Source organism: Paracoccus halophilus, assembly GCF_000763905.1.
In the GTDB taxonomy this organism is placed as follows: Bacteria; Pseudomonadota; Alphaproteobacteria; order Rhodobacterales; family Rhodobacteraceae; genus Paracoccus; species Paracoccus halophilus.
Map to the genome: position 1 here is coordinate 1 of NZ_JRKN01000026.1, position 49,203 is coordinate 49,203.

Here is a 49,203-nt window from a genome sequence, read left to right on the forward strand (position 1 = left end):
GAAATGGCGGAGGCTCGACGGTCGGAACCGCCTGCCGGAGGTCATCAGCGGGGTTGAGTTCCGCGACGGCGTCCGCCACATTCAAGCTGCCGCCTGATCAAGCGTCACCAACTTTCGAGCATATCTCATCAGATCCAGTAGCAAGGCCAGCCCGAAGCCCTTGGGCCCGGCGGCAGGCAGCAGCATGCCCCTGATCGCGGCGGTGGGGTCGGTCGTGGGCGCGCCCTCGGCATCCGTGGCCCAGTTCTCCGGCAGCGCCTGGCCGGCGGCGGCGGCATTGCGGATCTTGCCCATCGACGCCGCGCTGAGCGCCATGTCCACCTCGGCATGAAATCCGCCCGACGACGGCGCGACGATGGCCAGCGGGTTGTTTCCGGTCTGCGCCTCGGCCCCGCCCGGCGCCGGCAGCAAGGGGCGGGTATTCGTGGTCGCAAGGCCGATACATCCCGCATCCGCCATCATCCTGCCATAAAGGCCAAGCGCGCCCATGTGATTGGCGTTGCGCACCGCGACCGCCCCGATGCCATGCGCCCTTGCGGATTCGACCGCCAGCGCGACGGATTTCCGGGCAATCGGCTGACCCAGGGCATTGCCGGCGTCAAGCACGGTACAGGCCCCCCTGGCCGAGACGATCTGCCCCTCGGCCTCGGCCGAGATCGAGCCGTTGCGCAGCCGGTCCAGATACATCGGCACCAGCATCACGCCATGCGAGGGCATGGCCTCAAGCTCGGCCGCCACCAGATCCTCGGCGGTGATCCGGGCCGCGATGCCAGGAACGCCGGCGGCGCGAAACAGCGACACGACATCCGCGATCAGGCCAGATGCCAGGAGTTCCCCGCTCATCTCGCATCCTCGTCATTGTCGTACCAGTCGGGGCGCACCGGGTAATGCGGGCCGTCATAGATCTCGACCACCACGGTTTCCTCATGTGCGATGGTCGGGCCATGCACATTGCCCTTTGGGTTGCAGTAGAACGACCCCGCGCGCAGCGCCACGCCGGTCAGCGTATATTCGTAATGCCCGCTAAGGCAGAACATCATCTGGTTCGATGCGTGCAGATGCGGCTGCGGAATGCTGGCGCCCTTTTCGAACTTGATCAGGGCGATCGACGCACCGCTTTCGTCGTCGCGCCACAGCATCTTTTCATGGACGCCCTTCAGCGACTTGGCCCGCCAGGGCATGTCGTTCGACTGGAGCAGTATCTCTTCCAGCTTCGGCGCGCCGGGGGGCATGGATGGTTTTTCGTTCGACACAGCGTCCTCACATTCAGGGCCAGTTATATGGCTGATGATATTTCAGTTAAATGCAAACAGAAGGGCCCGTTTCTCCTCATGTCCGGAACCTATCCCTCCTGCGCGGCCTTGTTTTCGACCGCTTCGCTTCGCGCGCGGGACTGCGCGTTCTTGCGCATCAGCCAGACAGTGGTCGCGGCTGCCATGACCAGCAGCGCCACGGCCACCGGATAGCGGTATATTTGGGTCAGATCGCCATTGGTCAGCGCCAGCGATTGCGCGATCGACAGCTCGAAACGGGGTCCGAGGAAAAACGAGATGATGAAGATCACCAGCGGAAAGCCGTAGGATTGCATCAGATAGCCCAGCACGGCAAAGATCACCATGAAGACGACGCTGAACAGGCCGCCATCGGCCATGTTGACGCCGACGAAGCACAGCAGGATCGCGGCGGAATAGATGACCGATTCCGGCGCGGAAATGGCCCTGACCCACAGCCGCAGCCCCGCCTGCCCGATCCAGAGATTGATGAAATTCGCCATGATCATGGCACCGAACAGGCCATAGACCAGCCGCCCCTGGCTTTCGAACAGCAGCGGGCCGGGCTGCATGCCGTGGATCATGAAGGCGCTGATGATCAGCGCGGCCCCGACATTTCCGGGGATGCCCAGCGTCAGCAGCGGGATCATGTTCGCGCCCATCACCGCCGAATTCGCCGATTCCGTGGCGGCGATGCCCTTGATATTGCCCCTGCCATAGCTGCCCGGATCCTTGTCCGAGGCCTTGGTGAAGGCGTAGGACATGAAGGATGCGGCAGTGGTGCCGATCCCCGGCAGCGCGCCCAGCACGGTGCCGATCACCGCGCCGCGCAGCAGCACGATCCGGCAGGCCCAGTATTCGGCCCAGGACACGCGATCATCCGCCGGATCGCCAGATGACGCGATCTGGATCGCCGGATCGACGCTGCCCGAGCTTTCGGCCAGCCGGCGGATGACCTCGGAAATCGCAAGCGCGCCGATGGCCACGGCGGTCAGCGGCAGGCCGTCATAGAGATCCCACATGCCAAAGATCAGCCGCGGCGTCGAGGCCTCGGGATCGGTGCCCACCGCCGCCATCAGCAGCCCCAGAAGCGCCGCGATCATGCCTTTGACCAGCGAATCGCCCATCAGCCCCGACAGGACGGCAAAGGCAAAGATCATCAGCGCCATTACCTCGACCGGACCCATGCGCAGCGCCAGAACCGCGAGCGGCGCCGAGACGGTAATCAACACCAGATCGCTGAACGTGTCACCGGTGATCGACGAGAAAAGCGCCATCTTGGTGGCCTTGAGCGCCTTGCCCTGCCGCGCCAGCGGGTAGCCGTCCAGCGCCGTTGCCGCCGCGTCGGGCGTGCCCGGCGTATTGATCAGAACCGCCGGGATCGCGCCGCCGACCAGCCCGCCCTTGTTGACCCCGACCAGAAAGGCAATGGCGGTCAGCGGGTTCATCGCAAAGGTAAAGGGGATCGCGATGGCCATGGTCATGATCGGGCCGATGCCGGGAATGGCCCCGACAAGCTGGCCGACCGCCACGCCGAAGATCACCAACAGCAGGATCTCCAGCGTGAAGGCATCCGAGAACCCGGCAAGAATTGTGGCGATATCTACCATGTCAGGGCCCTTACGGCAGCGCGCGGCCCAGCAGCTGGGTGACCAGCAGCCAGATCAGCGCGGGAATGACGACGACTCCGATCGCCAGCCAGAGCGGGCGGTGCTCGCCGACCATGAGCATCAGCGTGAGCGCCAGCAGAGGCGCGACCACGACGAAGCCGATCCACGAAATCGCATAGAGCGCGGCGAACAGGATCGCGACGAACAGCGCCACGCGCAGCAGCAGGCGCGGCTCGGGCGCCTCCTGTTCCGCCGGCCGCAAGACCATCAGCAGGCCGCCAAGCGCGATCCCCAGCGAATAAAGCTTGGGCAGGGCGTCCGGCGACAGGCTGACCTCGTCCATCTGCTCGGCGAAATTGGGAACGATATAGAAATAGAGCGCCAGGCCGAAAACCAGCAGGAACGCTCCACTCAGGCGGTCGACAGATCCCAGCATCGTGTTACCTCGGGAATGGCTGGCGCTGCCGATGGTGATCGCAGGGCCAGGCGGGGTTTCAGTTGTTGAGGGCGATGAAGTTTTCCAGCCCGTCGAGCATCATCTGGCGGGCGCCCTCGGATCCCAGATTCTTGGGATCGTTCCTGATCGCGTTCCTGACCGCCTCGGCGACCTCATCGGTGGCCACCGCGGCATCGAGCGCCTGCGACAGGGCCGCCACCGCGGCGGGGTCGGTGCCCTTGGTGGTGGCGATGAAAAAGACCGGATCGAAAAAGATGTCGATGCCGGATTCGATGAAGGTCGGCGCATCGGGGGCCCAGGATACCCTTTCGGGCGCGGTGGTGGCGATTTCCTTCATGTCGCCCGCATCCTCGAAGGGGAAATGCTCGCCCGAGGAAAAGCCCGCCTGGACCTGCCCGCCCAGGATCAGCTTCATCGTCTCGCTGCTGCCCTCGCCGGCGACCAGGTTGAATTTCGCGCCGGTTTCGCGCGCGACCTTCTCCATCACCAGGCGCTGGCCCAGGGCGATGAAGCCGATCGAGATCGGGCCGTTCTCGATGGAGTAATCGATCATGCTTCGCATGTCGTCGAACGGCGCATCCTTGCGCGCGACGATCACGATGGGCGTCGAGGCGACCGTGCCCAGATAGTCCAGATCGTCCAGCGCAAAGGCCATCGTGTCGGGATCGGTCGCCAGTTTGGCAAGCACCGGCATATTGACCCCCATGCCGATGACATCGCCGCGCGGCGGGCGCTTTGCGATGCCGGTCAGCATGGCGATGCCGCCGCCGCCGGTGCGGTTCTCGGCCACGATGTTCCAGCCGGTCTGTTCCTCCATCACCTTTGCCAGCACCCGGCCGATCACATCCGTCGTCCCGCCCGCGGCAAAGCCGATCTCAAGCGTAAGGCTGCCTTTCGGCGCCCATTCCTCGGCCGATGCCGGTGCCCCGATCAGGACGGCCATGGCCATTGCTGCAAGCTTTGAAAACCGTCTCATTCCGCTCCTCCCCAGAATCGGAAACCTCTGTCTGCTCGGCTCAGGTTATAAAATCCATCATGAAATATCAACAAATACTTTATATGAAAACACGATGCTCGCATCCCTGCCCGGGCGTCCTTGTCCCGGGCACGCGGTGGAAAACGGCGGGGTTTCAGTTGCGCTGCAACAGCTTGCCCGGGTTCATCAGGCCGTCCGGATCAAGGCTCTGCTTGATCTGTCGCATCATCGCATATTCGACATCGCTCTTTTGCCGCCGCATCCGTTCGGCAAACATCGCCCCGACGCCATGCTCGGCCACGATCGAGCCCTGCATCTGCCAGATCAGCCCATCGACCTCGGTACAGATGCGGTCGTTCATCGCGGGCGGCGAATCTGCCGGGACAAAGACGGTATAGTGGATATTGCCATCCCCGACATGGCCCGCCGCATAGCAGATCGCATCGGGCCGGAGGGCATGGACGATCTGGCCGGCACGGTCAAGAAACTCGACGATCCGCCCCCGCGGCACCGAGACATCCCATTTCAGCGAAGGCATCGCGAAATACTGATAGGGGATCATCTGCTCGCGGATTTCCCACAGGTTCCGCTCTTGCGCGACCGAGCTGGACAGCACCGCGTCGCTGAGGATTCCGGCCTCGAACCCCTGTTCGAACAGCCGCATCATCGGCTCTTCGACACTGTCCAGACCGGCAAAGCGCAGCAGCAGATACCATTCGCCCCGCGTCCCAAGCGGGCGTCGCAGATCGGGATAGCGTTCCAGCGCCTTTTCGACGCCCATGCCGGGCATCAGCTCAAAGGCGACCAGATGTTCGCCGCCGATGCCGCGCGCCATGTCGAAGAATTCGTTCAGCCGCGCCATGTCATCCAGCACGGCCATCATGGATTGCGTCACCGGCTGGTCGGGATGCAGGCGAAAGACCAGCCTCGTGATGATGCCCAGCGTCCCCTCGGAGCCGATGAAGAGATGCTTCAGATCATAGCCGGAATTGTCCTTGATCAGGCTGCGCAACCCGTTCCAGATCGTGCCGTCGGCCAGCACGACCTCGAGCCCCAGCACCTGTTCGCGGGTGGTGCCATAGCGCAGGACATTCAGCCCGCCGCCATTGGTCGCCACGGCGCCGCCGACCGTCGCCGTGCCGCGCGCGCCCCAGTCGGGCGCAAAGACCCGGCCCCCGGCCAGCGCGGCCTCCTGCAGGGTCTGCATGAGGACCCCGGCCTCGACCGTGGCCGTGCTGCTGGCCGGGTCGATGCCGAGGATGCGGTTCATCCGGGTCAGCGAAAGAATGACCGCCGCCTGCCCGTCCAGCGGCACCGCCATGCGGCAGACATTGCTGTTTCCGCCCTGCGGCACGATGGCGATTCCGTGGCGCGCGCAGAGGCGGACCGTCGCCGCCACCTCATCCGTCGAGGCCGGGCGCGCGACCAGCAGGCATTCGCCGCCCGGTCCCATGATATCCGTCGCATAGGGGGCGCTGTCCCCGGCACCCACCCAGCCCGAGGGGCCAAGGATCGCCTTCAGCGCCGCGATGGGATCGTCCGTCGTTTCCTGCATGTGCGATGACGCCGGCATGTTTTCTGGGTTGCGCATGGGTCAGTAACCGGAATCGCCGCTGCGGATGATCTGGTCGATATCCCCCTGATCCCAGCAGCCCAGATAGATGCCGGCCCGCGCCTCGCCGCCGATGGCATCCTGCAGATCGGCATCGGACACGGTGACGCGGCAATGATGCCGCAGCGCCCAGTCCAAAAGCGCCCTTGTCAAGCGGACGATCACCTCGCGGCAGGCCGGATCCGCGCCCAGATCGCGCAGCTCGTCCGGGTCCTCGGCCAGATCGAAAAGCATCGGGCGAAAACCCACGACATTGACCAGCTTGAAACGCCCGTCAAAGACCATCTGCATTCTGCAATCCGCGACCGGCATCTCCAGCCCGACGCGCGCCTTCCTGACGCTGTAATCGTATTCCGAGATCGCCACCTCGCGCAGCTTTGCCCTGCTTCTGTGCAGCAGGCCGATCAGCGACTTGCCCTCGATGATCTGCGTGGGCACCGTTCCGCCGTAATATTCGATAAAGGTCGGCAGCAGGTCGATGCATTCGACCAGTGCATCCGAGACCGTGCCGCGCGTCGCATCCGCGGCGGGCGACGGGTCCATGACGATCAGCGGCACCCTGACCGCGCAGTCATGGAACATGTCCTTTTCGCCCAGCCAGTGATCGCCCAGATAATCGCCGTGATCCGAGGTAAAGACGATCATCGTCCTTTGCGCCTGGCCGCTCTTGCGCAGATAATCCAGCAGGCGGCCGATATTGTCGTCGATCTGCTTGATCAGCCCCATATAGACCGGGATCACGCGGTCGCGGACCTCGGGTCGGCTGAAGACCTGCGAGACACGGTTCCTGTGAAACTCCCGCAGGATCGGATGCGGATCGCGCAGCTCCATGTCCGAGCGCACCACCGGGATCACGTCCCGGGCGCCGTACATCCGGTGATAGGGCGCCGGCGCGACATAGGGCCAGTGCGGCTTGATATAGCTGAGATGCAAGCACCAGGGCCGGTCGCCGGCATCCTCCATGAACTCGATGGCGCGGTCGGTGGAATAGGCGGTCTCGGTGTCGCGCTCGGCCGCGCGGGCCGGGCGATGGGCCTGTGACAGATGCCAGGGCGACAGGGCCTCGCCATGATCGCCCAGGGGCGCGTTCGCGTAATCCTCCCAGGGATTGTCGGTCCGATAGCCGCGCGCCTGCATGCGCGCCTGATAATGTGTCGGCTGCTTGCCCGAGGCGCGCTGATGCAGCCCGTCCAGCCGGTCCCACAGCTCAAAGCCGCATTCGGCCATCAGCCGACCCTCGGGCGAGGAGGGGGCGATGCCCAGCCGTTCCATGCCCTTGCGGTCGGCCACCATATGCGTCTTGCCGCACAGCGCCGTGCGCACGCCCAGCGGCCGCAGGTGATCGCCCATCCCCATCTCGCCCACGCGCAGCGGAAAGGAATTCCAGGTGGTTCCGTGGCTGCGCGGATAACGCCCGGTATAGGTGCTCATCCGGCTGGGGCCGCAGACCGGCGACTGCACATAGGCCCGGTCAAAGCGCATCCCGCGTTCGGCAAGGCTGTCGATATGCGGCGTCTTCAGCGCCGGATGGCCATAGCAGCCCAGATAGTCATGGCGAAGCTGATCGCACATGATGAAAAGGATGTTCGAGGACCGACCGTGTGTCATGCTCTGCCTTTCGCAGGACGGGGCGGCCTGCTGCCGGCCGGGCCGACATGCCCGCGCCCGACCGGATTTCGTTTGCCGGGCACCCGTCTCAGATAATCCTTGTATAGTAGGCGCTTCTTATACTATATCAACTGAAATATCAAAAAAAATCTCACTGCTGGATTGGGAGAACCAACAGATGCCAGACCGTGCCGCGATGCTGCTGGATGCGTTTGACGATTGGATTCGTGGATCTTTTGTCGAGATGAACTGTGCGCTTGAGGACCTGTATTGGCACCAGGATGACCGCTCGAACACCGAGGGAATCGGCGATGACATCAAGCAGCGGCTGGAGCGCGAGGGCCGCGAACTGATTGCGCCGATCCTGTCCGACTGGGTGCCCGACAGCACGCCCGAGACGGCCTATTACCTGCTGGGCAGCGTCGGTTACTACATGGCCGCCTGCCGCCGCCACGAGATCACGCTTGAAATCCGCGAAACCGAATCGCCGCTGGTCGAGGCCTCGGCGCTGGCCAACAAGCTGGGCCTGTTGCTTGGCGTGGCGCCGCGGCTGGTCACCAGCCAGATGCAATATCTCAACCTGGCGCGAAATGGCGATGACCGCAGCTTTACCCGGCGCCGGGATGAAATCCTGTTCATGCAAAGCAACAGCAAGGCGCAGCTGAACTATATGCAGGCCGCCGACGATCTGGCCCGGATCGCGGCCATGGGCCTGTCGCATCCGGTCGCGCTGGATCTGCTGGCGGATGCGGAAACGGCGCTCGGCAGGCTGCGCAGCGCGAATGCCAACCTGTTCAAGGAACTGGATGCCGAGCGCTTCTTTTATTGCGTCCGGCCTTATGTGAAATCCTACCGCGTCGGGCGGCAGGTCTGGCGCGGTGCCAATGCCGGCGATCTCTCGGCGATTGCCGAGGTCGATCTGCGTCTGGGCCTGTGCAGCCCGAACGATCCCTTCTATCTGGGCGTCATGGTCGAAAAGGCGCCCTATCTGATCCGCAGCGACCAGCAGCGCCTTGCCTCGGCCATCCGCGACAGATCCCTGCTGGATCAGCTTCTTGAGGGCGCCGATGCCGGCGCGCCATGGGTGCCTGCCGCCGCCAGGGCGATGCTGCCGGTCTATGACACGATCGCGGTGGCCGCGACACAGCATCAGAACATGCTGGTCAGCCGCTTCATCCAGAAACCGACCATGAAGATGCTGGAAAAGCACATGCAGACCCTGACCGCCAGCGGCATGGAGCTGAAGGCGTTGATCGCGGATCTGCAAAGGCTGTGCGATTTGCGCACCGGCGCGGATGTCGAGGGCATCGGTTCGCGCGGCGCGGATCTGCAACGTCTGCGCGATCTGGCCGATGTGGATGAAAGGATCCTCGCCCATGGATCGGCATGACGGGTATTTCCTCTACCATTCCATCGGTCATTTTCCCGACAAGGCCGCCAGGCTGACCGCCGCGCTGACCGAGTTCGCGCAGAAATGGGCGGCGGGCGGCGACGGGCAATGGCCCTATTGCGAAAGCGTCGAACGCGGCTATCTGGATCGCTGGACCCGGCTTCTGGGGGCCGGGGCGGGCACTGTCGCCCATGCCGAATCGGTCACCTCGGCCATGCATGCGCTGATTTCGGCCCTGCCCGAGCAGGTCCTGCGCGGCAAGCGCGTGGTGATGCCGGCGGACGGCTTTCCCTCTCTGGTCTTTCTGTTGACCGGATTGGCCGACAGATACGGCTTTGCGCTGGATCTGGTGCCGCTGCGCGAAGGCGCGTTCTGGGTGGAATGCGACGATATTGCGGCACGGATCGACGGGACGGCGGGGCTGGTGCTGCTGAATTGGGTGTCGTCGACATCCTCCCATAAATGCAACGTGCCGCGCCTGACGCGGCTGGCGCATCAGGCCGGCGCGCTGGTCGGCCTCGACATGACGCAAGGCGCGGGGATCCTGCCCTTTGACGTGGCTAAGGTCCCTGTCGATTTCGCCGCCTCGACCAGCCTGAAATGGGTTTGCGGCGTCCCCGGCGCGGGCATCCTCTATGCCACGCACGATCTGATCCGCCGCTGTATCCCTGAACGGCGCGGCTGGTTCAGCCAGGGCAACCCGTTCAACTGGACCCTGTCGGAATTTGCACTGGCCGGGGATGCGCGCAGGTTTCATCTTGGCACGCCGTCGGTTCTGGGCTGCGCGGGCACGCTTCCGGCGCTGGACTGGGTCCTGTCCGGCGGCGCCGAGGAGGCGCGCGAGAAGAACGTGAAAATCGTCGATGCGGTCATCGGCATCGCGGATGAGCTGGGCCTTTCCCTTGCCTCGCCGCGCGAGGATCACCGGCGCGGCGCCAGCATCATGCTGCATTTTCCGGGCGATACCCGCGCAAAGGCCGCGCTGCACCATCTGGCCGGCCACGGCATCCATGCCGATGCAAGGGGCGAGGTGCTGCGGCTTTCCCCCGGCATATCGACATCGCCCGCGATGCTGGATCATCTGCGCGATGGTCTGGCCGGGATACCGAAGGGCGGTCGCTAGGATCAGCCCACGCCAAAGGCATTCGGCGGCAGGCGTTTCAGCCGTTCGGACAGGTCCATGATATGGCTTCTCATCGCCTCGGCCGCCGCATCGCCGTCCCCGGACAGGACCGCCTTGGCGATGTCGATATGCTTGTTCTTGCTGACCTCGACATTCAGCGTCTGCCACAGGTTCAGATACCAGAACCGGCAGCAGCGCTCATGCAGCCCGGTCGCGAATTCGCCCAGAATGTGGTTGCCCGAACATTCATTGATCTTGCGATGAAAGGCCCGGTCGCTGGCGATGAAGCCATCGATATCGGGGGGCTCAAGCATCTCGTCCGGCGCCTCGGCCAGGGCGACAAGATCGGCAAGATCGGTTTCGGAAATCTCGTCCGAGGCAGCATGCTCGGCCGCCATGCGCGCCAGCTCCGGCTCGATGATCAGGCGGGAATCCAGGATCTTGCGGATTTCCAGCACGCCGTCGGGCTGCACGACGACACCCTTGCGCGGCAGAATCTCGATCAGGCCTTCCAGCTGCAGAAGCTGCAGGGCCTGATGAACCGGCGTCCTGCCGAGGCCCAGCTTTTCGCAGATGGCCGCCTCATTCAGATACTGGCCGGGAAGAAACTGAAGCCGGATGATCTTTTCACGGATCTGCTGATAGGCCTGCTCAACCAGCGGCTTCTGCGCATCCGGCTGCGCGGTTTTCTTTTCATCACGCGTGCTTTTGTCCAAGTCCCGAACCCTCTCGACCGCATCCCTATCGGTAAATAGGTGCAGCGCCGTGCAAAACCAACTGAAATATTAGCGATCCGCACCGTCTCGCCTTTCCATGCCCGCCCGTTCAAGGCCGTGTCAGGCCGCATTCACCGTCAACGGGGCTACAGACCGTCCAGAATACGCCTTGTCTCGTGCATCCGCCGCAGCGAGTTGCCGATGTGCTCGCGCCAGCGCGGGCCGACGCCCATTGCGGTGGCGTAGGCGCCGGCCAGATCGTCGGGCCGGTCCTCGGCCATTGCCGCGATCAGGAACGCCGCCTGCTCGCGGTCCTTCGAGGCTTTCAGGCTGCCCGCGCCATCGCGCCGCCGGTCGGCGATGATCAGTTTGTGGATCGCGTATCGCTCGGGGCGGGGCACCTGCACCAGAATGCCGGATCTGTAGATCGCCGCTGCGTGGACCGGCTCGGCGATCAGGAAATTGAGATAGTTCAGCGCCTGCGCGCTCACGCCCAGAGCGGGCAGATCGCGGATGGTTTCCGCACCGAAGGCGGGTGTCAGGAACTCGACCAGCTGGCCGCTGCCGCCCTGCGCCCATCGCCATGTCCGCCCCGGATCAAGCCCGGGCAGGGGGGCGAATTTCAGCGCCGAGAAGGTTTCGGCCAGCCCCGGATCGACCCGATCCTCCAGCGCGACGCTGAGCTTCGCGAACTGGGCGATATCCAGGTCGCCGGTATTCGCCATTCCGCCCAGGGGCAGGCGCATCCCCAGCTCGCCTTCGTAGAGCCGGAACGCATTCGTGCCGACGATCGTGCCGCCCAGCCGGAACACCCCCGCATCCGCCATGGCCGACAGCATGGAGCCGGTCGCCCGGTCGGTCGGCGTCATGCCTTCGGCGCGCAACAGCCTGACCAGCCGCGCCCGCGCTTGCTGCCGCTGCCGGGCGGTCGCGTGAAGCTCTTCGACGCGCTCGATGCGCCTGCGCGTCTCGTCGCTGTCTTCGCCGATATAGGTGAAATGCATGTCCGACCCGACCCGCCGCGCGGCATACCAGTAAGCCTTGTCGCCGCGCTGCTTGAGGGTCGGCTTGCCCTGAACGCCGGACACGGCATCATCCTTCAAGAGCCGCACCAGATCGGTATATGCGCTCATCGCGATACTGCTGAGCGGGGTCATGCCTATCACTTTCGATTTTTGCTTGGCACGTTTATACCTATCAATGATTCAATTTGCTAGGCATGCCTGCAAAAGGGCGGCAAACCGCCAGGCTTGCGGTGCCGCCGGCCGTATCGTGAAAACCCGTCCTGCCCGTGGCCGCGCGGGGCGGCAGAACCGCCCCGGCCTGTCGCGGGCCTACTGGCCGCCGGCGCTGTAAAGCATTTCGGCCACGTCGTTCATCTGGACCGACATGCTGCGCTGGCGCGGCGGGAATTCCTCGAAGGTCGCGACGTAATCGGCGACGATCTTCGCGGCCGGGCCCATCAGCCAGCTGCGGTTCTCGGCCCATTCGTCATAGCCGCGCGCTTCGTGGAAACGCTCGAACGGGTCAAGCTTCAGATTGGTGATGATCGGCGTCGACAGCTCTGGCTGAGGCGAGCGGAACCACGCCTCCTGATCGCGGAACTGCAGCTTGTAATCGCCATAGCGCAGGGCCTGAAAGGTGGTCTCGGTGAAATAGAAGAACTCCTTGCGCCGGGTTTCGCCGTTGTTCAGCAGGATGTCCGACTGATCGTAGCCGTCCAGATGCACGCGATAGGTGGTGTCGCCGACCTGCCGGCCCTGCAGCAGGTCCTCTTTCAGCGTCCCGTCGCCCAGCAGCGACAGAAGCGTCGGCATCCAGTCCTCCATGGTCATGAATTCGCCGGTCGAGACACCTGCCGGGATATGCCCGTCCCATTTCACCATCATCGGCACGCGGAAGCCGCCTTCGTAACCGCCCACGCCCTTTTCGCCGTGAAAGGGCTGGTTGCCGCCATCGGGCCAGGAATTCGAGGCCGCGCCGTTATCGGTCGAGAACATGACGATGGTGTTATCGGCAACGCCAAGCTCGTCGAGCAGATCGAGAAGCTGGCCGACATCATCGTCAACCTCTTTCATGCCGTCGGCATAAAGCCCGTAGCCGGTGACGCCATCGGATTCCGGCTTGAGGTTGGTGCGGTAATGCATGCGCGAAAAATTGTGCCAGACAAAGAAGGGATCGCCCGCCTCGACCGAGCGGCGGATGAAGTCCACCGACTGGGCCATGACCTCATCATCCAGAACGCGCTGGCGTTCGGTGCCAAAGGGGCCAAGGTCGCGAATTTCCTGATTGCCGTCGCCAAGCGCGCGCGCCTGAATGACGCCGCGCTGCTTCAGGCCCATTTCCTCCTGCACCTCTTCGTTCGGGAAATCGTATTGTTCGGGGTATTCGCCCGCGTTCAGATGATAGAGGATGCCGAAGAATTCGTCGAAACCGTGATTGGTCGGCAGATGCTCGTCGCGGTCGCCAAGGTGGTTCTTGCCGAACTGGCCGGTGGCGTAGCCAAGCGGTTTCAGCAGCTCGGCAATCGTCGGGTCCTCGGCCTGAATGCCCTGTTCGGCGCCCGGCAGCCCGACCGTGCTGAGCCCGGTCCGCATCGGATACTGCCCCAGAATGAAGGCGGCGCGGCCGGCAGTGCAGGAGGCATGCCCGTAATGGTCCATGAAAATCATGCCTTCATCGGCGATCTGGTCGATATTCGGCGTCGAGCCGCCCATCATGCCGCGATGATAGGCGCTGATGTTCCACATGCCGACATCATCGCCCCAGATGATCAGGATGTTCGGCCGTTCGGGATCCTGATTCCGGGCCGCGGCTTCGGTGCTGGCCGTCTCCTGCGCGAAGCCGGGCGCGGCAAGCCCGGCAAGGAGCGATGCGATGACGAAAAGACCTCTGAGGCGGGTAACGGGCCGGAGAAGTACTTTCTGCTGCATGACAGTATTCCTTTCTCACAGGTATTCTGACGATAGGTTTACGATTGATTCATGACCTGGCAACCGGAGCGATTTCATCGTGCATCTTCGACAATTCCTCCGCCCGCCGATGGTTCTGGCGCTTGCGGTCCTCTGCTTTGCCGGGCCGAACGGCCGGTTCGCCGCCGCGCAGACCCCGGAGGGCGCGGCCCCCGGCTATATCGGCAGTGAAGCATGCGCCGCCTGCCATCGGCAAGAGACAAGTGACTGGTCCGGCTCGCATCATGCCCGGGCATGGCAAAGCCCGGCGCCGGACACGGTTCTGGGCGATTTTTCCGGCCGGCAGGTCACGTTTGGCGGCTCTGTCGTCAGGTTTTCGGCGCAGGGCGGGGCATATTCCGTCGCGATCACCGAGCCGGACGGGACAAGGGCTGTCCATGAGATCACCGATGTCGTCGGCATCGCGCCGCTGCAGCAATATCTGGTCGAGACCGCGCCGGGCCGGAAGCAGGCGCTGGATTTCGCCTGGGATGTCGCGGGCGGGCGTTGGTACGATCTTTACCCGGATCAGGACGATCTGCCCGCCGACGGGCTGCATTGGAGCGGGCCTTACAAGAACTGGAACGCCCGCTGCGCGGTGTGTCACGCGACAGGCTACGACAAGAACTACCTGCCGCAGAGCCACAGCTATCAAAGCAGCCAGGCCGAGGTCGGCGTCGGCTGCGAAGCCTGCCATGGCCCGGGTCGCGCCCATGCCGAATGGGCCGGGGCGCCCGACCGCGATGATGCCGCAGTCTGGCCCGGGCTGTCCGCATCCGGATTGACCGCGACCTTTCCAAAGGACGACCCCGAGGCGCAGATACAGGTCTGCGCCGGCTGCCATTCGCGCCGCAGTGCCCTGACCGATGAAAGCCCCGTGCCCGGCACATCCTTTCATGACAGCTATGAGCTGGCGCTGGTCGATGCCGACCGGCTTTACCATCCCGATGGCGCGATCCGGGACGAGGTCTATGTCTACGGCTCGTTCCTGCAATCGAAAATGTATCGCAGCGGTGTCCGATGCAGCGATTGCCACAACCCCCACAGCGCGCGGCTGAAGGCCGAAGGCAATGCCGTCTGCACGCAATGCCATTCCCCGGCCGGAAATACGCGTTTTCCGTCGCTGAAACCGGCCGATTACGACAGTCCCGACCATCATTTCCACGCGCAGGGATCGCAAGGCGGGCAATGCCGGAATTGCCACATGAAGGCGCAGCTTTATATGGGTATCGACGAACGCTCGGACCACGCCTTTCGGATCCCGCGCCCGGATCTGGCCGCGCAGACCGGCGCTCCGCTGGCCTGTCTGGACTGCCATGCCGACAAAGATGCCGGATGGGCCGATGATGCCATCCTGGCCCGTTTCCCCGATGCCGATCGCGGGCCGCATTTCGCGCAGGTCTTTGCCCATGGCGAGACCGGCGGCGACGGCGAAACCCTGGACCGGCTTTTCGATATTGCCGGGGACGGGGACGAGGCGGCGATCATCCGGGCCAGTGCGCTGAGGCTCGCCGCCCCGCATATGCGGCAGGCGGATACGGAACGCGCCGCATCGCATCTGGGCGCCGGGGACGCGCTGATCCGCGCCGCCGCGATTCCGCTGCAACGCAGCGCCTCGGCCTCCGACAGGCTGCGCCGGATCGCCCCCTTGCTTGAGGATCCGGCCCGGTCGGTCAGGATCGCCGCCGCGAAAGAGCTGCTGCAAACCCCCGACATTCCGGTGCCGCCCGAATATCAGGGACCCTATCGGCAGGGCGTCAGGGAGATTCAGGAATGGCTGCTGGCCAATGCCGATTTCCCCGAGGGCCAGCTGGCGCTGGCCGGCACGGCGCTGGCCCTGCGCAACATCCCGGCCGCGCTTGCCGCCTTTGCCGAGGCGGCGGCGCAGGATCCGCAGCTTGTCGATGCCTGGGTGATGCAGGTCAGGCTGCTGGCCGCGCAGAACCGGATCCTTGCTGCCCGCGAGACATTGTCCCGCGCCATGGCGGCCAATCCCGGCGATGTCCGGCTGCTGTCGCTGGATCTGGAACTGCCTGCCCGCTGAGCGGCCGGCCGCGCGCCGCGACGGTCCCGTTCCGGCGATGAAAAAAGAACGGCTCGACAGCCCGGCACGGTTCAAAGCCATGCGGCTTTGTGCTTGAAATCGGGTGTCATCGGCGCTGCGGGGATGAAGAATGTCGAAACTTCGCTGGATATTGTCGCGCATCAGGCGCAAGCTCTGGATCAGGGTGGCGCTCTATGCCGCGCTCGGGGTTCTGGCGGCGGGGCTTGCGTCGCTTGCCACCCGCTTCCTGCCCTGGTCGATGCCGATCAATGTGACCTCGGACGCGATCGACAGCCTGCTGACCGTCATCGCCTCGAGCATGCTGGCCGTCACGACCTTTTCGATCGGCTCGCTTCTGACCGCCTATGGCTCGGCGACCTCGAACGGCACGCCCAGGGCGACGGTGCTGCTGACCGAGGATGAGGTGGTGCAGTCGGCGCTGGCCACCTTTGTCGGCTCGTTCCTGTTCAGCATCGTCGGGCTGACTGCCTCCAAGGTCAGCGCCTACGGGCCGCAGGGCCGGGCGGTGCTGTTTCTGGTGACGCTGGCCGTCATCCTGATGATCGTGCTGGCACTGCTGCGCTGGATCAACCAGCTGACCCGGCTGGGGCGCGTCGGCGACACCGTGACGCGGCTGGAGGACGCCACCTTTCGGGCGATGCAGGTGCGGCTGGAGCATCCCTATCTGGACGCCCGGCCGGCGCCCGCCCGATCGCCGCAGCCCGGGGCCGGCGCCGAGGTTCCCGCGCGGCAGGTCGGCTATGTCCAGCATGTGGATACCGGCGCGCTGGCCAAGCTTTGCGATGAGCACGAGCTGGCGATCGCGGTGCGCGTGCTGCCGGGCGGTTTCGTCTATGAGCATACGCCGCTGGCGCTGATCCATGGCGGGCCGCAGCCGCTGCCCGAGGACCTGCCCGAGGACCTGGCCGACGAACTGGCTGACGCGATCCGCGCCGCCATCACTCTGGGCAAGACGCGCAGTTTCGACCAGGATCCGCGCTTCGGCCTTGTCACCCTGTCCGAGGTCGCCCTGCGGGCGCTCTCGCCCGCCGTCAACGATCCCGGCACCGCCATCGACGTGATCGGCCGCCAGACGCGGCTGCTGAGCTATTGGGGCCGGGGCTGGGACGAGGCCGCCGGCGTCACGCCGCGCCATGAACGGGTGACCGTGCCGCCGCTGGAATATGGCGACATGTTTGACGATGCCTTCAACCAGATCGCGCGCGACGCGGCCGGGCAGGTCGATGTCATGCTGCGCCTGCTCAAGGCGCTGGCAGCACTGACGCAGATCGGCCCGCCCGAGGCGCGCCGGGCGGCGCAGCATCAGTTGCAGCTTGCCTATGAGCGGGGCATGCAGGATCTGCCGATCGAGGCGGACCGCAAGCGCCTGACCGGGGTTTACGAGGCCGCGCGGAGCGAAAGCGCCTTGGGCCAGGGTTGAAATATTTCCGCTGAGCCCTCCTGTCGCGCCAGCGGCAGGCACACCTCCGCCCGTCCCATGGCGGCCGAATCGATTCCGGTTTCCGCGGCTTGTCCGGCCCGTCGCGGCCCCTTTTTCACCGCCCGACGCCGCCGCCGGACGGGTCGCGGGGGGCAGGTTCCCTAGCGCGCCGCCCCGGCCGGGATCGCGGCGCGGAACCGCCCCGGAAAACCGACAGATTCACTGCTGAATTGCCGCCGGAGGCTGGCCCTTGTTTTCGTGGAGATATTCCCTTGTCGACAGATTCGCTTGGATTTCAGGGCCTGAAACCCTAGCAAAACGATCACCCGAATATCGCCGACAAATTCACTCAACCTTTTGTTTTTATTTATTTTTCTATTGCACAGGCAGGGGCGCATCCCTATATCCCCTGACAGGTAGCCAGCCAGCGACATGCCAGCCAGCCACCTGATCCAGACAGTCAGCCAGACAGGAGAAGATGACATGACCCGGACCGCCTGCAGCGCCTGCGCGTTCTATGAAGATCACGTCGCGAACTCCGCCAGCACGCTTTCGGATTCCGGCCTTTGCCGGGCCAACCCGCCGGTAACGCAGAAGGATGCGGATACCCGTGGATATTGGCCGGTGGTCAAATCCAGCGACTGGTGCGGCCAGTATGCATCCAGCTTTGCGGCCGCGTGATTTCGCGACATATCGCCAGCTTCAGGCAGCCTTCGGGCTGCCTTTTGCATTTCAGGGGGGCCGCAAGGGCAGGGGGCGGAATGCGGAAACGCCGCCCCCGGTTTCCCGGGAGCGGCGCGACAGGCCACGGAGTTTTATGAGCTGAACCAACGAAGGCTGGTGTGCTCCGGGGCCCGACCCCGGTTCATTCGGCCGCGAACTGGTTCATGGTATTGGCGTGCCCGCCCGCCTTCAGCGCGCGTTCGCCGCCGACCATTTCCTTGAACGTGTCGCCCAGATCCGAGCCGACCTCGTGCTGGTGCTTGACCGCCGAGATGCCGCGACGGATTTCCTCGCGCTGGACGGTCTTGACATAGGCCAGCATCTTGTCCTCGCCAAAGTAGCCGCGCGACAGCTCGTCCATCGACTTGGCGGTCAGGTGGAAGGTGGGCAGCGTGATCAGGTTGTGGAACACGCCGGCGCGGGCCGAGATATCGGTCTGGAAGTTCTGCAGACGGGCATCCGCCTCGCGGCCCAGATCGGTATCGTCGAATTCCGGCTTCATCAGCTCGTTGCCCTCGGGGTAGTCGGCGGCGCTGATCGTGCCCTCGGCCAGCCATTGCTCGCGGACCTGCTTGCGCAGGTTCAGCGTCCAGTTGAAGCTGGGCGAGTTGTTATAGGTCAGCTTGGCGTTCGGGACGACCTTGCGGACCTCGTTCACCATGCCGGCGATCTCATCGACATTGGGCGTGTCGGTTTCGATCCAGACCATATCGGCGCCGCCGACGGTCAGGTTGGTGATGCAATCCTCGATCACGCGGGCGCGGCCGGTATTTTCCTTGAACGGGAACAAGCCGTTGGGCAGACGGGCCGGCTTGACGAATTCGCCGTTCTGGAACAGCGCCACCTCGCCGTCGCGGATCGGGTTCTGATCGTTGATCGGCTCGGTTTTCAGCCATTTGATATATTCGGCGGCCATGTCGCCGGGCTGCTGGCTGACCGGGATCTTCTGGGTCAGGCCGGCGCCCAGGCTGTCGGTGCGGGCGACGATCACGCCATCCTCGACCCCCAGTTCCTCAAGCGCGAGGCGGCAGGCGCGCAGCTTTTCGATGAAGTCTTCGCGCGGGACCGTCACCTTGCCGTCCTGGTGGCCGCATTGCTTGGCGTCCGAGACCTGGTTTTCGATCTGCAGCGCGCAGGCGCCGGCCTTGATCAGTTCCTTGGCCAGCAGGTAGGTCGCGTGCTCATTGCCGAAACCGGCATCGATATCGGCGATGATCGGCACGACATGGGTTTCGAAATTGTCGATCTTTTCGATCACGGCGGCGCGTTCGGCATCCGATCCGGCAGCCTTCAGCTCCTTGAACAGATCGTTGATCGCGACCTCGTCGGCCTGACGCAGCGAGACGTAGATTTCGTTGATCAGATCGGCGACGGCGGTCTTTTCATGCATCGACTGGTCGGGCAGGTGGCCCCAGCGGTTGCGCAGGCCGGCAACCATCCAGCCCGACAGATAGACATAGGTGCCGCGTGCGGTGCCGCGCATGCGCTTGACCGACTTGATCATCTGCATGGCGTGGAAACCCGACCAGCAGCCCAAGCTTTGGGTGAACTTGCTGCTGTCGGCGTCATAGGCGGCCATGTCCTCGCGCATGACGGTGGCCATGTCGCGGGCAATGTCCAGATGCGTGTCATAGGTGTTCTGCATCTTCAATTGCACGATATCGTCGACGCTGACCCCGCCCTGGGTCTGGCCCGAGGGGTAACGCTTTTCGATTTCGGCGCGAAGCTCGCTATAGGTTTTGCGCTTTGCCATGTTGGTTCCTTTCGTCGGATTCCTTGGGAGGATGAGGGGGGCGGGCACGCGGCCCGCCTTGAGGGTTCTGAAAATCAGTCCAGCGCGTTCAGCACGTCATAGGCCTGGACGGTGATGAAATCGGGCAGGACGGGGGCGGTCACGGCCTCTTGCACGATGCGCGCGGCCGAGGCGTAATGCCCGCGATGGAAGCCGTTCGGCCCCAGCCGTTCGAGGATCCGGACAATCTCGGCCTGGACCAGTTCGCCCAGCCATTCGGCACTGAACAGGCGCTCTTCGCCGCTTTCCAGCGTCACCGTGGCGCCATGGCGCAGCCATTGCCACAGCTGGGCGCGGCTGATCTCGGCAGTGGCGGCGTCCTCCATCTGGTTGTTGATCGGCACCGCGCCGCGGCCCTGCAGCCAGTTCGCCAGATATTCGATGGCGACCGAGATATTGGTGGTGAGCCCCGCCTCGGTGATCGTGCCCTGATGCGGCTTCAGCAGCATGGCGGGCTTGATGTTCCATTCCTGGCGCGGCTTGCGGATCTGGTTCGGGCCGGACATCTCGGCGTCGAAAACCTCCTGCGCGACCGGGACCAGATCGGGATGCGCGACCCAGCAGCCGTCGAAGCCCATGCCGACCTCGCGTTTCTTGTCGGCGCGGACCTTGGCAAAGGCTTCCTCATTGGCGGCATCGTCGCCCTTGACCGGGATCGCGGCCGACATGCCGCCCATGGCGTGGATGCCGCGCCGGTGGCAGACCTTGACCACCCGCGCCGCATAGGTGGCAAGGAACGCGTCCTCCATCACCAGCTGCGCGCGTTCCGGCAGGACATAGGCGTCGTGATTGCGCAGCGTCTTGATATAGCTGAAGATATAATCCCAACGGCCACAGTTCAGCCCGGCGATATGGTCGCGCAGCTCCCAGATGATCTCGTCCATTTCAAAGGCGGCGGGCAGGGTTTCCAGCAGCACCGTGGCCTTGATCGTGCCATTCGCCAGCCCGACCTTTTCCTGGGCATAGACAAAGACCTCGTTCCAGAACCGGGCCTCGCCATGGGCCTCGATCTTGGGCAGGTAATAGAACGGCCCGCGGCCGGTGGCGGCCAGCGCGCGGCCGCAATGGAACAGCGACAGGCCGAAATCGAACAGCGATGCCGACATCGGCTGACCGCCGATCAGCACGTTGGATTCGGACAGGTGCAAGCCGCGCGGGCGCATGATCAGCAGCGCCGGATCGGCCGCGACGCGATAGGATTTGCCGCTGTCGGGGTCGTCAAGCTCCAGCGTGCCGTCGCGATAGTCGATCAGGTTCTTCTGACCCGCGATCAGGTTGGAAAAGCTGGGCGAGGTCGCGTCCTCGAAATCCGCCATGAAAACCCGGGCGCCGGAATTCAGCGCATTGATCATCATCTTGCGGTCGACCGGGCCGGTGATCTCGACGCGGCGATCCTCAAGCGCGGCGGGGATTTCGGCGGCACGCCAGATGCCCTGGCGGATCTCCTTGGTCTGGGGCAGATAGTCGGGCAGTTCGCCGCGGTCGATCCGCTCCTGTCGGCGGGCGCGGGCGACCATCAGCGCGTGCAGGCGCAACCCGAAACGGCCTTGCAGATCCGCGATGAAGGCCAGCGCATCGGGCGTCAGCACATGGTCCGAGCCGGGAACGGCGCGCAGGACGACCGGCGGAAGCGCGGGCGGTGGGCGATCAAGTGGCATTGGGGGCCTCCAGTGGTTTAGCTCATAATGTCATGTTAGTAATGTAATGCTTGTTGTATAGTGTCTGTTCGGTTCAATCGGGTGTTATGGTAAGTATTGTCACTGGATAACACCGGGTAATGTAAGGTTTGTAATGTGACATCGCGAAGCGAGAAACTGATCATCGGCCAGCGTTTGCGCGTCCTGCGGCAATCGCTGGGCCTGACGCAGGCGCAGATGGCGGCCGAGCTTGGCGTCTCGGCCAGCTATGTCACGCTGATCGAATCGGACCAGCGGCCGGCCTCGGCGCGGTTCCTGATGAAACTGGCCGAGGTCTATGACCTGAACGTGTCGGAGCTGGCGCCCTCGACCGATGCGCAGCTGGCCGCCGATTTCCATGCCGCGCTGAAAGAGCCGGCCCTGGGCACCGGCAGCCTGTCGCGCTCGGAGATCGAGGCGGTGCTGCAGGCCTCGCCCCGGATCGCGGGCGCCTTTGTCCGCCTGCACGAACAGTATCGCGAGGCGATCCTGCGCCCGCAGGCCGATGACAACCCGCTGACCGACCGCGACAAGGTCGAGGTGCTGGCCGAGAATTCGCGCCCCGTCGATGTGGTGCGCAGCTGGTTCTACACGCAGCGCAACTATGTCGATGCGCTGGACCGCCCGGCCGAGGCGCTGGCCGAGGAACTGGCGCTGCACCGTCACGAACCCCATGTCGCGCTGACCAGCCGGCTGGCCGCGCACGGGATCATCGTGCGCATCCTGCCGGCCGAGGTGATGGGCGACCAGCTGCGCCGGTTCGATTTCCACCGCAAGGAGCTGATGCTGTCGGAACTGCTGGGCCAGGCCAGTCGCCGCTTTCAGATCGGCGTGCTGCTGGCCCGGCTGGAGCAGGAGGCGACGATCGCGCAGCTGGTGCAGGAATCCGAGCTGACCGATCCGCCGGCGGTCTCGCTCCTGCGGGTCAGCCTGGCGAATTACTTCGGCGCGGCGCTGCTGATGCCCTACGGCCGTTTCCTGGCCGCCTGCGAATCGGAGCGCTATGACGTGGAACTGCTGGGCCACCGTTTCGGCGCCAGTTTCGAGCAGACCGCGCATCGCATGTCGACGCTGCAACGCCCCGACGCGCGCGGCATCCCGTTCTATTTCGTGCGCGTCGATCAGGCGGGCAATATCTCGAAACGGTTCAGCGCCGGGCGGTTCCCGTTCTCGCGTTTCGGCGGCACCTGCCCGCTGTGGAACATCCATGCCGCCTTCGAGACGCCCGAGCGGATCCAGACCCAGGTCATCCGCATGCCCGAGGGGGCCAGCTATTTCTCTGTCGCGCGCACCACCACGCGGGCAGGGGGCCGACAGGGCGCGCCGGCGCAGCGGCTGGCCATCGGGCTGGGCTGCGACGTGTCCTATGCGCCGCGGCTGATCTATGCCGACGGCATCGACCTGAGCCGCACCCGCCCGGTCGATATCGGGCTGAACTGCTACCTGTGCGAACGCCCCGACTGCTCCGCCCGCGCCCATGCGCCGATGAACCGCCGGATGAAGGTGAACGAACGCGAGCGCAGCCTGGCCATCTTCAGCTTCGAGGAAGAAGAGGGCTAGGGCCGCCACGAACGCGACGTCATGGCGGGCGGCTGGTTGTGGCGCGCGGCCTGCGCACAAACATCCCTGATCGAACGCGGGCAGGATCTTGCCCGGACAATCAATGGATGGAGCGGATCATGCTGGAACCTCTGGAACAGGACGTCAATCGTCGCATCGTGCTGAACGCGCGGCCGGTCGGCGGCGCGAAAGAGACGGATTTTCGTCTGGAAACCCAGGCCGTGCCGCAGGCCGGTCAGGGGCAGTTGCTGGTGCACAACCATTTCCTGTCGGTAGACCCCTATATGCGCGGGATGATGTCGGACCGCAAATCCTATGTCGAGCCGATCGCGCTTGGTGCGCCGATGGCCGGGCTGACCGTCGGGCAGGTGGTCGAATCGCGCCATGACGGTTTTTCTTCGGGTGACTGGGTGGTGACCAATGGCCACTGGCAGGATTATTCGCTGGTCGATGACGCGCAGACCTGGAAGCTTGCCGCCGGCCTCGAACGGAAATCCCTGGCGCTTGGCGTTCTGGGGATGCCGGGCCTGACCGCCTGGGCCGGGCTCAGGCTGATCGGCAAGCCGCAGGCCGGGGAAACGCTGGTGGTGGCCGCCGCGACCGGGCCGGTCGGCTCGATGGTCGGGCAGCTGGCCCGGAAGATGGGCCTGCGCGCGGTCGGCGTCGCGGGCGGTCCGGAAAAATGCCGCATCGCGGTCGAGCGTCTGGGCTTCGACGCCTGCCTCGATCACCGCGCCCCGGATTTCGAGGCGCAGCTGAGCGCGGCGGTTCCCGACGGCATCGATATCTATTTCGAGAATGTCGGCGGCCGCGTCCTTCGCGCCGTCGTGCCGCTGCTGAACCAGCGCGCGCGGATCCCGCTTTGCGGCACCATCGTCACCTATGACGATCCCGACCGCCCGAACGATACGCTGCCCGATCACACCGACATCATCATGTCGCGGCTGCAGCAGCAGCGGGTTCTGGTGCAGGGCTTCCTCGTCGGGGACTATTTCCACCAATGGGGCGAGTTCCTGCAGGAGGTCGGACCCTGGGTCGAGGCCGGCGAGATCAGCTTTATCGAGGATATCGTCGCGGGGCTGGAGAATGCCCCCTCCGCCCTGATCGACGTGATCAACGGCCGGAATTTCGGCAAGAAGATCGTCAGCCTGCGCGACTGAACGCCGCGCCGCCCGGACATGTCCCGAGTGATGCCGCCCCGATCGGGCGGCATCATCGCGGTTTCGGGGCCGCGCCGGACCGGGCCGGGCGCGCTTTCGGCACCATTTCCGAATTATTTGTAACGATTTTGTAACGGGGCGGTTGAATCGCGCGTCAAAGCCGCATACCCACCCGGCGCGGCCGATTGAGGACACCATGGCGCATAACGATCTGGAAGCCCGCCATCTTGAAACGCTGGACCGGGACCTGGGACGGTTCGCGAAGCTCGAGACGGCGGCCGGCTATGCCGCGCGGCCGCTGATCGGGCCGGGCATCGCCCTTGTCTTCATCATGCTGGCCGGGCTGGTCGCGGCGCTGTCGCTGGGGCAGGGCAGCAATCTGCTGATCGTGGTGATCGCGGCCACATTCGGGGCCTATATGGCGCTGAATATCGGCGCCAACGATGTCGCCAACAATATGGGTCCGGCGGTCGGCGCCAATGCCCTGACCATGGGCGGCGCGATCGTCATTGCCGCGATCTTTGAAAGCGCGGGCGCGCTGATCGCGGGCGGCGATGTGGTCACCACCATCTCGAAGGGGATCGTCGCGCCGGACAGCATCGGCGCGCCATCCGTGTTCATCTGGGCGATGATGGCGGCGCTGCTCTCATCGGCGCTCTGGGTCAATCTGGCGACCTGGATCGGGGCGCCGGTCTCGACCACGCATTCGGTGGTGGGCGGCGTCATGGGCGCCGGCATCGCGGCGGCCGGGCTGGCCTCGGTGAACTGGGGGATGGTCGGCGCGATTGCCGCAAGCTGGGTGATCTCGCCCGTGCTTGGCGGGGTTTTCGCCGCGGGGTTTCTGTGGTTCATCAAGGCGCGGATCATCTATCAGCCGGACAAGATCGGCGCGGCGCGCAGATGGGTGCCGGTGCTGGTCGGCATCATGGCCGGCGCCTTTGCCGCCTATCTGGCGCAGAAGGGGCTGCGGAATCTGATCCGCCTGCCGATGGGCGTGACCCTGTTGCTGGGGCTGGCGACCGGCATCGCGATCTGGCTGGTGATGATCCCGGTCATTCGCCGCCAGTCGGCCGGGCTCGAGAACCGCAACAGGTCGCTCAAGCTGCTGTTCGCCATTCCGCTGGTGGTGTCGGCCGCGCTGCTCAGCTTTGCCCATGGCGCCAATGACGTGGCCAATGCGGTGGGGCCGCTGGCGGCCATCGTGCAGGCCGCGCGGGCCGGCGATTTCGGCCATGCCGTCACCATTCCGGTCTGGGTCATGCTGATCGGTGCCTTCGGGATCAGCTTCGGGCTGTTCCTGTTCGGCCCGAAACTGATCCGCATGGTCGGCAGCCAGATCACCAGGCTGAACCCGATGCGCGCCTTTTGCGTGGCCCTGTCGGCGGCGCTGACGGTGATCGTCGCCAGCGCCCTGGGCCTGCCGGTCAGTTCGACCCATATCGCGGTGGGCGGCGTGTTCGGCGTCGGCTTCTTTCGCGAATGGGACGCCGAGCGCCGCCTGCGCATGGCCCAGGCCGAGGCCGAGCGGCCCCGGATCACGCCCGATGAGCGCCGCCGCCGCAAGCTGGTGCGCCGTTCCCATGTCCTGACCATCGCCGCCGCCTGGATCGTGACGGTCCCGGCCGCGGCGACACTCTCGGCGCTGATCTTTCTGGCGATCCGGCTGGTGACCGTCTGAAGGGCTCAGCCCAGCCCGAAGATATCCGCGACCGGATCGCCCGCCACCAGCCGCGCGGTCCATTCCGCCTCAAGCGTCAGCTTGGCCTCGGCCGCCTCGATCAGCTGCGGCAACAGGGCGGGGGGCAGGGCGGCCAGCCCGTCATCGTCGCCGATGATCAGATCGCCCGGCGCGACCTCGCAGCCGCCCAGCGTGACCGGTGCGTTCACCTCGCCGGCGCGGGCGGTGGTCGGACCCAGCGGGTTGACGGCGCGGCAATGGACCGAGAATCCCTCCATCCCGGCCAGACCGTGGACATCGCGCACCGCGCCGTCGCAGACCAGCCCGGCGCCGCCACGGCGATGCAGATGACCGGCCAGAATGTCGCCGATCATGGCGTGGCTGCAATCGCCTCCGGCCTCGATCATCAGCACCTGACCGGGCCGGATCGCGCCGGTCGCATGCAGGACGGCGCCGAAATCGGGCGGCGCGCAGCGTACCGTCATGGCGCGCCCGAACATCGCCGGTTGCCGGCCCGCCGGCAAAAGCGGTCGGATGCCGGGATCGATCTGGCGCGCCGGCGCAAGATCGACGATCACCGCGACCGGGATCTGCCGCCAGCGCGTCAGCAGCTCGGGGTCGATGGGCTGTTCGTCATGGCGATGGATCGACAGGCTCATGGGGTTTCCTCCAGCAGGGCCCGGATCGCGCGGGCAAGGCGTCGCGCGCCTTCCTGCAGCTTGTCGGGCGCGTTCAGGGTAAAATTGATCCGCAGCGAGCGGCGGTCCCGCCCCTCGGGGTCGAAGACGCTGCTGGGCGAGATGCAGACGCCATGTTCCAGCGCCCTGGGCAGCAAGGCATCGGTGTCCAGCCTGGCATCGCGCGCCGTGGCCCAGACGAACATGCCGCCCGCCGGCACCTGCCAGTCCAGATGATCGGCCAGATGGTCGCGCATGGCGTCGCACAGCGCGTCGCGCCGCGCCCGATAGGTTTCCAGCATCTTTGGCAGGATGCGTTCGGGGATGCGCCGCTGAAAGGCGCGCAGCGCCAGCATCTGCGACAGCCCGGCCGTGCACATGTCCGAGCCCTGCTTGGCCGCGGCCATGGCGGCGATCATTTCGGGCGCGGCGATGACCCAGCCGATGCGCAGCCCCGGCGTCAGCTCCTTGGAAAGCGAGCCCATATAGATGATCGGCCCGTCATAGGGGCCGGGATTTTCCGCGCCCGACAGGTGCAGCATCCGGGGCAGGGGGGTGCCGTCATAATAGAGCACGCCGTAGGGGTCGTCCTCGATCAGCCAGGTGCCGGTCGCATGCGCGGCGGCGACCAGTTCGCGCCGCTCGGCCAGGGTCACCAGCCGCCCGCTGGGGTTCGAGAAATTGGGCACGGTATAGCCGAATTGCGCGCCATCCAGCGCGGCGAACGGGTCGTAATCATTGCTGCCGGGCTTCATCGGGCGATAGCGTGGCTCATGCGGGATCCAGGCATCCAGCGCGCCCAGATAGGCGGGGCTTTGCGCGGCGATCACGCCGCCCGGCTCCAGCAGCACCTTGCCGGTCAGCTCCAGCGCCTGCATGCCGGCGGTGGTGATCAGCACATTGTCGCGCGAAAGCTGCGTCTCGGGGGTGGAGAACCGCGCCGCGATCAGGTCGCGCAGCGCCGGCAGGCCGGGGATCGGGCCATAGCCCAGCGTCTCGCCGGGGTGGTCGCGGACCACCTCGGCCGCCAGATCGGCCAGTTCCGCCACCGGCCAGACCGAGGGCTCGGGCAGCCCGCCCGCCAGGTTGATCAGATCCGGGTCCTGCCCCGCCGCGAGAAAGATCGAGGTCACGTCATTCGTCCGCGACAGCCAGCGGGCAAAGGCGGGCCGCCGCCCGGTCGCCGGGCTGGCGGGGCTGGTGGCGCGATCGGTCTGGCTGGGCATGGGGCTGTTCCTCCTCCGGCAGGGGCTGGGCACGGGACGGAGGCGCTGACTCGGTCCGGATATCTGCAATAGTCCCTCAGGCCATGGGTTTTCAACCTGTCTCGCCCGGAACCCGCCATGATCGGGGCCAAGCTTGCGCCCGGTGCCATTCTGGCCGAAATACCGGCAACTGGCCAAAGGGTGACAAAATGAAGGCACTGAAACGGATCGGCATCGACAGCTACATGCTGCTGCTGATCGGCACCGTCCTGCTGGGCCTGCTGCTGCCGGCGCGCGGCATCGCGGCCGAGGGGCTGCGCGGGCTGACCTATTGGGCGGTGACGCTGCTGTTTTTCCTGTATGGCGCCAAGCTGGACCCGTCCTCGGTCCGGGCGGGCCTGCTGAACTGGCGGCTGCAGGGGCTGACCTTCGGCGCGACCTATCTGCTGTTTCCGCTGCTGGGCATCGTGCTGGCATGGCTGTTCGGGGGCCTGCTTGGTCCGGAACTGACGCTGGGGCTGCTGTTTCTGGCGGTGCTGCCCTCGACCGTGCAAAGCTCGATCGCGTTCACCTCGATTGCCGGGGGCAATGTGCCGGCGGCGATCTGCGCGGCGTCGCTGTCGAACCTGATCGGGGTGGTGCTGACGCCGCTCCTGGTCACCCGCATCCTGCAGCAGGACGGCGCGGGCGTCAGCCTGGGGGCGGTGGAAAAGATCGCGCTGCAGATCCTCTTGCCCTTTGTCGTCGGGCAGGTGCTGCGGCCCTGGATCGGCGGTTTCGTGAACCGTCACAAGCTGATGACCATGGTGGTGGATCGCGGCTCGATCCTGCTGATCGTCTATTCCGCCTTTGGCGCGGGCACCGTGGCGGGGATCTGGTCGGCGATCCCCGCCTCGGGGCTGGTGCTGTGCTTTCTGGCGGTGGCGCTGCTGCTGGCGCTGGCCATGGGCATCATGGTCGCGGCCGGGCGATTGGTCCGCATGCCGCCCGAGGACCGGGCAGTGCTGTTCTTCTGCGGCTCGACGAAAAGCCTGGCCAGCGGGTTGCCCATCGCCACGGCAATCTTTCCGGCGGCCACGGTGGGCGCGACCGTGCTGCCGGTGATGATCTATCACATGACACAGCTTCTGGTCTGCTCGGCCATCGCGCAAAGGCTGGCCCGCCGCCCGGCCTGATCAGAAATCCCAGTCGTCGTCTTCGGTCGCAACCGCCTTGCCGATGACATAGGAGGACCCCGATCCGCTGAAGAAATCGTGGTTCTCGCTGTCGGGCGAAAGTGCCGCCATGATCGCCGGATTGACCTCGCAGGCCTGGGGCGGGAACAGCGCCTCATAGCCAAGGTTCTGCAGGGCCTTGTTGGCGTTGTAATGCAGGAATGCCTTCACATCCTCGGTCAGGCCGATGCCGTCATACAGCTCGGCCGTGTATTTCTGTTCGATATCGTAAAGATCGAAGATCAGCGAGAACGCGAAATCCTTCAGCTCCTGCTGCCGCGCCGCATCCAGCTTTTCCAGCCCGCGCTGATACTTGTAGCCGATGTAATAGCCATGCACGGCCTCGTCGCGGATGATCAGGCGGATCAGGTCGGCGGTATTGGTCAGCTTGGCGCGGCTCGACCAGTACATCGGCAGGTAAAAGCCGGAATAGAACAGGAAGCTTTCCAGGAAAACGCTGGCGATCTTGCGCTTCAGCGGGTCCGATCCGGCCTTGTATTCCTCAAGGATCAGCCGCGCCTTGGCCTGCAGATGCGGGTTTTCCTCGGACCAGCGGAAAGCCTCGTCCACCTCCTTGGTCAGGCACAGCGTCGAAAAGATCGAGGAATAGCTGCGCGCATGAACCGCCTCCATGAAGGCGATATTGGACAGCACCGCCTCTTCATGCGGGGTGATCGCATCGGGCATCATGGAGGGCGCGCCGATGGTGTTCTGCACCGTGTCCAGAAGCGTCAGCCCGGTAAAGACGCGAATGGTCAGCTCGCGCTCTTCGGGGCGCAGCGTGGCCCAGCTTTGCACATCGTTCGACAGCGGCACCTTTTCGGGCAGCCAGAAATTCACCGTCAGCCGGTTCCAGACCTCCAGATCCTTCTCGTCCTGCAAGCGGTTCCAGTTGATCGCGCGCAGCGGGGTCTTCATCACATGATCCTTCATCCGAAGAACCTTTCTTCTTTATACAAATATCCTCGGGGGGTGCGGGGGGCAGACAGCCCCCCGCCGGCGACGCGGATCACAGCGTGCAGGAGACGCAGCCCTGCACCTCGGTTCCTTCCAGCGCGGTCTGGCGCAGGCGGATGTAATAGATCGTCTTGATGCCCTTTTTCCAGGCATAGATCTGGGCGCGGTTGATGTCGCGCGTCGTCGCCTCGGCCGGGAAGAACAGCGTCAGCGACAGGCCCTGATCGACATGCTCGGTCGCCGCCGCATAGGTGTCGATCACCGCTTCCGGGCCGATCTCATAAGCGTCGCGGTAATATTCCAGATTGTCGTTGGTCATGAAGGCGGCGGGGTAATAGACCCGGCCGATCTTGCCTTCCTTGCGGATCTCGATCTTGGACACGATCGGGTGGATCGAACTGGTCGAGTTGTTGATATAGCTGATCGAGCCTGTCGGCGGCACCGCCTGCAGGTTGCGGTTGTAAAGCCCGTGCTTCATCACCGCCTCTTTCAGCGCGGCCCAATCCTCGCGCGTGGGCAGGTCGATCCCCTCGAAGACCCGCGTCACATCCTCGGAAACCGGCAGCCAGTCGCGGCTGGTATATTTGTCGAAGAACGTGCCATCGGCATATTTCGAGCGCTCGAAATCCTTGAAGCTCCGGCCCTTTTCCTGCGCCAGCAGGTTCGAGGCCCGGATCGCGTGATAGGCGACGGCCGCGAAATAGACCGATGTAAACTCGACCCCCTCGGGGCTGCCGTAATGGATATGCTCGCGCGCCAGGAAACCGTGCAGGTTCATCTGGCCCAGGCCGACGGCATGGGCCTCGTCATTGCCGCGCCGGATCGAGGGCACGGCATCGATCGCGGACATTTCCGACACCGCGGTCAGCGCCCGGATCGCGGCCTCGATGGTGGCGCCGAAATCCGGCCCGTCCATGGTCGCGGCGATGTTCAGCGAGCCGAGGTTGCAGGAAATATCCGTGCCCAGATGGGCATAGCTCAGATCCTCGTTGAATTCGCTGGCCTCGTTCACCTGCAGGATTTCGCTGCACAGGTTCGACATGGTGATGCGGCCATGCACGGGATTGGCGCGGTTCACCGTGTCCTCGAACATGATATAGGGATAGCCGCTTTCGAACTGGATTTCCGCCAGCGTCTGGAAGAAGGCACGCGCATTGATCTTTTTCTTCTTAATGCGCTTGTCATCGACCATCTCGGCATATTTTTCGCTGACCGGGATTTCCGAGAAGGGCACCCCATAGACCTTTTCGATGTCATGGGGCGAAAACAGGTACATATCCTCGTTCTTTTTCGCCAGCTCAAAGGTGATATCGGGGATCACGACGCCCAGCGACAGCGTCTTGATGCGGATCTTTTCGTCCGCGTTCTCGCGCTTGGTGTCCAGGAAACGCAGGATATCGGGGTGATGCGCGTTCAGATAGACCGCGCCCGCGCCCTGCCGCGCGCCAAGCTGGTTCGCGTAGGAAAAGCTGTCCTCCAGCAGTTTCATCACCGGAATGACGCCCGAGGACTGGTTCTCGATCCCCTTGATCGGGGCGCCGGCCTCGCGCAGGTTGGTCAGCATCAGGGCGACACCGCCGCCGCGCTTGGAGAGTTGCAGCGCCGAATTGATCGAGCGGCCGATGGATTCCATATTGTCTTCCAGCCGCAGCAGGAAGCAGGAGATCAGCTCGCCCCGCGATTTCTTGCCCGCGTTCAGGAAGGTCGGCGTCGCGGGCTGGAAACGGCCCGACAGGATTTCCTCCATGAAGCGCATGGCCAGCGCCTCGTCGCCGCGCGCCAGCGTCAGCGAGACCATGACCACGCGATCCTCGTAGCGTTCAAGGTAACGCTGCCCGTCGCGGGTCTTCAGCGTGTAGCTGGTGTAATATTTGAAGGCGCCCAGAAAGGTCGGAAAGCGGAACTTGCGCTTATACGCCTCGTCCCAGATCTGGCGCTGGAAATTCATCGAATACTGGTCCAGCACTTGGGGCTCGTAATAGCCCTCATCGACCAGATAGCGCAGCTTTTCGTCCAGATTGTGGAAGAATACCGTGTTCTGGTTCACATGCTGCAGGAAATACTGACGCGCGGCCTTGCGATCCGCGTCAAAGCGGATGCGGCCTTCGCCGTCGTAAAGGTTCAGCATCGCGTTCAGCGCGTGATAGTCCAGCTCGGCCTTTACGCCATCGTCAAGCATTCCGTCCCCCAGAATTTTTCCAAACCCGCCAGCACGCGGGAGATATCAAGATCACTCCCCGACAGCTCGAACCGATAGAGCACGGGGACATTGCATTTTTCGGCGATCACCCTGCCGGCCAGGGCGAAGGTCGCCCCGAAATTCCGGTTGCCGGCGGCGATGACGCCGCGCAGCAGGGCGCGGCGGTCAGGATCGTTCAGAAAGCGGATCACCTGTTTGGGGACCGCGCCGCGACCCTGGCCATCGGCATAGGTCGGGCAGATCAGCACATAGGGAAGGGCAGGCTCGGGCATGTCCCCCTGCGGCGAGATCGGGATGCGGCTGGCTGGCAGGCCAAGCCGGGCGGTAAAGCGCGCCGTGTTTCCCGATGCCGAGGAATAATAGACCAGCCCGCCCATGGCCTGTTTCAGGCCAGCGCGCCGATCATGTCGGGACGGAAACCGGCCCAATGCGCTTCACCGGCGACAACCACGGGGGCCTGGCGATAACCAAGCGAGGTGACCAGTTCCATCGCGCCGTCATCCTCGGTCAGGTCGATCAGCTGATAGGCCAGGCCGCGGGCGTCCAGCGCGCGCGTCGTCGCGGTGCATTGCACGCAGGCCGGTTTGGAATAGACGGTGATGGTCATGCCTCAAGGTCCCTTTTCTGTCGTTTTTGAAGCCCGGCTGTCCTTGCCATCGCGCGGTTCGGGTCCGGCTGTGCCGTTAACCTTTCCCGTGATGCGCTGGCATCGGGGCAAAGCCTAATTAGCCATGATGCAGCCCCTCGGTCAACGAGATATAGCGAAATTCTATCCACAGATACCCAAATATGGTGTGGATAGATTCAGAAATGCCACATTAGCCCGTTTCTGCGGCAGATTTATGTCGCAGCCTCCGGGCGATTTTCTTAACCATGAAATAATCCTGGGTTGCAGGCGTCGCGGATCAGGGCCCGTCATCCTCGCGGCGCGTCACGAACAGCGCCACGAACAGATAGAGCCCGGCAGCGCCGAACAGGATCGCCCAGAAGATCGCCCCGGTCGAGGCCTCGAACCCCGCCCAGAGCAGCGGCAGCAGGACGCAGAGCACGCGCACCCAGAGCGGGCGGAAAAACGGGTGATGGGGATCGACCAGCATGGCGGCAGATTAGCCGGGCGGCGGCGCGGGCGCCACCGCTTTCCGCATCACCCCTTGAAGCTGCGCCAGATGCTGAGCGCAGCGTCCGACAGATCGCCCAGACGGGCCAGCAGATGCTCGCGTTCCAGCGCCGGCCCGCCCTGGGCGCGGTCCAGCCGCGCCAGCAGACGCATCAGCCGCCGGCGATGCACGCCGGTCCAAAGCTGGACCGGATCGGCGATCAGCCCGGCGAATGTCGTCAGCACCGAGGCCAGGATGGCCAGCACGATCCCGGTCAGCACCAGCTCAAGTGCGGAAAGCTGGGCGGGAAAGGCGCCGTACCACATCCGCCCCATCCAGCTGCCCAGGGCGAAATCCTCGATGGCACGGGTCTGGGCGCGCAGATTGGCGATCGGCCCGGCCAGCGAGATGACGCCGGGTGTCGCGCGGTGAAACAAGAGCAGCCCCGAGGCCAGCACCAGGGCCGAGGTGGTGATCTCGGACACGGCATTGCGGGTTTCGGCGTAATCCTCGATGGCGCGGGCGGCGATCTCGGGCGGGGCATGCGGGATCAGGCCCTTCTCGGTCAGATCGGCGACAAAGGCGGTCAGGTCGGCCTCGATCACCCGGGCCATGTCCGATTTCAGAAAGATGCGCCGTCCGGCCAGCCATGCGGCTGCGCGCGGCAGCCCGATCCAGCGCAGCAGCGGCGCCAGCAGCCGGGTCAGCAGGAACAGCGGCGACAGCATCACGTTCAGCGGCGCGCGCAGCAGGTCCAGCCCCAGGGCGTGGCGGTGCAGCGCCAGTGTGCCGCGCAGCCCGTAGCGGGCGCGTGCGAAACGGCGCGCTTCGGATTCGCGCCGGGTCATCGGGCGGGTATCGGCAGGGGCAAGCGGCATCGGTCGGATTTCCGGGACGGGACGCGACCAATCTAGGGATTGCACCTGCGCGGCTCAATGCGCCGCGGCGCTTTTGCTTTGACTTTGCCGCGCCGGCGATATAGGCGGCGGACTTTGGCGCCGAACTTCCGGGCCGGCGGGCGTTGTGGGAGGCCCGGCCGCAAAGGGGAACGGGTGCCGTTGACCGGATGCCCCGCATCCCCTTTCTGGCGAAGAAGATGACCGATCACGATATTGCCGCGCCTCTGGCCGCGGCGCTGGCAGCCAAGGGCTATGCCAGCCTGACCTCTGTGCAAGAGGCCGTTCTGAACCCCGGTGCGCATGGCCGCGATGTGCTGGTCTCGGCGCAGACCGGCTCGGGCAAGACGGTGGCCTTCGGGCTGGCCATGGCCGGCGATCTTCTGGATCAGGGCGATCTTCTGCCGCAATCGGGCCTGCCGCTGGCGCTGGCGATTGCGCCGACGCGCGAGCTGGCCTTGCAGGTGGCGCGCGAACTGGGCTGGCTTTACGCCCAGGCGGGCGCGCAGATCGCGACCTGCGTCGGCGGCATGGATTACCGCAACGAACGCCGCGCACTGGAGCGTGGCGCGCAGATTGTCGTCGGCACCCCCGGCCGGCTGCGCGACCATATCGAGCGCGGCTCGCTGGACCTGTCCGCGCTGCGCGCCTGCGTGCTGGACGAGGCTGACGAGATGCTGGATCTGGGCTTTCGCGAGGATCTGGAATTCATCCTGGGCGCCGCCCCCGAAACCCGCCGCACCCTGCTGTTTTCCGCCACCGTGCCCCCCGCGATCGAGGCGCTGGCCCAGGATTTCCAGCGCGACGCGCTGCGCATCAGCGCCATTGGCGAGGCGCGCCAGCATGGCGATATCGAATATCGCGCCATGTCGGTCCTGCCCCGCGACCGCGAGCACGCGATCTTCAACACCCTGCGGTACTATGAGGCCGAGCGGGCGATCATCTTTTGCAAGACCCGCGCCAATGTGAACCATCTGCTGGCGCGGATGGGCAATCGCGGTTTCAAGGTCGTGGCCCTGTCGGGCGAGCTTAGCCAGCAGGAACGCAGCCATGCCCTGCAGGCGCTGCGCGACGGCCGGGCGCGGGTCTGCATCGCGACCGATGTCGCCGCGCGCGGCATTGATCTGCCGGGGCTGGAACTGGTGATCCATGCCGATCTGCCGACCAATCCCGACACGCTGCTGCACCGTTCCGGCCGGACCGGCCGGGCAGGGGCCAAGGGGACCTCGGTCCTGATCGTGCCGGCATCGGAATACAAGCGCGCGCAGCGGCTGTTGCAGCGCGCCAGGCTGGTCGCGGAATGGGGCAAGGCGCCCTCGGCCGAAGAGGTGCAGGCGCGCGACGACACCCGCTTGCTGGACCATCCGGCGCTGAACGAGGCGCCGGGGGATGAGGCCGGGCTGGCGGCCACGCTTCTGGAACGGTTTGGGGCGGAACATGTCGCCTCGGCCTTTGTGCGGCTGTGGCGCGAGGGCCGCCCCGCGCCCGAGGAACTGGCCGATACCGCGACCCACGCCGCCCCCGCCGCGCCGCGCGAGCGGGGCGAATTCGGGCCTTCGGTCTGGTTCCTGCTCTCGGTCGGGCATTCCGGCCGGGCCGAGGCGCGCTGGCTTCTGCCCAAGATCTGCGAGGCGGGCGGCATCACCCGCGACGAGATCGGCGCGATCCGGGTCAGGACCGACCAGACATTCGTCCAGATCGCCGCCGCCGTGGCGCCGAATTTCGGCGAGAGCACCGAACTGGAAGCCGGCCTGACCATGCGCCGGATGGAAACCGAGCCGGTTTTCGACGCCCCCGGCCGGCCGCAGGACGCAGGCGCGGCGCGCAAACCGCCGCGCGGACAGGCGCCGCGGCACCGGCCCGCCGCCGTGGAACCGGCACCCGATCCGGCGCCGGTCAGGGCCCGGGCGAAACCCGCTGCCAGCCCCCGGCCTTTCGAGTCCCGGCCTGTCGAGTCTCGGGCCGAGCCTGCCGAACCCGCGCGCAAGGCCCGCTGGAGCACCTCGAAAAAACAGGCGCATAAGGACAAGGCGGGCGGCAAACCCGCGCCGCGTGCCGCCGGGTTCAAGTCGCATGGCGGCCCGGCGCGTCCGGGCAAGGCCGAGACGGCGGCCGATGGCCGTCCGTCCCGCGCCAAGGGCTTCAAATCGCATAAATCCGCCGGCAAGCCCGCGCGTGGCGGCGAGGCGAAACCCCTGCGCAAGACCGGCCCCCGGGGCGGCAAGGGCTGACGGCGCCCCTCCCGGTGCCCGACCTCAGCCCGGCGCGGCGCGGCGCGACATGGCGGCCAGCCTGTCGCGCAGCCGCTGCGCCAGCGGCGACAGTGGCCGGCGCTTGAGGTCCAGCAGGTAATAGGGCGAGACGCGGATATCCTGGCGCACCGGCAGGATCGCGAAGCCGGCGCTGACCGGCGGGCGGACCAGCAATTCGGCCATTTCCTCGGACATCGGCGTGATCGCGTCGCTTTGCGCCAGATAGGCGATGGTCAGCAGGAGCGAGGGGCTTGAGACGATATTGCGCGGCTCGGTCAGGCCGACATCGGCGAATGCCGCCAGCGCCGCCTGACGGATCGGCGCGCCGCGCTGCTGCATGATCCATTCATGCCCGATCAGCTCGGGCAGGGCGACCCGGTCGCGGCGGCTCAGCGGGTGATCGGCCCGGGCCAGAAAACAGACCTTTTCGTCGCGCATCGGCAGGATGTTGAAATCCTGGCCGTCGAATTCGGGCAAAAGCCGCGCCAGCACGAAATCCATCTCTCCGGCCGCCAGATGGCCCAGCAGGTCGCGCGAGGGCATGACATCGACCGTGATATCGGCCTCGGGCGCGGTCTGCTTGACCTCGCGGATGGCCGAGACCAGATAGCTGACCGCCGGTCCGGTCACCGCGCCGACCCGGATCGCGCCGCCCTCGCCACTGCGCAAGGCGGTGACATCGGCGGCCATGCTGAGCATCTCGCGCAGGATCACCCGGGCGCGGCGCAGCACCGCCTGGCCGATCTCGGTCGGGACCATCCCCTTGGGCTGGCGGATGAACAGTTGCGCGCCGACCCGGCTTTCCGCCTCGGCCAGCATGCGCGAGGCGGCGGGCTGGGTCATGCCGACCGTCTCGGCCGCCAGTTGCAGCTGGCCATGTTCGGCGATCTGCTGGATCAGGCGCAATTGCGCGGGTTTCAGCATCAGGCGGGCGGGCGGCATGGATATATCGTTTCCGGTATGCAAAACGTGGAACAAGTAATTTTACCAGCATGTCGTTTTGTTGCTAGACCAAATCAGGCCCGTTGCCCGCCCCCCGGCGTGGCGCGCCAGGGTCAGGCATCGCCGGTTGTGCAGAGGTCCCGCCATGAGCAAGACATTCACCCCCGCACCCTGGCCGCGCAAGCTGCGGTCCCAGCACTGGTATGGCGGCGATTCCCGCGACACGATCTATCATCGCGGCTGGCTGAAAAATCAGGGCTATCCGCATGATCTGTTCGATGGCCGCCCGGTCATCGGCATCATGAACACCTGGTCCGACCTGACCCCCTGCAACGGCCATCTGAACGAACTGGCCGAAAAGGTGAAGGCCGGGATTTGGGAAGCCGGCGGCTTTCCGGTCGAGGTGCCGGTGTTTTCCGCCAGCGAGAACACCTTTCGCCCGACCGCGATGATGTATCGCAACCTCGCCGCCATGGCGGTCGAAGAGGCGATGCGCGGCCAGCCCATCGACGGGGCCGTGCTGATGGTCGGCTGCGACAAGACCACGCCCAGCCTGCTGATGGCCGCGGCCTCGACCGATATTCCGTCCATCGTGGTGACCGGCGGGCCGATGCTGAACGGCTGGTTTCGCGGTGAGCGGATCGGCTCGGGCACGCATCTGTGGAAGTTCAGCGAGGCGGTGAAGGCCGGCGAGATGACGCAGGACGATTTCCTTGAGGCCGAGCAGGCGATGAGCCGCTCGACCGGGACCTGCAACACCATGGGCACGGCCAGCACCATGGCCTCCATGGCCGAGGCGCTTGGCATGGCGCTGTCGGGCAATGCCGCGATCCCGGCGGTGGACAGCCGCCGCCGCGTCATGGCGCAGATGACCGGCCGGCGCATCGTGCAGATGGTCAAGGACGATCTGAAGCCCAGCGACGTGATGACCCGCGCCGCTTTCGAGAATGCGATCCGCACCAATGGCGCCATCGGCGGCTCGACGAATGCCGTCATTCACCTGCTGGCGCTGGCCGGCCGCGTCGGCGTCGATCTGACGCTGGAGGACTGGGACCGGCTGGGCCGCGACGTGCCGACCATCGTGAACCTGATGCCCTCGGGCAAATATCTGATGGAAGAGTTCTTTTATGCCGGCGGCCTGCCCGTGGTGCTGAAACGGCTGGGCGAGGCGGGGCTTTTGAACAGGGACGCGCTGACCGTCTCCGGTCAGACCATGTGGGACGAGGTCAAGGACGCGCGGAACTGGAACGAGGAGGTGATCCTGCCCGCCGACAAGCCGCTGACCGAGCATGGCGGCATCGCGGTGCTGCGCGGGAACCTTGCGCCCGATGGGGCGGTGCTGAAACCCTCGGCCGCCAGTCCGCATCTGATGACCCATCGCGGCCCGGCCGTCGTCTTCGAGGATATCGACGATTACAAGGCGCGGATCAACGACGACGCGCTGGAGATCGACGAAAACAGCGTCATGGTGCTGAAGATGTGCGGCCCGCGCGGCTATCCGGGCATGGCCGAGGTCGGCAATATGGGCCTGCCGCCCAAGGTGCTGAAAAAGGGCATCACCGATATGGTGCGCATCTCGGATGCGCGCATGTCCGGCACGGCTTACGGCACCGTCATCCTGCATACCTCGCCCGAGGCGGCGCGGGGCGGGCCGCTGGCCATCGTGCGCAGCGGCGACATGATCGAGCTGGACGTGCCGAACCGCCGGCTGCATCTGGACCTGAGCGACGAGGAAATCGCCCGCCGTCTGGCCGAATGGGAAAATCCTGTGCCGATACCCGTTGGCGGCTATGCGCAACTGTTTCATGAGCATGTCGAGGGCGCCGATACCGGCGCGGATTTCGATTTCCTGAAAGGCTGCCGCGGCCGCGAAGTCGGAAAGCACAGCCATTGACCCGGATCGCGCTTGTCGGAATCGGAAAGATCGCGCTGGATCAGCATGTTCCGGCGATTTCCGCATCCCCGGATTGGGAGCTGGCGGCGACGGTTTCGCGCCAAGGCCGCGTCGATGGGGTCGAGGGTTTCACCCGGATCGAGGATATGCTGGAGGCGCGGCCCGATATCGGCGTGGTTTCGCTCTGCCTGCCGCCGGTGCCGCGCTTTGACGTGGCGCAGGCGGCGCTGCGGGCCGGGCGCCATGTGATGCTGGAAAAACCGCCCGGCGCCACCCTGGCCGAGGTGCATGCGCTGCGCGACCTGGCCCGCGCGCAGGGCGTGACGCTGTTCGCCACCTGGCATTCGCGCGAGGCCCATGCCGTGGCCGCCGCCCGTCGCTGGCTGGGCGACCGCCGCATCGAAAGCGGCCGCATCACCTGGCGCGAGGATGTGCGCAAATGGCATCCGGGGCAGGAGTGGATCTTTGCGGCGGGGGGCATGGGGGTGTTCGATCCCGGCATCAACGCGCTGTCGATCCTGACCCATATCCTGCCCGAGCCGGTGCATCTGACCGGGGCCGAGCTGGATTTTCCCGCCAATCGCGACGCCCCGATCGCGGCGCGGCTGGAAATGACGCAAGGCATCACGGCCGATTTCGATTTCCGCCAGGAGGGGCCGCAGACCTGGGACATGGAGTTCCGCACGGATCGCGGCCACCTGGCCCTGCGCATGGGCGGCAACCTGCTGGAGATCGACGGCCAGCCGGCGGGCGGCGCGGACACGATCATGGGCGAATATCCCGCGCTTTATGCGCAGATGGCGCGCCTCTTGGGCGAAAACGCCTCGGATGTGGACCTGTCGCCGATGGTGCTGGTCGCGGATGCCTTTACCCTGGGCCGCCGGGTCACCGTCGAACCCTTCGCGTTCTGAGCCGTCATTGCGTCTCGAACGCGGCGCGGATCTCTTCGGCCGGCCGGCCATTCGCCAGCATCGCGGCCAGCAGGATGCGGGCCTGACCGGGGCGCAGCAGCCGCGCATGAATGGCGCCGGCCAGCCGCATGTCATGCCCGCCACCGCCGCCGCCATAGACAGGCGCCAGAAGGCCCCGGGGGACGCGGCTCGAGGTGACAACCGGCACGGCCTGCGCGGTCGCGCGAGCGATGCCGGCGACGATCTCGGGCGAGGCATTGCCCGAGCCTAGCGCGGCCAGCACGATCCCCTGCGCCCCGGCGGCAAGGCTCGCATCCAGATGCAGCGCATCGCCGCCGGGATGGACCGCGACGATATCGACGCGGATGCCGGCGACCGGGGCGGGCAGGGGGCTCAGGCGGGGCATCGCCTCATCCACCGCCAGCGCAAAGGCCTCGGCGCAATCCGAGGCGGATTTATATAGCCCCCGGATCGGCAGCACCCGCCCGCCGAAAGCCAGCGCGACGCCCGGCCGCGCCGCATCGGCGGCCAGATTCAGGGCATCGGCAAGGTTGCCCGCCCCGTCCGATCGCGGGTGGTCCGAGGCGAATTGCGCGCCGGTAAAGATCACCGGCTTTTCGGGCGCATGCTGCAACAGGGTCAGAAAGGCGGTCTCCTCCATCGCGTCGGTGCCGTGCAGCACGACGATCCCGGCAATCTCGGGATCGGCCAGTTCGGCGCCCACCGCATCGCTGATCGCCTGCATGTCGGCCAGCGTCAGGCACGAGGAATCCTTGGCCAGCAATTCCCTTGGCCGCAGCCTTGCCGGGATCGGCGGCAGGATCGCCAGCAGATCCCGCGCCGTCAGACCGGGCCGGGCGGCGCCATGGCTGTCCTTGCGGCTGGCGATGGTGCCGCCGGTGGCCAGCACGGCCAGCAGCGGCGTCTTGTCGGTTCCCGTCATCTCATGCCCCCGGCGTCGGAACTGGTTGCGCGCAGGCTAGCATCCGCGCCGCCGCGGATGCCAGAGCCGCGCCGTCAGCCGCAGGGGTTGGGCGGCAAGAGCAGCCCGTAGCCGAACACTTCGTCATGCCCCGCCTGCCCCAGATCGCGGGCCGAGAAGCGCAGCCGCTCGCGGATCTGGAACGGCGTCATCTGCGGGTTTTCCTGCAACAGCAGCGCGATGGCCGCCGTGACGAAGGGCGCCGCATACGAGGTTCCGGTGCGGGTGCGCGCGCCGCGGACCGAGGCGGCGGTCCAGACCTCGACCCCCGGCGCGGCAATGTCGATATGCTCGCCGCGATTGGCGCGGCGATAGATCTGGCCGCGCCGGTCCACGGCGGTCACCGCGATGACCGAGGGCAGGGCGGCCGGATAGGCGGGCTTGGCCGCCGGGCCGCCGTTGCCGGCCGCCGCGACCATGACGATGCCCATCTCGTCCAGCCGCTTGACCTGCCGCGCCAGCGCCAGGTTGAAGGGTCCGGCCAGCGACAGGTTGATGATCGCCACATCCTGCGCGGCAAGGTAATCCAGCGCCTCGACCAGCGCATAGGCATCGGCGCGCTCGTCATTGCCGGCCTTGTAAAAGGCGTCGACCGCGATCAGCTCGGCCTGCGGCACCAGCCCCGGCGTGCGGCTGTCGGCCGCCCCGACCAGCAGCGCCGCGACCGAGGTGCCATGCAGCAGGTCCGAGGGCTGATCGCCCTGATCGCGGTCAAGCCGGTAAAGCCGCAGCCGCGCCGGGGCCAGCGCGTCATGGCCCTCGTTCAGGCCGGTATCGACCATGCCGATGCGGGGCGGCGTGCCGCAGCCGGCGGTATTGACCGGCCAGTCGATCATGTTGCGGATCGGGCAGACCCCGCCCACGCATTCCTCGCCATTGCCCGGCCGGTAATAATGGTTGAGATCCGCCGTCGCGACCGATTCCAGCCCCCGCACCATGTCGCGCGCCTCAACCAGCGGCATGGCGGCGGGTTTGCGCAGCCGTGACAGGGTTTCCCCGGACGAAAGCGGGCTGCGGCGCAATTCGCGAAAGCCGGCCGCCTGCAGCGCTTGCAGATCCGCCTCGGACAGGCCGCGCGCGATCACCTCGTCGGGCGCGAAGGGCGGCGGCGGCACGACCGCCTGCGGGCGCCGGACCGGCACCGGCCGCCGCCGCCTGGGCCCGTCGTCATCGTCATCATCATCGTCGCCGCCGTCATCGTCGTCGTCATCCGCCCAGGCCGCCGTGACCGGCGAGAAACCGCCGAGATCGGGGGGCAGATCGGCCAGAAACATGGCGATCAGGGCCAGCGCGGCCAGCAGGATGCGGGTCATTGCCTTCTCCGTCGGGCGGGTTTCTGGACATTTACGATTTGCCCTACATATTATTCCACCGGAAGGGAATTTTTTCGCAATTACGGTGTTATCATGGATGCGGCATTCGGCGAAAACCTGATCGCATTGCTGCCCAATCTGCGCCGTTTTGCGCTGTCGCTGTCGCGCAAGGGGGACGTGGCCGATGATCTCGTGCAGATCACCGTCGAGCGCGCGATCGCCAAGCAGGCGAGCTTCGATCCCAAGGCGCGGCTGGAGCCCTGGCTGTTTCGCATCATGCGCAATGCCTGGATCGACATGACGCGCCGCAACCGCAGCGCCGGCACCCGCGTCGATCTGTTCGAGATGCCCGATATCGTCGCCACCGACCCCGGCCCGGCGATCGAGGCGCGGCTGATGCTGCAATCGGTCGAGGCCGCGATGGCCGGGATCCCGCAGGAACAGCGCGAGGTGCTGCATCTCGTCTGTGTCGAGGAAATGTCCTATGCCGAAACGGCGGATATCCTGGGCATCCCCAAGGGCACGGTGATGAGCAGGCTTTCGCGGGCCCGGCTGGCGCTGGCCGAAAAACTGGGAATAAAATGAGACCCCGCGCGTATATCCCTGACGGTGCGGAAACCGGACGGAAAAACCCTAATGCAGATCAGTGACGAAACCCTCATGGCGCTAGCGGATGGCGAACTGGACCCCGCCGCGGCGGGCGATATCCAGAAGGCGGTCGCGGCCGACCCCCTGCTTGCCGCGCGCTATGAGCGTTTCGTGCGCACCCGCCAGATCCTGGCCGAGGCGGCCCGCGCCCGCCCCGCCATCGGGGGCGAGGATCCGCTGGCCGCGATGATCCGCGCCGGCAGCTTGCGGCCCGCGCCGCTGTCGCAACCGGCCAACCTGAACCGCCGACCCTTGCTGGCGGCGGCGGCCTCGGTCGCGCTGGCGGTGGTCGGGCTGGGATGGTGGCTCTGGCCCGATGCCGGCCCCGCCGCGATCCCGGCGGCCGAGCTGGCGGCGCTCGAGAGCCTGCCTTCGGGCGAAACCCGGGCCCTGGAGGACGGGGCCGAACTGACCATGATCGCCTCGTTCACGACCGAGCAGGGCCAGTTCTGCCGCGAATACGAAACCTTGCGGGATGCGCGCATCCGCATCGTTCTGGCCTGCCGCGAGGCCGAGGGATGGCAGGGACGGTTCGCCGCCGTGATCGAGGGCGAACAAAGCGGCTATGTGCCCGCCTCGGGCGATGTCTCGCTTGAGGCGGCGCTGCGCGATCTTGGCGCCGGCGCGCCCCTGACCCCGGCCGAGGAAGCCTCGGCCCTGGGCATCGACGCCCGGGGCTGAGCCATCGGCGGGCGACTGCCGGCCTTTGCCCTGTTTCAAGAAATTTTCGCATTCGGGGAATAACTGCCGGGCCGACGCGTAATCGCATCGGAATTCGAAGCAGGATTTCACGGTTCCATCCCGGCCAAACCGGCAGCCGGATGCGGACAGCGATCATCCTACCCGCCGGAAGACACAGTGACGGAGCAACACCATGGCGACCATTCGCGGAAATGACGACGACAACCGGATCATCGGGACCAATGCCGCAGACCGGCTGTTCGGGCGGTCGGGCGACGACTACATCCTGGGCCGCAACGGCAATGACTATATCGATGGCGGCGAAGGCAATGACCGCATCAATGCCGGCCACGGCCATAACCGCGTCGTCGACAGCGGCGGCAATGACAGGATCCACGCCGGTTCGGGCAATGACACGATCAATGCCGGCGAAGGCAATGACAATATCTATGCCGGCAATGGCAACAACCGCATCAATGCCGGCGAAGGCAATGACGTGATCATCACCGGCCGCGGCGTCGACGTGATCACCGCCGGCGAAGGCAATGACAGCATCCGCGCAGGCGCCGGCAATGATGTCGTCTATGGCGGCGAGGGCGATGACCGCATCTTCGGCCAGGCCGGCAACGACCGCCTGATCGGGCACGAGGGCAATGACACGCTGTCCGGCGGCGCCGGCAACGACACGATGACCGGCGGCGAAGGCGGGGATGTGTTCATCTTTCACGGCGGCCGCGACCGGATCACCGATTTCGAGGATGATGACGACCGGATCAACCTGCAGGCCTTTGACCGTTTCGACAGCTTCTCGGATGTGCGCGGCGCCATGCGGCAGGCCGGCGACGATGTGGTGCTCAGCGTCGGCTCGAGCCGGCTGATCATCGAGGACACGCGCCTGAACAGCCTTGGCGCGGACGACTTCAGCTTCTGAAACCCCGAGCCAGTCACAATAACGGGGAACAGCCGGGCGGGCGCGCATCAGTCGCGCCCGTCTTGGCGTTCCGGCGGGGGGCGCGGCGCGCCGGTTGCGGGTTGCGCGCGACGCGGAAAACTGGCACAGGATCGGGCAAGGCGGCGGCATGATCCTTCGGTGCGATTCCGCGCCCCCATTTCCCATATCAGAATGACAGGTTACAGGATGCGTGATCCCCTGTTCCGCATGGCCCTGCTGCTGGGCCTGCTTTCCGCCGTCGGGCCCTTTGCCATCGACATGTATCTGCCCGCGCTGCCGCAGGTCGCGACCGATCTGCGCACGACCGAGGCCATGGCGGCGCTGACATTGACCTCGTATTTCGTCGCCTTCGGCATCGCGCAGATGTTTTACGGGCCGATGGCCGACGCGGTGGGGCGCAAGATCCCGCTGCTGATCGGGGTCGCGATCTTTCTGGCGGCGACGGTCGCGGCCAGCATGGCGCCCTCGATCCAATGGCTGATCGCGGCGCGCGCCGTGCAGGGTTTCGGCGCCGCGACGCTGATGGTGGTGCCGCGCGCGGTGATCCGCGATCTGGCGACCGGCCCCGACGCGGCGCGGATGATGGCGGCGATCATGATCGTGATCTCGGTATCGCCGATGCTGGCGCCGCTGACCGGCTCGGCGGTGATGACCATGGGCGGCTGGCGCGAGATCTTTTTCGTGCTGGCCGGCGCCGGGCTGGTCAGCCTGTTGCTGATCGTGTTCTGCCTGCCCGAGACGCTGGGCGCGCGCCATCGCCATCCGATCCGTCTGGCGGCCATGGCAAGCGGCGCGCGCAGGCTGCTGTCGGATCGCCATTTCGTCGGGCTGACGATGATCGGCGGCTTTGGCATGGCCAGCTTTTTCGTCTTTCTGGCCTCGGCCAGCTTTGTCTATACGCGGCAATACGGGCTTGGCCCGACCGGCTTTTCGCTGGCCTTCGCGGTCAATGCGATCGGCTTTTTCTCGGCCTCGCAATTCGCCGGCCGGCTGGCCGGTCGGTTCGGGATGGAGCGCGTCATCTCGCTTGCCATCACCGGCTTTGCCGCGCTGGCGCTCTTGCTGGCCGGGCTGGTTCTGGCCGGGATCGACGCCCTGCCGGTGGTGATCGCGGGGCTGCTTGTCGCCAATGCCTGTCTGGGGCTGGTCATGCCCACGACCATGGTCATGTCGCTGGACCCGCATCCCGACATTGCCGGGCTGGCCTCGTCCCTGGGCGGCACGATCCAGATGCTGACCGGCGGGCTGATGATCGCCCTGACCGGGCCGTTTCTGGACAACAGCGCCGCCACCATGGTTCCCGCCATCGCGCTTTGCGCGGCTTTTGCCTGGCTTGCGGCCGCGGCATCGCTGCCGCGCCTGCGGCTGAGCCGGGGCTGAACCGGCGCCCGGCATCGGCGGATTGCCGTGCCGGGCCTTTGATTTTCCGGTCGCCGCCTGTATAGTCCGCCCCATCCCGGGGCGCTGCCCGTGCAGTGCCAGAAGTGAAACAGGGCCGCAGAATGGCCCGCGAATCGTCCGGCGACCCGATCGTCCGGCCTGCTTCGCACGCCCCGCCATCAGGGGCAGATGAAAACTGGAGAACGTCTTTCATGCGCAAGATTCTTGCTTCGACCACGCTTGCCTTTCTGGGTCTGTCGGTCCCCGCGCTGGCAGCCGAGGATTGCGGCAGGATTTCCATCGCGGAAATGAACTGGGCCTCGGCCGGGCTGGCGGCCTGGGTGGACAAGATCATCCTGGAAGAGGGTTACGGCTGCGAGGTCGCGCTGGTGGCCGGCGATACCATGCCGACCTTTACCTCGATGAACGAAAAGGCCGAGCCCGACATGGCGCCCGAACTCTGGGTCAATGCGGTCAAGGAGCCGCTGGACATGGCCGTGGCCGAGGGGCGCATCGTCATCGCCGCGCAGATCCTGACCGATGGCGGGGTCGAGGGGATCTGGATTCCCACCTGGCTGGCCGAGAAAGAGGGGATCAGGACGCTCGAGGACGCGCTGGCCCGGCCCGAACTGTTCCCCGGCGCCGAGGACAGCAGCAAGGGCGCCTGGTTCGGCTGCCCCTCGGGCTGGGCCTGCCAGTTGATCAACAAAAACCAGTATATGGGCGCCAAGGCCGATGAAAAGGGCTTCGAGCTGGTCGATACCGGCTCGGCGGCGGGGCTGGACGGCTCGATCGCCCGCGCCTTCAACCGTCAGGAGGGCTGGCTGGGCTATTACTGGGCGCCGACCGCGATCCTGGGCAAATACGACATGACCCGGCTGGACCTGCAGGCGGAATTCGACCGCGAACGCTGGGACAAATGCATCGTGCAGGCGGATTGCCTTGACCCGCAGGTGACCGAATGGCCGGTGTCCGACGTCTATACCGCCGTGACGCGGGAATTCTCGGAAAAGGCCGGCCCGGCCATGGATTACGTCAAGGCGCGCGCCTGGACCAATGACACGGTGAACGCGATGCTGTCCTGGATGTCCGAGAACCAGGCCAGCAACGAGGACGGCGCCTATCGCTTCCTTGAAACCCAGGAGGAGCTCTGGACGCAATGGGTCCCGGACGAGGTCGCGGAGAAAGTCAGATCCGCGCTCTGAACCTCCGGGGACGACGCGCTTTGCCGGGCAGGGCCGCCGGGGCGGCCTTGCCCATTTCCGTTTCCGAAGGAAAGAATTTCATATGGACCTGATCCGGTTCCCGGAAATGAGCCGTTCCGATCTGCGCGAGCTGCGCATTGCGATCGACGGCGCATTCCGCGACTTTACCCGTGCCTGGGGCGAAACGCTTGAAAGCCTGTTTTCGCCGCTGCAAACGCTTTTGACCGCCATCGAGAACCTGCTGATCGATTCGCCCTGGATCCTGGTTCTGGCGGTTCTGGCAGCGGGCATCTGGGCGCTGAGCCGCAGCTGGCGGATCGCGCTTGGCGCGGTGATCGCGCTGCTGATCGTGGGCTATTTCGGCATGTGGGAGGACACCATGCGCACCGTCGCCATGGTCGCCGTCTGCACGCTGATCGCGGTGGTTGTGGGCATCCCGGTGGGCATCCTGATGGCGCAGTCGAACCGCATGAACGCCATCGTCACGCCGATCCTCGACATGATGCAGACCATGCCCAGCTTTGTCTATCTGATCCCGGTGGTGATGATCTTCGGCCTTGGCAAGGTGCCGGGCGTGATCGCCGTGGTGATCTATGCCATCCCGCCGGTGATCCGGCTGACCAATCTGGGCATCCGCCATGTCGCCCCCGATGTGCTGGAGGCGGCCGAGGCCTTTGGCTCGGGCAGCTGGCAAAAGCTGCGCGACGTGCAATTGCCGCTGGCGCTGCCCACCATCATGGCCGGCGTCAACCAGACCATCATGATGAGCCTGTCGATGGTCGTCGTCGCCTCGATGATCGGGGTGCGGGGGCTGGGCCAGCCGGTGCTGCAGGCGATCAACAACCAGTATTTCACCATGGGGGTGATGAACGGGCTCGCCATCGTCGCCATCGCGATCATCATGGATCGCACCACGCAGGCCTATGGCAAGCGGCTGCAGAAACACACCGAGGCCGGCAAATGAGCGATATCGAAATCCGCGATCTCTACAAGATCTTCGGCCCGGATGCCGCCCACCATGTCGATGCCGTCAAGGCCGGTCTGGGCAAGACCGAACTGAACGAGCGTCACAACCATGTGCTGGGCCTGCAGGACATCAACCTGACCATCCCCGAGGGCCGGATCACCGTCATCATGGGCCTGTCCGGCTCGGGCAAATCGACGCTGATCCGTCATATCAACGGGCTGATCCGGCCGACGGCGGGGCAGGTGCTTTATGACGGCGGCGACGTGGTCACCATGTCGCGCGATCAGCTGCGCGAATTCCGGCGCCGCAAAACCGCGATGGTGTTCCAGAAATTCGCCCTGCTGCCGCATCGCACGGTCCTGCGCAACACGACCTACGGGCTGGATATCCGCGGCCTTGACCGGCCCGAGGCCGAGCGGCGCGCCCGCCACTGGATCGAGCGGGTCGGGCTGAAAGGCTATGAGGAATATTATCCCAAGCAGCTGTCGGGCGGCATGCAGCAGCGCGTCGGTCTGGCCCGCGCGCTGACCAATGACGCCGAGATCCTGCTGATGGACGAGGCGTTTTCCGCGCTGGACCCGCTGATCCGGGTCGATATGCAGGGCATCCTGCTGGAACTGCAGGCGGAACTGCGCAAGACCGTCATCTTCATCACCCATGATCTGGACGAGGCGCTGCGGCTTGGCGACAAGATCGCGATCCTGCGCGACGGCGCGATGGAGCAGATCGGCACCGGCCAGCAGATCGTGCTGAGCCCGGCGAATTCCTATGTCGCGGAATTCGTGCGCGAGGTGAATCGCGGCCGCATCATCGAGGCCGCGACCGTTGCCGGCCCGGTCCCGGACGGCGCCGCGCTGCCGCCCTTTCGGGTCAAGGCGCGGTCGAAGCTGGATCTCGTGGCGCGCCGCATGACCCGGGAGGGCGTCTCCAGCGCGCAGGTCTGCGACGTCTCGGGCAAGGTGATCGGCGTCATCGACCTGCCCGGCATCCTGGATGCCATGGTCAATCCCGCCGACGCGGCGACCGAGGCCGAGACCTGAAC

Annotated in this window: 43 protein-coding genes; 19 read left to right on the forward strand and 24 right to left on the reverse strand. The window is 65.7% G+C overall.

What is annotated here, in order from left to right; genetic code table 11:
- Positions 1-81: 81 nt before the first annotated feature.
- From IT41_RS14805 to IT41_RS14835, 7 genes are all read right to left on the reverse strand, one after another.
- Complete coding sequence (locus tag IT41_RS14805; RefSeq protein WP_052081636.1) at positions 82-843, reverse strand: Ldh family oxidoreductase; 762 nt, start codon at positions 841-843, stop codon at positions 82-84.
- The gene (locus tag IT41_RS14810; protein ID WP_217642788.1) at positions 840-1,253 is read right to left on the reverse strand and encodes a cupin domain-containing protein; all 414 of its coding nucleotides are present in this window, start codon (positions 1,251-1,253) and stop codon (positions 840-842) included. The genes IT41_RS14805 and IT41_RS14810 overlap by 4 nt, the downstream gene beginning before the upstream one ends.
- Before the next feature lie 89 nt (positions 1,254-1,342).
- Positions 1,343-2,881, reverse strand: coding sequence for a tripartite tricarboxylate transporter permease (locus tag IT41_RS14815; protein ID WP_052081638.1), 1,539 nt, complete (start codon positions 2,879-2,881; stop codon positions 1,343-1,345).
- Positions 2,882-2,891: 10 nt separating this feature from the next.
- Positions 2,892-3,317, reverse strand: a complete 426-nt coding sequence (locus IT41_RS14820; RefSeq protein ID WP_036742802.1) for a tripartite tricarboxylate transporter TctB family protein — start codon at positions 3,315-3,317, stop codon at positions 2,892-2,894.
- A gap of 58 nt (positions 3,318-3,375) precedes the next feature.
- Positions 3,376-4,314, reverse strand: coding sequence for a tripartite tricarboxylate transporter substrate binding protein (locus IT41_RS14825; protein ID WP_081967577.1), 939 nt, complete (start codon positions 4,312-4,314; stop codon positions 3,376-3,378).
- 154 nt (positions 4,315-4,468) lie between these two features.
- Positions 4,469-5,869: an FAD-binding oxidoreductase gene (locus IT41_RS14830; RefSeq protein WP_036742806.1), complete on the reverse strand. Its 1,401-nt coding sequence runs from the start codon at positions 5,867-5,869 to the stop codon at positions 4,469-4,471.
- A 39-nt stretch (positions 5,870-5,908) separates the two neighbouring features.
- Positions 5,909-7,534, reverse strand: a complete 1,626-nt coding sequence (locus tag IT41_RS14835; protein ID WP_036742808.1) for a sulfatase-like hydrolase/transferase — start codon at positions 7,532-7,534, stop codon at positions 5,909-5,911.
- Between the two features lie 178 nt (positions 7,535-7,712).
- Between IT41_RS14835 and IT41_RS14840 the strand changes: the two genes are divergently transcribed.
- Both IT41_RS14840 and IT41_RS14845 read left to right on the forward strand, forming a co-directional pair.
- Entirely contained in the window at positions 7,713-8,924 is a 1,212-nt protein-coding gene (locus IT41_RS14840; RefSeq protein WP_175496410.1) for a monodechloroaminopyrrolnitrin synthase PrnB family protein, read from the forward strand.
- The gene (locus IT41_RS14845; protein ID WP_036742809.1) at positions 8,911-10,047 is read left to right on the forward strand and encodes an aminotransferase class V-fold PLP-dependent enzyme; all 1,137 of its coding nucleotides are present in this window, start codon (positions 8,911-8,913) and stop codon (positions 10,045-10,047) included. Before IT41_RS14840 ends, IT41_RS14845 begins: the two co-directional genes overlap by 14 nt.
- 2 nt (positions 10,048-10,049) lie before the next feature.
- On the opposite strand, the gene IT41_RS14850 is transcribed toward IT41_RS14845, so the two are convergent.
- The 3 genes from IT41_RS14850 to IT41_RS14860 all read right to left on the reverse strand — a co-directional run bounded on the left by IT41_RS14850 (position 10,050) and on the right by IT41_RS14860 (position 13,696).
- Positions 10,050-10,763 (reverse strand): GntR family transcriptional regulator, encoded by a 714-nt coding sequence (locus IT41_RS14850; protein WP_052081642.1) that lies wholly within the window; start codon positions 10,761-10,763, stop codon positions 10,050-10,052.
- A gap of 146 nt (positions 10,764-10,909) precedes the next feature.
- Positions 10,910-11,920, reverse strand: a complete 1,011-nt coding sequence (locus IT41_RS14855) for a nucleotidyltransferase family protein (RefSeq protein ID WP_175496409.1) — start codon at positions 11,918-11,920, stop codon at positions 10,910-10,912.
- A 177-nt stretch (positions 11,921-12,097) separates the two neighbouring features.
- Positions 12,098-13,696: an arylsulfatase gene (locus IT41_RS14860; protein ID WP_081967580.1), complete on the reverse strand. Its 1,599-nt coding sequence runs from the start codon at positions 13,694-13,696 to the stop codon at positions 12,098-12,100.
- A 79-nt stretch (positions 13,697-13,775) separates the two neighbouring features.
- On the opposite strand from IT41_RS14860, the gene IT41_RS14865 reads away from it, so the two are divergent.
- Both IT41_RS14865 and IT41_RS14870 read left to right on the forward strand, forming a co-directional pair.
- Positions 13,776-15,758, forward strand: coding sequence for a multiheme c-type cytochrome (locus IT41_RS14865; protein ID WP_231564761.1), 1,983 nt, complete (start codon positions 13,776-13,778; stop codon positions 15,756-15,758).
- A 130-nt stretch (positions 15,759-15,888) separates the two neighbouring features.
- Positions 15,889-17,199 carry a DUF2254 domain-containing protein gene (locus IT41_RS14870; protein ID WP_036742814.1) on the forward strand — a complete coding sequence of 437 codons (1,311 nt, stop codon included), beginning with the start codon at positions 15,889-15,891 and terminating at the stop codon, positions 17,197-17,199.
- A 161-nt stretch (positions 17,200-17,360) separates the two neighbouring features.
- Here IT41_RS14870 and IT41_RS20855 read toward each other — a convergent pair whose 3' ends face one another.
- Complete coding sequence (locus IT41_RS20855; protein WP_139221664.1) at positions 17,361-17,633, reverse strand: hypothetical protein; 273 nt, start codon at positions 17,631-17,633, stop codon at positions 17,361-17,363.
- Between the two features lie 49 nt (positions 17,634-17,682).
- On the opposite strand from IT41_RS20855, the gene IT41_RS14875 reads away from it, so the two are divergent.
- On the forward strand, positions 17,683-17,880 hold the full coding sequence (locus IT41_RS14875; protein ID WP_036742815.1) for a hypothetical protein: 198 nt from the start codon (positions 17,683-17,685) through the stop codon (positions 17,878-17,880).
- Between the two features lie 184 nt (positions 17,881-18,064).
- Here the strand turns inward: IT41_RS14875 and IT41_RS14880 are convergent, their stop codons facing one another.
- A complete protein-coding gene (locus tag IT41_RS14880; RefSeq protein ID WP_036742817.1) occupies positions 18,065-19,675 on the reverse strand; it encodes an isocitrate lyase in 1,611 nt (536 codons plus the stop codon).
- Between the two features lie 74 nt (positions 19,676-19,749).
- Complete coding sequence (gene aceB / locus IT41_RS14885) at positions 19,750-21,372, reverse strand: malate synthase A (protein ID WP_036742818.1); 1,623 nt, start codon at positions 21,370-21,372, stop codon at positions 19,750-19,752.
- Positions 21,373-21,507: 135 nt separating this feature from the next.
- Here aceB and IT41_RS14890 point away from each other — a divergent pair, with 135 nt between their 5' ends.
- The 3 genes from IT41_RS14890 to IT41_RS14900 all read left to right on the forward strand — a co-directional run bounded on the left by IT41_RS14890 (position 21,508) and on the right by IT41_RS14900 (position 25,788).
- Positions 21,508-22,950 carry a helix-turn-helix domain-containing protein gene (locus IT41_RS14890; protein ID WP_036742820.1) on the forward strand — a complete coding sequence of 481 codons (1,443 nt, stop codon included), beginning with the start codon at positions 21,508-21,510 and terminating at the stop codon, positions 22,948-22,950.
- A gap of 119 nt (positions 22,951-23,069) precedes the next feature.
- On the forward strand, positions 23,070-24,110 hold the full coding sequence (locus IT41_RS14895; protein ID WP_036742873.1) for an NADP-dependent oxidoreductase: 1,041 nt from the start codon (positions 23,070-23,072) through the stop codon (positions 24,108-24,110).
- Between the two features lie 196 nt (positions 24,111-24,306).
- On the forward strand, positions 24,307-25,788 hold the full coding sequence (locus IT41_RS14900; protein WP_036742880.1) for an inorganic phosphate transporter: 1,482 nt from the start codon (positions 24,307-24,309) through the stop codon (positions 25,786-25,788).
- Positions 25,789-25,793: 5 nt separating this feature from the next.
- Here IT41_RS14900 and IT41_RS14905 read toward each other — a convergent pair whose 3' ends face one another.
- Together IT41_RS14905 and IT41_RS14910 are read right to left on the reverse strand one after the other, a co-directional pair.
- Positions 25,794-26,447 carry an RraA family protein gene (locus tag IT41_RS14905; protein WP_036742822.1) on the reverse strand — a complete coding sequence of 218 codons (654 nt, stop codon included), beginning with the start codon at positions 26,445-26,447 and terminating at the stop codon, positions 25,794-25,796.
- The gene (locus tag IT41_RS14910; RefSeq protein WP_052081644.1) at positions 26,444-27,691 is read right to left on the reverse strand and encodes an aminotransferase-like domain-containing protein; all 1,248 of its coding nucleotides are present in this window, start codon (positions 27,689-27,691) and stop codon (positions 26,444-26,446) included. The genes IT41_RS14905 and IT41_RS14910 overlap by 4 nt, the downstream gene beginning before the upstream one ends.
- Before the next feature lie 188 nt (positions 27,692-27,879).
- Between IT41_RS14910 and IT41_RS14915 the strand changes: the two genes are divergently transcribed.
- Positions 27,880-28,845, forward strand: a complete 966-nt coding sequence (locus IT41_RS14915; protein WP_036742824.1) for a bile acid:sodium symporter family protein — start codon at positions 27,880-27,882, stop codon at positions 28,843-28,845.
- Here the strand turns inward: IT41_RS14915 and nrdF are convergent, their stop codons facing one another.
- The 6 genes from nrdF to IT41_RS14945 form a co-directional block, all read right to left on the reverse strand.
- Positions 28,846-29,802, reverse strand: coding sequence for a class 1b ribonucleoside-diphosphate reductase subunit beta (gene nrdF, locus IT41_RS14920; protein ID WP_414811556.1), 957 nt, complete (start codon positions 29,800-29,802; stop codon positions 28,846-28,848). It abuts the gene before it with no gap.
- Positions 29,803-29,893: 91 nt separating this feature from the next.
- Complete coding sequence (gene nrdE / locus IT41_RS14925; RefSeq protein ID WP_036742828.1) at positions 29,894-32,020, reverse strand: class 1b ribonucleoside-diphosphate reductase subunit alpha; 2,127 nt, start codon at positions 32,018-32,020, stop codon at positions 29,894-29,896.
- A complete protein-coding gene (gene nrdI / locus IT41_RS14930; protein ID WP_036742830.1) occupies positions 32,002-32,418 on the reverse strand; it encodes a class Ib ribonucleoside-diphosphate reductase assembly flavoprotein NrdI in 417 nt (138 codons plus the stop codon). Before nrdI ends, nrdE begins: the two co-directional genes overlap by 19 nt.
- An 8-nt stretch (positions 32,419-32,426) precedes the next feature.
- Positions 32,427-32,648 carry a glutaredoxin-like protein NrdH gene (gene nrdH, locus IT41_RS14935; protein WP_036742833.1) on the reverse strand — a complete coding sequence of 74 codons (222 nt, stop codon included), beginning with the start codon at positions 32,646-32,648 and terminating at the stop codon, positions 32,427-32,429.
- A gap of 298 nt (positions 32,649-32,946) precedes the next feature.
- Entirely contained in the window at positions 32,947-33,138 is a 192-nt protein-coding gene (locus IT41_RS14940) for a hypothetical protein (RefSeq protein ID WP_036742835.1), read from the reverse strand.
- A gap of 47 nt (positions 33,139-33,185) precedes the next feature.
- Entirely contained in the window at positions 33,186-34,016 is an 831-nt protein-coding gene (locus IT41_RS14945; RefSeq protein WP_036742837.1) for a DUF6635 family protein, read from the reverse strand.
- 218 nt (positions 34,017-34,234) lie between these two features.
- Between IT41_RS14945 and IT41_RS14950 the strand changes: the two genes are divergently transcribed.
- Positions 34,235-36,265 (forward strand): DEAD/DEAH box helicase, encoded by a 2,031-nt coding sequence (locus tag IT41_RS14950; RefSeq protein ID WP_231564762.1) that lies wholly within the window; start codon positions 34,235-34,237, stop codon positions 36,263-36,265.
- A gap of 24 nt (positions 36,266-36,289) precedes the next feature.
- On the opposite strand, the gene IT41_RS14955 is transcribed toward IT41_RS14950, so the two are convergent.
- Positions 36,290-37,228, reverse strand: coding sequence for a LysR family transcriptional regulator (locus IT41_RS14955; protein WP_036742839.1), 939 nt, complete (start codon positions 37,226-37,228; stop codon positions 36,290-36,292).
- A gap of 145 nt (positions 37,229-37,373) precedes the next feature.
- Here IT41_RS14955 and araD point away from each other — a divergent pair, with 145 nt between their 5' ends.
- The gene (gene araD / locus IT41_RS14960; protein ID WP_036742841.1) at positions 37,374-39,122 is read left to right on the forward strand and encodes an L-arabinonate dehydratase; all 1,749 of its coding nucleotides are present in this window, start codon (positions 37,374-37,376) and stop codon (positions 39,120-39,122) included.
- A complete protein-coding gene (locus IT41_RS14965; protein WP_036742843.1) occupies positions 39,119-40,033 on the forward strand; it encodes a Gfo/Idh/MocA family protein in 915 nt (304 codons plus the stop codon). Before araD ends, IT41_RS14965 begins: the two co-directional genes overlap by 4 nt.
- A 4-nt stretch (positions 40,034-40,037) precedes the next feature.
- Here the strand turns inward: IT41_RS14965 and IT41_RS14970 are convergent, their stop codons facing one another.
- Both IT41_RS14970 and IT41_RS14975 read right to left on the reverse strand, forming a co-directional pair.
- A complete protein-coding gene (locus tag IT41_RS14970; protein WP_036742845.1) occupies positions 40,038-40,976 on the reverse strand; it encodes an asparaginase in 939 nt (312 codons plus the stop codon).
- Between the two features lie 74 nt (positions 40,977-41,050).
- On the reverse strand, positions 41,051-42,328 hold the full coding sequence (locus IT41_RS14975; protein ID WP_036742848.1) for a S8 family serine peptidase: 1,278 nt from the start codon (positions 42,326-42,328) through the stop codon (positions 41,051-41,053).
- Between the two features lie 93 nt (positions 42,329-42,421).
- Between IT41_RS14975 and IT41_RS14980 the strand changes: the two genes are divergently transcribed.
- The 7 genes from IT41_RS14980 to IT41_RS15010 all read left to right on the forward strand — a co-directional run bounded on the left by IT41_RS14980 (position 42,422) and on the right by IT41_RS15010 (position 49,201).
- Positions 42,422-42,913: an RNA polymerase sigma factor gene (locus IT41_RS14980; protein ID WP_036742849.1), complete on the forward strand. Its 492-nt coding sequence runs from the start codon at positions 42,422-42,424 to the stop codon at positions 42,911-42,913.
- 51 nt (positions 42,914-42,964) lie between these two features.
- Positions 42,965-43,657: an anti-sigma factor gene (locus tag IT41_RS14985; protein ID WP_036742851.1), complete on the forward strand. Its 693-nt coding sequence runs from the start codon at positions 42,965-42,967 to the stop codon at positions 43,655-43,657.
- Positions 43,658-43,850: 193 nt separating this feature from the next.
- Positions 43,851-44,588 (forward strand): calcium-binding protein, encoded by a 738-nt coding sequence (locus IT41_RS14990; RefSeq protein WP_036742853.1) that lies wholly within the window; start codon positions 43,851-43,853, stop codon positions 44,586-44,588.
- Between the two features lie 207 nt (positions 44,589-44,795).
- Positions 44,796-45,989 (forward strand): multidrug effflux MFS transporter, encoded by a 1,194-nt coding sequence (locus IT41_RS14995; protein WP_036742855.1) that lies wholly within the window; start codon positions 44,796-44,798, stop codon positions 45,987-45,989.
- Positions 45,990-46,201: 212 nt separating this feature from the next.
- Entirely contained in the window at positions 46,202-47,194 is a 993-nt protein-coding gene (locus IT41_RS15000; protein WP_036742857.1) for an ABC transporter substrate-binding protein, read from the forward strand.
- 82 nt (positions 47,195-47,276) lie between these two features.
- Positions 47,277-48,158, forward strand: a complete 882-nt coding sequence (locus tag IT41_RS15005; protein WP_036742859.1) for an ABC transporter permease — start codon at positions 47,277-47,279, stop codon at positions 48,156-48,158.
- On the forward strand, positions 48,155-49,201 hold the full coding sequence (locus IT41_RS15010) for a quaternary amine ABC transporter ATP-binding protein (protein ID WP_036742861.1): 1,047 nt from the start codon (positions 48,155-48,157) through the stop codon (positions 49,199-49,201). The genes IT41_RS15005 and IT41_RS15010 overlap by 4 nt, the downstream gene beginning before the upstream one ends.
- The last annotated feature ends 2 nt before the right edge of the window (positions 49,202-49,203 follow it).

Excerpts from the sequence above, each read along its gene's own strand:
- IT41_RS14985 (WP_036742851.1), top strand. The coding sequence starts at position 42,965 with ATGCAGATCAGTGACGAAACCCTCATGGCGCTAGCGGATGGCGAACTG.
- IT41_RS15000 (WP_036742857.1), top strand. The coding sequence starts at position 46,202 with ATGCGCAAGATTCTTGCTTCGACCACGCTTGCCTTTCTGGGTCTGTCG.
- IT41_RS14845 (WP_036742809.1), top strand. The coding sequence starts at position 8,911 with ATGGATCGGCATGACGGGTATTTCCTCTACCATTCCATCGGTCATTTT.
- IT41_RS14940 (WP_036742835.1), bottom strand. The coding sequence starts at position 33,138 with ATGCTGGTCGATCCCCATCACCCGTTTTTCCGCCCGCTCTGGGTGCGC.
- IT41_RS14860 (WP_081967580.1), bottom strand. The coding sequence starts at position 13,696 with ATGCAGCAGAAAGTACTTCTCCGGCCCGTTACCCGCCTCAGAGGTCTT.
- IT41_RS14990 (WP_036742853.1), top strand. The coding sequence starts at position 43,851 with ATGGCGACCATTCGCGGAAATGACGACGACAACCGGATCATCGGGACC.
- IT41_RS14910 (WP_052081644.1), bottom strand. The coding sequence starts at position 27,691 with ATGCCCAGCCAGACCGATCGCGCCACCAGCCCCGCCAGCCCGGCGACC.
- IT41_RS15010 (WP_036742861.1), top strand. The coding sequence starts at position 48,155 with ATGAGCGATATCGAAATCCGCGATCTCTACAAGATCTTCGGCCCGGAT.
- IT41_RS14995 (WP_036742855.1), top strand. The coding sequence starts at position 44,796 with ATGCGTGATCCCCTGTTCCGCATGGCCCTGCTGCTGGGCCTGCTTTCC.
- IT41_RS14840 (WP_175496410.1), top strand. The coding sequence starts at position 7,713 with ATGCCAGACCGTGCCGCGATGCTGCTGGATGCGTTTGACGATTGGATT.
- IT41_RS14855 (WP_175496409.1), bottom strand. The coding sequence starts at position 11,920 with ATGACCCCGCTCAGCAGTATCGCGATGAGCGCATATACCGATCTGGTG.
- IT41_RS14945 (WP_036742837.1), bottom strand. The coding sequence starts at position 34,016 with ATGCCGCTTGCCCCTGCCGATACCCGCCCGATGACCCGGCGCGAATCC.
- IT41_RS14820 (WP_036742802.1), bottom strand. The coding sequence starts at position 3,317 with ATGCTGGGATCTGTCGACCGCCTGAGTGGAGCGTTCCTGCTGGTTTTC.
- IT41_RS15005 (WP_036742859.1), top strand. The coding sequence starts at position 47,277 with ATGGACCTGATCCGGTTCCCGGAAATGAGCCGTTCCGATCTGCGCGAG.
- IT41_RS14900 (WP_036742880.1), top strand. The coding sequence starts at position 24,307 with ATGGCGCATAACGATCTGGAAGCCCGCCATCTTGAAACGCTGGACCGG.
- IT41_RS14870 (WP_036742814.1), top strand. The coding sequence starts at position 15,889 with ATGTCGAAACTTCGCTGGATATTGTCGCGCATCAGGCGCAAGCTCTGG.
- IT41_RS14830 (WP_036742806.1), bottom strand. The coding sequence starts at position 5,869 with ATGCAGGAAACGACGGACGATCCCATCGCGGCGCTGAAGGCGATCCTT.
- nrdE (WP_036742828.1), bottom strand. The coding sequence starts at position 32,020 with ATGCTTGACGATGGCGTAAAGGCCGAGCTGGACTATCACGCGCTGAAC.
- IT41_RS14805 (WP_052081636.1), bottom strand. The coding sequence starts at position 843 with ATGAGCGGGGAACTCCTGGCATCTGGCCTGATCGCGGATGTCGTGTCG.
- IT41_RS14825 (WP_081967577.1), bottom strand. The coding sequence starts at position 4,314 with ATGAGACGGTTTTCAAAGCTTGCAGCAATGGCCATGGCCGTCCTGATC.
- nrdF (WP_414811556.1), bottom strand. The coding sequence starts at position 29,802 with ATGAAGACCCCGCTGCGCGCGATCAACTGGAACCGCTTGCAGGACGAG.
- IT41_RS14955 (WP_036742839.1), bottom strand. The coding sequence starts at position 37,228 with ATGCCGCCCGCCCGCCTGATGCTGAAACCCGCGCAATTGCGCCTGATC.
- IT41_RS14905 (WP_036742822.1), bottom strand. The coding sequence starts at position 26,447 with ATGAGCCTGTCGATCCATCGCCATGACGAACAGCCCATCGACCCCGAG.
- araD (WP_036742841.1), top strand. The coding sequence starts at position 37,374 with ATGAGCAAGACATTCACCCCCGCACCCTGGCCGCGCAAGCTGCGGTCC.
- IT41_RS14815 (WP_052081638.1), bottom strand. The coding sequence starts at position 2,881 with ATGGTAGATATCGCCACAATTCTTGCCGGGTTCTCGGATGCCTTCACG.
- nrdI (WP_036742830.1), bottom strand. The coding sequence starts at position 32,418 with ATGGGCGGGCTGGTCTATTATTCCTCGGCATCGGGAAACACGGCGCGC.
- IT41_RS14875 (WP_036742815.1), top strand. The coding sequence starts at position 17,683 with ATGACCCGGACCGCCTGCAGCGCCTGCGCGTTCTATGAAGATCACGTC.
- IT41_RS14895 (WP_036742873.1), top strand. The coding sequence starts at position 23,070 with ATGCTGGAACCTCTGGAACAGGACGTCAATCGTCGCATCGTGCTGAAC.
- IT41_RS20855 (WP_139221664.1), bottom strand. The coding sequence starts at position 17,633 with ATGTCGCTGGCTGGCTACCTGTCAGGGGATATAGGGATGCGCCCCTGC.
- aceB (WP_036742818.1), bottom strand. The coding sequence starts at position 21,372 with ATGCCACTTGATCGCCCACCGCCCGCGCTTCCGCCGGTCGTCCTGCGC.
- IT41_RS14915 (WP_036742824.1), top strand. The coding sequence starts at position 27,880 with ATGAAGGCACTGAAACGGATCGGCATCGACAGCTACATGCTGCTGCTG.
- IT41_RS14835 (WP_036742808.1), bottom strand. The coding sequence starts at position 7,534 with ATGACACACGGTCGGTCCTCGAACATCCTTTTCATCATGTGCGATCAG.
- IT41_RS14980 (WP_036742849.1), top strand. The coding sequence starts at position 42,422 with ATGGATGCGGCATTCGGCGAAAACCTGATCGCATTGCTGCCCAATCTG.
- IT41_RS14970 (WP_036742845.1), bottom strand. The coding sequence starts at position 40,976 with ATGACGGGAACCGACAAGACGCCGCTGCTGGCCGTGCTGGCCACCGGC.
- IT41_RS14880 (WP_036742817.1), bottom strand. The coding sequence starts at position 19,675 with ATGGCAAAGCGCAAAACCTATAGCGAGCTTCGCGCCGAAATCGAAAAG.
- IT41_RS14975 (WP_036742848.1), bottom strand. The coding sequence starts at position 42,328 with ATGACCCGCATCCTGCTGGCCGCGCTGGCCCTGATCGCCATGTTTCTG.
- nrdH (WP_036742833.1), bottom strand. The coding sequence starts at position 32,648 with ATGACCATCACCGTCTATTCCAAACCGGCCTGCGTGCAATGCACCGCG.
- IT41_RS14950 (WP_231564762.1), top strand. The coding sequence starts at position 34,235 with ATGACCGATCACGATATTGCCGCGCCTCTGGCCGCGGCGCTGGCAGCC.